Consider the following 56,717-nt stretch of genomic DNA (forward strand, 5'->3'; position numbering starts at 1 on the left):
CCGGACGGTCGTCGCGGTCCCCGCGCGGGGCGCGGTCGCGGTCCTCGTAGCGGCGACCGCCACCACGGCGGTCCGGCTTGATCTCGATGAGCTTGCCGCTGATCCGGGTGTCGGTCAGACGGTCCAGCACGCTCGTGTCCATGTCGGCCGGCAGCTCGACGATGGAGAAGTCCGGCTGGATGCGGATCGCGCCGAAGTCGTCGCGGCGCAGGCCGCCCTCGTTCGCGAGCGCACCGACGATCTGGCGCGGCTCGACGCGGTGACGACGGCCGACCTCGATGCGGTACGCGGTCATCGGCTGCGAACGACGGGGACCACGGTCGCGGTCGCCACCACGGTCGCTGCGGGGTGCGCGGTCGTCACGACCACCGCGGTCGTCGCGCTCGCTGCGGCGGGCGTCGCGGTCCATCTGGGTGCGGAGTGCGTCGTCGGCTGCGGTCAGGAGCAGCGGCGAGTCGCCCTGCGCCACGACCGCCAGGGCAGCGGCGACGTCGTCCGAGGGGACGTCGTGGTGCTCGACGTAGTGCGCGATGACGTCACGGAAGGCGGCGATGCGGCCCTGGTCCTCGAGCGCCGCGGTGATGGCGTCGTCGAAGCGGGTCAGACGCGTCTCGTTGACGTCGTCGATCGTCGGCAGCTGCATCTGCGTGAGCGGCTGCTTGGTGTGACGCTCGATCGCGGACAGCAGACGACGCTCGCGCGGCGTGACGAAGCTGATCGAGTCACCCGAGCGGCCGGCACGACCGGTGCGGCCGATGCGGTGCACGTAGGACTCGATGTCGACGGGGATGTCGTAGTTCACGACGTGGGTGATGCGGTCGACGTCGAGGCCACGGGCGGCGACGTCGGTGGCGACCAGGATGTCGAGCTTGCCGGACTTCAGCTGGTTGACGGTCCGCTCACGCTGGGCCTGGGCGACGTCACCGCTGATGGCGGCTGCGGCGTAGCCACGGGCCCGGAGCTTCTCGGCCAGGGTCTCGGTCTCGCTCTTGGTGCGGACGAAGATGATCATGCCCTCGAAGTCCTCGACCTCGAGGATGCGGGTCAGGGCGTCGACCTTCTGCGGGTACGAGACCATCAGGTAGCGCTGCGTGATGTTCGCGGCGGTCTTCGTCTTGGTCTTGACGGTGATCTCGGCCGGGTCCGTCAGGTACTGCTGCGAGATGCGGCGGATCTGGGCGGGCATCGTCGCCGAGAACAGCGCGACCTGCTTGTCGTCGGGGGTGTCGGCGAGGATCGTCTCGACGTCCTCGGCGAAGCCCATCTTGAGCATCTCGTCGGCCTCGTCGAGGACCAGGTACTTCAGCTCGGACAGGTCGAGCGTGCCCTTCGCCAGGTGGTCCATGATGCGACCGGGGGTGCCGACGATGACGTCGACGCCGCGGCGCAGGGCGGACAGCTGCACGCCGTACGCCTGGCCGCCGTAGACGGGAAGGACGTGGACGTTCTTCATGTGCGACGCGAACTGCTCGAACGCCTCGCAGACCTGCAGGGCGAGCTCGCGCGTCGGGGACAGCACGAGGGCCTGCGGCTTCTTGCTGCCGGACTCCATGCGGGACAGGATCGGCAGCGCGAAGGCCGCGGTCTTGCCGGTTCCGGTCTGTGCGAGGCCGACGACGTCGCGGCCGTCGAGCAGGGTGGGGATGGTGGCTTCCTGGATGGCGGAAGGGGTCTCGTAGCCGATGTCCTTGACGGCCTTGAGCACAGCATCGCTCAGGCCGAGATCGGCGAAGGTCACCACGGGCCCCTCGTCGGTGGTCTCGGTGGTGGTGGCGGTGTCCGTGCTCATACGGAAACGGTATCTCGATTGTGAGGCGAGTAGTGACAGACTGGAGGATCGTGCCGGGGCCGGCCCGCGCCTCCAGGCCGCCGCCTGGTCACGTCACGGGCGCGTGGTACCGATCCCGAGGACCGCGTCGGCCCGGTCGTTCAACCGCGTGAGCATCTCCGCGAGCGAGCGCAACTCGTCCGAGGCGAACTCGCCGGTCAGGTCGTCGAAGACCTCGGCACCGGCGGCGTCGAGCTGGTCGAGCAGTCGCCGCCCAGCGGGCGCGAGCGACACGAGGGTGGCGCGGCCGTCCGCGGGATCGGGCGATCCGACCAGGTGTTCGGCCTCGACCAGCGAGGCGACCCGGCGGCTGATCACCGGTCGGGACAACCCGGTGGCGTCGGCGATCGCGGTCGCCCGGATCGGACCGTGGTCGGCGACGGCCCGAAGGATCACGCGTGCGGTCGGGTCGAGACCACCGCGTGACTCGATGAGCGAGGAGCGCAGGGTCTGTCGGACCCACAGCCGGTCGAGCTGGGATCGCAGGAGTCGCTCGGCGGTACGCCGGTCGTCGGTCACGCGCTCAGCGTAGCGGGCACATTTAGTTGCTTGCTGGAAGCAACAGATGTATCGTTGCGCGGTCTGCAAAGTTACACAGCCCGAAAAAGGAGTTCGATGACCGCCACCGCACCCGTCCCGGTGCAGCACGGCCGCCACTCGACGGAAGCCCCAGCAGCTTCCGGCGGGACCGGCCAGCAGCCGCTGATGACCCACCGCCAGATCCTCCTCGTGATCTACGGCCTGATGGCGGGCATGTTCCTGTCGTCCCTCGGCCAGACGGTGTTCGGCACGGCGATCCGCACGATCGGTGACGACCTGCACGGCCTCGACCAGCAGGCGTGGGTGACCACGGCGTACCTCATCACCTCGACGATCGCGACGCCGATCTACGGCAAGCTCTCCGACATCTTCGGCCGCCGCCCGCTGTACATCTTCGGCATCGTCGTCTTCATCCTCGGCGCCGTCCTGTCCTCGATGTCCACCTCGATGCTCATGCTCGCCGCGTTCCGCGCGGTGCAGGGCATCGGCGCCGGTGCGCTGATGTCGCTGCCGCTCGCGATCATGGGCGACATCCTCGCCCCGCGTGAGCGCGCCAAGTACCAGGGCTACTTCCTCGCCGTCTTCGGCATCTCGTCCGTCATCGGCCCGCTCATCGGTGGCCTGCTCGCCGGTTCCTCCGAGATCCTGTGGATCACCGGGTGGCGCTGGGTCCTGCTGATCAACGTCCCGATCGGCATCGCCGCACTCGTCATGGTCATCGTCTTCCTGCACCTGCCGAAGGTGCACGGAGCCGACGCCGCCAAGCCGAAGGTCGACTGGTGGGGCGCCACCGGCGTCATCGTCACCCTCGTCCCGCTCCTGCTCGTGGCCGAGCAGGGCCGCACCTGGGGCTGGGGCTCCCCCGGCGCGATCGCCTGCTACGTCGTCGGCGTCGTCGGCCTGATCGGTCTGCTCCTCATCGAGTCGAAGATGGGCGACGCGGCGATCATCCCGCTGAAGCTCTTCCGCTCGGGCACGTTCTCGATGGCGACCGTCATCGGCTTCCTGGTCGGCTTCGCCATGTTCGGCGCCATGCTCACGATCCCGCTGTACCTGCAGATCGTCGTCGGCCTCACCCCGACCGAGTCCGGCTTCGCGACGCTGCCCCTGGTCGGCGGCCTGATGATCGCCTCGATCACCTCCGGCCAGATCGTCGCCCGCGTCGGCCGCTACCGGATCTTCCCGGTCATCGGCACCGCGCTGGTGTCCGCCGGCTACGTCGTGCTGACCTTCATGTCCATCGACAAGCCGCTCTGGTTCCTGATGATCGGCATGTTCCTCATCGGTCTCGGGCTCGGCTCGGTCATGCAGTCGCTGACCCTGGCCTCGCAGGGCTCCGTCGAGGCCCGTGACATGGGTGTCGCCACGTCGTCCGCGACGTTCTTCCGCCAGATCGGTGGGACGCTCGGCACCGCCGTGCTGCTGTCCATCCTGTTCTCGGTGATGCCGTCGAACATCCTGCACGCCACCGCGAACGAGAAGGACCTGAACGCCGCACTCGACGCCGCCACGAACCCGACCGTGGCGAGCGCCCAGCGGAACGCCGGCGCGATGGACAAGATCTGGACGCCGATCGTCACCCCGCTCGAGCAGGGCATCCAGCAGCAGCTCGACGCCGCGTCCGCGAAGGCCACGAAGGCCGCAGACGCCGCGGTCACCGAGCAGGTCACCGCCGCCGTGCAGCAGCAGGTCGCCGCCGGCACCGTGCCGGCCGCCGCAGCGCAGACCGTCATCGACCAGCAGGTCGCAGCGGCCACGCCGGCCGCCGAGCGGTCCGCGCTCGAGCAGGTCGCGGACGGGGCGCACGCCTCGGTGCAGGACGGCACGGTCGTCGTGGACTGGTCGGACGCCGCACAGCGCACCTACTGGGTCGACCAGGTCACGCCCGACCTGGCGAAGCAGATCGCGGACGGCGACGGGGACAGTTCGAGCACCGCGTCGACGAACGACACCTCGTTCCTGACGGGTGCCGACAGCGCCCTGACCCGCCCCTTCATGGCCGGGTTCAACGCCTCGTCGGTGACGATCTACTGGGTCGGGCTCGGCGTGATCCTGCTCGCGTTCGTCCTCACCTGGTTCTTCCGGGTGCCGCCGCTCCGTCAGCGCTCCGCACTGCAGGAGCGGGCCGACCTGTCCGCCGAGGCGCAGCTCGAGGCCGAGGCCGGTCTCGCCGCTGCCGAGGCGGGCTCGTTCACCGGTCCGATGACCGGATCCACACCGACCCAGCGTCGGTGATCGACCGGGCCGTCCGTGCCGTGTCCCCTTTCCGGCACGGGCGGCCCTCCACCCCTCCCCGTCGTTCCAGGAGTGTCCCGTGACCCCCACCGCAGCACCGCAGGCGGTCGCCGCCGCAGCGCCGCAGGCCCCCGATCCGGCCGACGCACCGTGCACCCTCCGGGAGCGCAAGAAGCAGCAGACCCGCCAGGCCATCCACGATGCTGCACTGACGCTCGTCTCCGCGCACGGCCTGGACGGCGTCACCATCGAGCAGATCTGCGCCGACGCCGACGTCTCCCCGCGGACCTTCTTCAACTACTTCACCTCGAAGGCGCACGCCGCGCTCGGCCTCGACACCGTCGAGGTGCCCGAGCGCACCGCCTCGTGGTTCACCCAGGCCGACGGGCACCTCGTCGAGGACGTCTGCACCCTCGTCGCCAGCACGATCCCGCTCTCCCAGGACCGCCGACGGATGAAGGAGCTCCTCGTGCTGCGGCCCGAGATGAGCTCGATGGTCATGCAGTGGATGGCCGAGTCCCGCCAGGCCCTGCTCACCCTGGTCGGCACGCGCACCGACGAGCAGACCGCGCGGACGGTGGTGACGCTCGTGATGTCGGCACTCAGCGAGGTCGCGCACCGTGTCACCGTCCAGGGCAACGACGAGCTCGCCGAGCGCCTGGTCGCGGTCGTGCGCGAGATGGTGACGCTCGCATCCTGACCGGCTGACCGGCAGACGGACGAACGACGGCCGGGAGGCACGTCACGAGTCCGCAACGCACGCTGCGGTCCCGCGGTGCGGGAATGCGGCAACCCGCGGGGCTGCGCGGACCCACAGGTCGCGTTCGGCATCCCGCAGGACTCCTCCGAGGTCCCTCGAAGCATGCCTACGCTCACGGCACTGGCCGTACCCGACGGTCGGTTCCGGCTGTCCCGACAGCCGGCTCAGCGTCGAGGAGCCCAACCCGATGAAGCACCGTCCGAGCTGTCGCACCGCAGCCCTCATCACCGCAGCGACCGGGACCGTCCTGGTCACGAGCGCGTTCGGCGTCATCCCCGCGATGGCCGCCACGTCCACGTCGTCCGTGTCGTCGGCGTCCGTTTCGACGTCCGCGTCGTCGTCTGTGTCGTCGTCGTCTGCATCGTCGTCGTCTGCGTCGTCGTCGTCTGCGTCGTCGTCGTCCACCGCGGCGTCCACTCCCGAGCCGACGCCGTCGGTCAGCCCGGCCACGCCCGCAGCTCCGACTCCCACGTCGTCGGCTGCACCCACGGCACCTGCGACTCCCGAGGCCGCTGCTCCCACCACGAGCCCGGCTCCCGCTCGGGAGTCCACCGCTCCGGCACCGACCGCTGCGCCCAGCACCCCCGCGACCCGGACCCCGGCTCCGGCTCCGGTGAAGACTCCGGCTCCCGCGAAGACCACACCCGCGAAGCCGGTGGACCGCGGCGGGAAGGACCACGCCCAGGCGCCGTCCTACGCGACGGCCTCGTCCCAGGCCTCCCCCGTCGTCCTGCCGACCGTGCAGGCCGGCCAGACCTTCACCGCCGACCTGCGCGCACAGCACGCGGACGGCGCGACCTACACGATGACCACGGTCGAGGGTGGCGCCGTCGTCCTGCCCGAGGGACTCTGGTTCCACCACGGTGTGCTCGGTGGCGTGCCGGCCACCGCGGGTACCTTCACCGCGCTCGTCACCGCCACGAACGACTGCGGCTCGGCGTCGCAGTGGATCCGCATCACCGTGGAGCCCACCGATGCCCGGCACCTCGCGGCCGCGGTGTTCGCCGTGCCCGCTGCCTCGGACGGCTCGTGGACGTGGATCACCGAGGACGGCACGGCGTCCCCCGCGCCGATCCAGGTCGACCAGGGCGGGTCGATCACCGTCGTCCCGTGGGCGTACGACGCGCACTGGAACCGCATCGACGTCGGTGACCGTGCCGAGTTGACGTCCGACGTCGACAGCGACGTGATCACGCGGACCGACGGCGGCTTCACCGTCACGTTCACCCACGCGTCACCGCACAACCTGATGCTGAGCGTCGACGGCCTGTGCACGGACTTCGTCGTCGAGGTGGTCCCGACCACGACCCCGACGGAGCCGACGACGCCCACGACCCCGACCACGCCGACCACCCCGGTCACGCCGACGACGCCGGTCACCCCGACCACGCCGACGACCCCGACCACGCCGACGGTCACCCCGACCGTCCCGGTGGCCGTCCCGTCCTCGCCGATCGCACCGACCGCCGTCCGGGTCACGACGACCACCTCGGCGGCCCTCGCCCCGGTGGCGACCGCGACTCCCGTGGCCGGAACGCAGCAGCTCGCCTACACCGGAGCCGACACGACGACCCCGCTCGGATGGGCCGCCGGGCTCCTCGCAGCCGGAGCCGCACTGCTCGGCATCCGACTGTTCCGTCGCAGCCGCCACCGCGGCTGACCTGGACCGCGGCCGAGGACCCGTCGGCCGTCTGGACCACAGCGGGGCGTGCAACGGCGCACGCCCCGCTGTGGTGTGCGGCGCACGCCCCGCTGTGGTGTGCAACGACGCTGTGGTGCAACGACGCTGGTGTGCAACGACGCTGTGGTGTGCAACGACGCTGTGGTGTGCAACGACGCTGTGGTGTGCAACGACGCTGTCCCGCGGCGTCGCGGCCGTCGAGATCAGGCGTGCGCGAGCGGGTCGTGCTGCTCGGCGGTCGCGTCCGTTGCCGTGGTCGAACGGCTGAGGTGCTCGGAGGCCTCGTCGGCGGCCAGCAGCGCGCGGCCCGCAGCCGTCGCGTACTCGTAGGCGTCCGGTCCGACGAGCAGCCGGAGGGGCGGCTCGTCCATCGCGACCACCCGGAGCACGAGCTCCGCGACGAGGTCCGGGTGGCTCGCCCCGATCGCGGTCCCGCCGTGCATCCGAGCGGCCATCCCGACGGTCGGCTCGTACTCGGCCCGGATCGGGTCGACGCGCATCGACGATCCCGCCCAGTCCGTGCGCATCCCGCCCGGCTCGAGCACGGTGACCCGGATGCCGAGCGGCCCGACCTCCTGCGCGAGCACCGACGAGAACCCGCCGACGGCCCACTTCGCGGTCTGGTACGCGCCGAGCCCCGGGGTCGCGAGTCGCCCACCGACCGACGACACCTGGACGACGTGCCCGGCACCCTGCTCCCGCATCACCGGCAGCGCCGCCTGGGTCAGGTTCACGACCCCGAACAGGTTCGTCTCGACCTGCGCACGGAAGTCGGTGGGAGCGACGTCCTCGATGCTCGCGAGGTTCGCGTAGCCGGCGTTGTTCACCAGCACGTCGAGGCGGCCGAACCGGTCGACGGCCGTGCGCACCGCGGACCGGGCAGCACCGGCGTCGGTGACGTCGAGCGACACCGGGACGAGCGCTGCGCCCTCGGGCACGGTGACGTCGTCGAGGGAGTGCAGGTCACGGACGCCGGCGACCACCTGGTGGCCGGCGGCGAGTGCCGCGAGGACGATCGAACGGCCGAGACCACGGGAGGCGCCGGTGACGAGGAAGACGGACATGAGCGGTTCCTAACTGACTGGTTGGTTGACTACTCCGCTCATGGAACACCCGCACGGCAGCGTTGTCAACCATCTGGTTGATAGAGTGGCCTCGTGCCCATGCCCCGCGATGCCGACGCCACCCGCGCCAGGCTCCTGCTCGCCGCCCGCGACGAGTTCGCCGCCGTCGGCATCGCCGGTGCCCGCGTCGACCGGATCGCCGCGGCCGCCGCCAGCAACAAGGCGCAGATCTACCACTACTTCGGCAGCAAGGACGGCCTGTTCGACGCGGTCTTCGACGCGATGGTCGCGGAGACGCTGGACGAGGTCACGATCGACCCCGAGGACCTGCCGGAGTACGCCGGCCGGTTGCACGACTCCTACACGCACCGTCCGTGGGTGCAGCGGCTCGCGACCTGGTACCGGCTCGAGCGGGGCGACTCGCAGCACCCGATCGAGGCCGTCGTGCGGAGCAACGCCGCGAAGCTCGAGGCCATCGTCGGCGCACAGCGCGCGGGCACCCTGCCGAGCACCTTCGACGCCGCGGAGCTCCTGGGTCTCGTGATCCACACCGCTGCCCTCTGGAGCGGAGCGACGCCGGAGTACACGGCGCTCACGGACACCGTCGCCGCTGATCGACGGCGGGACGTGGTCGTCGCCGCGGTCGCCGCCGTCGTGCGCGCCTGACGCCGGCGTCTCGCAGCGGGCAACCCGACCGCTCAGCCAGCGGCGACCTGGCGACGTCGCGCCGGACGGTGCCAGACGAGCGCCGAACGTGATGGGTCCCGAGCGAACCGGAGGACCCTGAGCACCACGATGTCGTGGTCACCGGCCCGGTGCACCGCCTCGACCGTGCACTCCAACCACGAGTGGGCACCCTCGAGCAGGACGGCTCCCCCGTGGGTGTCCACGGACCCGATGCCGACCAGCCGCTGCGTGCGGTCACGGGATGCGAGCTGCCGGGTGTGCTGCGCGTGGTCCTCGGCGAGCACGGAGATGCCGAGCGTCGATGCCCCGGCGAGGTCGGGCCAGGTCGTGGACGTGTGCTGCACCGCGATGGTGACGAGTGGCGGGTCGTACGAGACGCCGACGGTGAACGACGTGGCAACCATCACGACGGGCACACCGGCGACCCGGGCGGCGATGGCGGCCACGACCGAGGGGACCTCGGCGACCGCCTCACGGATGTCGAGCGGGTCGTCGGTGAAGGTGTCGTGCATGGTGGGTCCCTCGGTCGATGAGCGGGCAGGGCAGGGCAGGGCTGGCGCGGTCAGGAGCGGGCGAGCAGGGTGCGGGCACGTCGTTCGTCCGCGTGCATCGCGGCGACGAGGGCGTCCGGCCCGGGGAACGTGCGCTGCCGACGGATGCGCCGGCCGACGATGAGCTCGACCGGGGTGTCGTACAGGTCGCCGTCGAAGTCGAGCACGTGGATCTCGATGGTGCGCGGCCGGTCCGGGAACGTGCGGTTGCTGCCGATGGACACCAGGGCTTCCCGGGGGTGGGGCCACACCGGTGCACTGAGCCACCCGACGTAGACGCCGTCACCCGGCACGGCCGCGCTGCCCGGGGACGGCAGCAGGTTGGCGGTGGGGAAGCCCAGTCCGTGGCCGACGCCGGCACCGTGCACCACCTGCCCCGCGAGCACCGCGGACGGCCGCGGACGACCGGGCAGGGAGACGGCGGCGACGACGGACCCGACGGCCGCCAGCGCGAGCGCCCCGAGCGCGACGGCGTCCGTCCCGACGGCCAGCAGGGCCGCGGTCGCCGTGCTGCCGAGCACCGCACCGAGCTGCTTGACCGTGTTGAACGTGCTCGAGGCGGCGCCGATCGTGCCGGGCCCGGCCGCGAGCACGGCGGCGAGCGAGAACGGCGACCAGACGAACGCGTTCGCGACCCCGAAGCCCGTGAACGCCGCCGCGATCGTCCAGAGCGGCGCCGACGTCCCGACGAGCACCGCGGTGAGCGCCACCGACACGGCGAGCAGGACGGCTCCGACCGTCGCGGTCACCCGGGGTCCTGCCGAGTTCGTCAGGCGCCCGACGAACGGGGCGGCGGCCAGGCACGCGATCCCCATCGGGACGAGGACGAGTGCGGCGGCACCCGCGCCGAGTCCGCGGGTCGCCTGCAGGTCGAGCATGAGCGGGATCGGCGCCGAACCGACGCAGAACGACGCGGCGGTCGCACCCCAGGAGCCGGTGACGAACCCGCGGTCCCGGAAGAGTCCGAGGGGCACGAGTGCGCGGTCGCCGGCTCGGCGCTGCACCATGAGCACGGCGGCGACGACGACGGTGCCGAGCAGCACCGATCCGACCCGTGGCAGGGGTGCAGCGAGCAACCCGTCGCCGGTCCCCTGCACGCCGACCACCACGGCGAACACCCCGATGGTCACGCCGAGGACGGCGAGCACGGGCAGCGGGACCACGATGCGCCGGGACACCGGCACGAACCGGAGCACGGCGATCGCGGTGACGATGCCGACGGGCACGTTCACGAGGAACACCGACGGCCAGCCCCACGCCTCGACGAGCACGCCCCCGACGATCGGGCCGGCGACGGTCGCCGCTCCGCCGCCGGCACTCCAGACGGCGAGCGCGACGGCGAGCCGCGGCGGGTCGAACAGCGATCGGATGACCGTGAGGCACTGGGGTGTCAGGAGCGCGGCGCCGACCCCTTGCACGGCACGCCAGACGATGAGCGCACCGATCCCCGGCGCGGCCGCGCACCCGACCGACGCGAGCGTGAAGACCGCGAGGCCGATCAGGTAGACCCGGCGGTGCCCGAAGCGGTCGCCGAGCCGCCCGGCGACGAGCAGCGGCACCGCGAACGCGAACAGGTAAGCGCTGTTCACCCACACCGAGAGCGCGGGGTCGGCGTCGAGGTCACGAGCGACGTCGGGCAGCGCCACGGACACGATGGTGCTGTCGAGCAACAGCATGAAGAAGCCGAGGCAGAGCCCGCCGAGCGCGAGCCACCGGCGGGCCGGGGTCACCTCACACCGCCAGGTTCTCGCGGAGCGTCGCCCCGGGGTAGCGCGGGGCCAGGGCACCGCGTCCGCGGAGCTCCGGGACGAGCAGCTCGCTCAGGTCGGCGAACCCGGTGGGCATGCCGAGCGGGCTCGACAGCATGTAGCCGCCACGGCCACCGGTCGCCGCGAAGTTCTCCTGGAGCGCGTCGGCCACCCCGGCGGCGTCACCGACGAGCATGTGGTCGAGCCCGGTCGCGGCCCGCCAGCCGTGGTCGAAGAACTCGTCGCGGTCCATCGTGTGGTCCTCGCCGAACTCGGCGACCAGGCTGCCGACCAGACCGGCGGGGCTCGCCTGGGCGGCGACGATCTCGTCGCGCAGGTCCCCGAGCCGGAAGGTCGCCGGCAACGTCGAGAAGTCGTAGCCCGCGTTGTGCGAGATGAACGTGCCGACCGCTTCACGGTTCCAGAACGACAGGAGCGAGTCACGGCGGGCCGCGGCCTCGGCGTCGGTCGCGCCGACGATCACCTGGGTCGCCCAGAGGATCCCGACGCCGGACGGGTCCCGACCGGCGTCCGCGAGCGCGGCGTCGAGGGCGTTCCGGTGCCGGAGCTGCCCGGCGACGCTCGACCCGAACCCGAACACCAGGTCGGCGAAGGACGCGCTCGCGGCGATCCCCCGCGGCGAGTTGCCGGCCTGCACGACCACGGGGTGCCGTTGCGGGCTGGGGACGCTCGCGAGCGGCCCGCGGACCTTGAAGAAGCGTCCGTCGTGGTCGATGGGGTGCACCTTCGCGGGGTCGGCGAACCGTCCGGTCGCGCGGTCACGGACGATGGCGTCCGGGGCGACGGAGTCCCAGAGCGCGCGGCACACGCCGATGAACTCCTCCATCCGTTCGTACCGCAGGTCGTGGTCGATCAGGTGGTCGGACCCGTAGTTCGCGGCGTCGGCACCCCGCGACGAGGCGACCACGTTGAAGGCCATCCGCCCGCCGGTGACGTGGTCGAGCGAGTTGAGCAACCGTGCGACGGAGAAGGGGTGCGTGAACGTCGACGAGTAGGTGAGCCCGAAGCCGATGTGGTCCGTGACCGTCGACATCGCGGCGATCACCGGCGACATGTCCTGCCGCGGCCACTGGATGCCCCACTCGACGGCCGGGTCGATGCTGCCGCGCCAGGTGCTCGGCACGCCGGAGCCGTCGCCGAAGAACAGCATGTCGACGCCCGCTCGCTCGGCGGTCCGTGCCACCTCCATGTACATCCGGACGTCGGGGAAGTCCTGACCGACCCAGCTGCCCGGGGCCGCCCAGCGTCCCTCGGTGTGCGTGAACGACAGGTCGTAGGCGATGTGCATGCCGCTCATCGGGCACCCACCGCCGACGCCGGTGCGGAAGCCGCAGCTGCGCCCGGCGCAGCCTCCCCCGGCGCAGCTGCGCCCGGCCCAGCTGCGCGCCACAGTGCCACGGTCTCGTCGGCATCGGTCACGACGCCGACGTTGAGCTCGATCAGCGTGAGTGCGGCGTCGTGCACGTCGACGTCGTACGCGGCGGTGGCGTCCTGCGGGACGACCACGGGCCATCCGAGCTGCATCGCGTCCTGTGCGGTGGCGAAGACGCAGCACTCGGTCGTGAGCCCCACCACCGTGACCCAGCCGATCCCTGCGGCGGTGAGCCGGGCCTCCAGGTCGGTGCCCAGGAACCCGCTGTAGCCGCGCTTCACGACGCGGGTCTCACCGGGCGCCGGCGCGGTGCGGAACCACTGGGCGCCCTCGGTGCCGAGTCGGCACGGTTCGTCGTCCGGCATCGGACCGGCCGGGTCGCCGCCGCGCAGCCACGTGCTGGAGCGCCACGGAACCGCCGGGTCGCTGCCGAGCTCGACCCAGACGACGGGGACGCCCGATGCGCGGGCCTCGTCGACGAGCGCGCCGATGCGGGTGATCGCCGCGTCGACGGCGAGGGATGCGCGGTCGTCGAGTTCGTACGGGGCGATCCGCGCCGGCTCCCCGAAGTCGCGCTGCACGTCGACGACGACGAGCGCCGGACGAGGAGCGACACCAGCGGGCGAACCGTCGCCAGCCGGACCGGACGCCACCAACCCGGCCAGCCGCGCGTCGCGGGCCACCCCGGTCACCGGAGCACCGCCGCGTCGTGCTGGCGGAGTGCCGGCAGCACCGTCTCACCGAACAGCACCATGTCCTGGTCGTACTCGGGGAAGATCAGCATCAGGCCGTCGAGCTCTCCGCGGTCCACGATGTACTCGATGTGCTCCGTGACGGTGGCTGCCGAGCCCGCCACGTACGCCGTCTGGAACGCGTCCTCACCCGCGGCACCGTCCGCCCACGCCCGCGCCTGCTCGGCCGGGACACCCCAGGACGCGCGCATCGACGAGAGCGCCTCGCGGTCCACCCCGAGGCCCCACTCACGGACCTTCCGCTGCGCGGCGGCGTCCGTCTCGTCCTGCACGACCGTGAGCATCGAGTAGGTCCGGCACTCCCGGCCCTCCGCGGCAGCACGGTCGTGCACGTCGCGGGACAGGTCGCGCATCTCGTCCAGGCTGTCCGCGGCGAGGAACGCACCGTCGGCGTACTTCGCCTGGAACGCCCGGGCCGCGTCGGACTTGCCGGCGCTGATGATCGTCGGCCGACTGGTGGGGTGCGGTCGGGACTCGCACGCGTCGAGGTCGAAGTACGGCGTGTGCATGGTGACGCTGTCCTCGCTCCACAGGCGGGTGACGGCCTCGGTCCAGAGCTCCGTCATCCGGTACCGGTCCGCGTGGCTGAGCGCCGCGTCCCAGATCCCGAACTGCTCGAACTCGGCCGCGTACGCGCCGTTGACGATGTTCATGCCGGCTCGTCCGCCGGAGATGTCCTGCAGCGTCGTGTACATCTTCGCCGCGACCGCCGGGTTGTGGACGTTCGCGTGCATCGTCGCCCAGATCTTGACGCGCTCGGTCGCCTCGGCGATCCCGGCCATCATCGTCATCGACTCCAGGGACCGGCCCCAGTGGTCGGTGGTGCCGCCGAAGCCGCGCCACTTCGCCATCGACATCACGAAGTCCAGGCCGATCGTCTCGGCGTGCAGCGCCGCGCGCTTGTTCCAGGCGTAGGTCGCCTCGGGGTGGGGCGCCGTGGTGGAGAGCATCCACCCGCCGTTGCCGATCGGGAGGAAGATCCCGTACTCCTTCGCGGGCATCTCACGCCGCCTTTCTGGTCGTTGCGGAACGGTCGGCGACCGAACGGTCGGTGACGATGGCGCTCACGGTGCGGGCCACACGGTCTCGCCGTCCTTCGTGATGGCGTCGATGTACTCGTTCGTGAACCAGGCCTTCGCGTCGTCGGCGGTCACGGAGCTCTTGACGATGTCGAACTGGTGCAGCATGTCGACGAGCTTCGTCACGTTCTCGGGGTCGATCCCGCCGAGGGGCTGGTCGGGCGTGGGGTTGTCCGCGATGACCTTCGTCTCGGTGGTCCAGATCTTCGCGTTCTGCGCCTCGTCGTAGGTGGCACCGGAGAGCTTCGCGGCGTACCCGACGCACTGCTTCGTCTTGGCCTCGCTCGCGGAGCAGAAGTCGTAGGCGTGCAGGGCTGCGCGCAGGACGTCCTCGACCGCGGTCGGGTGCGCCTTCGCGAACGCGGGGTTCACGGCCATCGCGCCGATCGACGAGGGGATGTCGTAGTCGACGGGCTGCCACACGGTGACGTCGTCACCGGCGGCCTTCAGCAGGTTCGGCTCGTTCGACACGAACCCGGTCAGGGCCTCGAGGCCGTTCTGCTTGCGCGGCAGGACAGAGGGGTCGTAGCCCTCCTTCACCAGCTTCAGGGAGTCCCAGTCGACGCCGGCCTTGACCATCATCGCCTGCACCGACGCGGGGACGTAGCCCTTGTGGCCGACGACCTTCCCGTCGAGCTGCGGCAGCTTCGTGATGTCGTCGTTCGTCATCAGGACGTCGAGGCCGGCGTTCGAGTAGGACGAGATCCCGGTGATGTCGATGCCGTTCGCGCGGGCCTGGATGAGGTCCTGCTCGGCGACGGCGGACACGGTGGCCTGGCCGCTGGCGAGGAGCTTGGTGTTCTGCGCGGTGTCGCCGGAACCCGGCTTCAGGGTCACGTCGAGGCACAGGTCCTTGAAGTAGCCGAGCTCGTCGGCCGCGATGTACTCGAGGATCGACGCCGACGACTGGTACTGGTAGCCGGACAGGTACGTGATCTTGCCTGCGGCCTTGTTCTCCTTGCACCGCTCGGCCGAGATCGCGCTGCCCTCGGACGAGGTGGTGCCGGCACTCGAGCCGGTGCTGCAGCCGGTGAGCGCGAGGGCGACGACGGCGGTGGCGAGGGCCGCGAGGGCGGCCTTGGTGCGGTGCGGGGTGCGGGGCGTGGTGCGGGGCGTGGTGCGGGGCGTGCTGCGGTGCTGCATGGTCACTCCTGTGGGAAGGGATGGGGCGGTGCAGGGCGGGTGCGGGTGCAGGTGGTGCGGGTGGGTCTGTGGGTCGCCTGACGTCGGCCTGGAGGCGCGGCTGGCGTCGCGCGGGCAGGCTCGCGCCGGCGGGTGGTGCGGGACGGCCGCGGGGCGGCCGCGTGGTGCGGCCGGCCGACCGGGTGTCAGTCGTTCGCGGTGCGGTGCCAGTGCAGGACGCGCCGCTCGACGAGCGTGATGAGTGCGAGCAGGACCACGCCCATCACCGCGAGGATCGCGATGGCCGCGTAGACCACGGCGAGCTGGTTCATCGACGACGCCGTGCTGATCACGGTGCCGAGGCCGCCGGTCGAACCAGAGGCGGACAGCTCCGCGACGACCGCGCCGATGATCGACAGCGGGAACACGATCCGGAGCGCCGCGAACACGAACGGCAACGCGTTCGGGACCCGCAGGTGCACGAGCATCTCGAACCGGGACGCATCGATCGTCTTGTAGACCTGCAGCACGGGCTGCGGGACGGACCGCAGGCCCGCGGCCGTGTTGATGAGGATCGGGAAGAAGCAGATCAGCGCGGTGATGACGAGCTTCGGCAGCGGCCCGAACCCGAACGCCACGACCAGGGCCGGGGCGATCGCGACGAGCGGCGTGACGTTCAGCACGATCGCGATCGGCATGACCGCGCGGCGGACGATCGGCAGCTCACTCGTCAGCACGGCGAGGACGAAGGCCGCGACGAAGCCGATCGCGAGCCCGACGAGCGACTCGACCAGGGTGATGCCGGCGTTCTGTAGGTAGTAGGGCAGCTGCGTCGCGAGGGTCTCGCCCACGGCGGGGAGCGGTGGCAGCAGGTACGGCATCGTGCTCGCGCCGATCTGCCAGAGCACGGCGAGGACGGCGAGCAGGACGACCAGGGGCAGCCAGACGGACGGCCGGAGCCATCCCGGCACGGCCAGTCGAGCGGTGCGACGCTCGGCTTCGGCGGTGGTGGCGGTCGCCGCGGGCGTGGAGGTGGTGGTGGCGCTCATGGTCCCGTCTCCCTCAGGCCGCATCGGTCATGCGCCAGGCGCTGTGCAGTCGGGTGCGGACGAGGTCCTCGTACTCGTGGAACCGTTGTTCCTCGAACAATCGCTGGTTCCGCGGGCGGGGCAGGTCGATGTCGATGACGTCGACGATCCGGCCGGGTCGCGGCGCCATCACGATCACGGTGTCCGACATCCGGACGGCCTCGGACACCGAGTGCGTGACGAAGAGCACCGTCGTGCGCAGCTCGTCCCAGAGGTCGAGCAGCTGGTCCTGCAGGCTCTCGCGGGTGAACTCGTCGAGGGCGGAGAACGGCTCGTCCATCAGCAGCACGTCGGGGCGCAGGCCGAAGGCTCGCACGATCGCGGCGCGCTGCTGCATGCCGCCGGACAGCTGCGCGGGGAGCTTGTCCATCGCTTCGCCGAGTCCCGCCATCCGCAGCAGCTCGCGCATGTCCGGACCGGTGCCCGTGACGCGCTCCTCGAGGTCGTCGATGGCGGCGCGACGTCGGCCGGCACCGGGGTTGACCCGGCCCGCGAGCGAGACGTTCTGCAGCACGGTGAGCCAGGGCAGCAGGGCGGGGGTCTGTGGCACGAGCCCGATGAGCTTCGCCGCGCACGCCTGGGCCGGCGTGACACCGTGCACCCGGACGTCACCGCGGTCGGCGGGCTCGAGTCCGGCCACCAGCCGGAGCAGCGTCGACTTGCCGCAGCCGCTCGGCCCGATGAGGGACACGAACTTCCCGGGCTCGATGGTCAGCTCGACGTCGTCGAGGGCCACCATGGCGCCCGGGCCGCTGCCGTACACCTTGCGCACCGCGTCCACGCGGACCGCTGATGTGGTCATCCGTTCCTCCATACCGTCGGCGAGCACGCAGGCTCGGTCTCGTATGGCGGAGAGCGTGCGTCGCGAGCTCGGGTTCGTCTGCGACGCGGAAATCCGCTGCTGATGACGAGGCTAGGACCCCCGTGTTACGGGGTCGGACCACATGTGTTGCGAATGTGTGAACGGCTGCGCGGGTCGGGTCGGCGGGACTCAGCGCGGCGACGGCACCGCGGTCTGGCCGTCCCACACGAGCACCTCGACGCCGAGGTCCGCCGCGGCCACCGCGACCCACCCCGCGAGCGCCCGCGCCGCGGGTTCGGCGACGACCAGCACAGCCCGCTCGACCCCGGGCACGGCGCGCTGCAGCCACAGCAGCTTGAAGAGGTCCGCCATCACCTTGTTCCGCCAGGCGGGCTTGTAGGCGCCCTGGTTGGCGACGAGCTGCACGACGACCCGATCGGCGTCGTCGATGCCCTCCACCTCGACGCGGGCACGGTCGAGGACCACGGTGCGGGGGCGGAGCACGAGTCCGAGTGCGTTCCCGGTGTCCTCGAGCATCCGGCGTTCGACGGAGTCGGGGGCGAACCGGCCCCACTCGGAGCGCACGGCGGGGACCTCGGTCATGTCGGAAGTGTAGGCGGCGCCGCCCGCGTCAGACGACCGACCACCCGCCGTCGCTCGGCAGCACCGCACCGTTCACGTTCGCCGAGTCGTCGCTCAGCAGCCAGGTGATCGCGGCGGCGAGCTGCTCGGGCTGCGCGACCGGCGGGATCGCGACCTGCATGATCGGTCCGACGCGGCTCGCGGCGTACTCGCTGCGCATCGGCGCCTCGATGTTCGTGGCGACCGCACCGGGCGCGACGGCGTTGGCGCGGATGCCCTGCGGCCCGTGGAAGAACGCGACGCTCTTCGTGAACCCGGCGATCGCGTGCTTCGACGCCGTGTACGCGGCACCGGCGGCCGAGGCGCGGAGCGCGGCCTCCGACGCGACGTTCACCACGGCGCCCCGGCCGGCGGCGATCATGTGCGGCAGGACGGCGCGGGTGAGGCGCATCGGACCGGTGACGTTCACGCTGAAGACCCGGTCCCAGGTGGCGTCGTCGACCTCGCTCGGCGGCAGGAAGGCGTCCATGATGCCGGCGACGTTGGCGAGCCCGTCGATGCGCTCCCCCGCGGCGGCGATCAGCGCGTCGATGGTCTCGGTCGCGGCGACGTCGCCGACGACGGTCTCGACCTCGAGCCCCTCGAGTTCCGTCCGGAGCGCGTCGAGGCGTTCGGCGACGACGTCGGTCGCGATGACCCGGCCGCCCTCGTTCGCGATGCGCGTCGCCGTGGCGCGTCCGATGCCGGAACCCGCCCCGGTGACGATGATGGTCCTGCCGGTGAACCGTCCGGCGGTGGTGTCGGTCATGTCGTCTCCTCACTGAGAGGCGCTCGCTGCGCCACGATGGTTATAGCACTCAGTGCCGAAAGGACTCCATGAGCTCGACGAGCGACCGGCCGACGGGCGATCGACTGACGGGACGCCCGCGCACGATCGACCCGGACGCCGTCTCCCTCGTGGCGCTCCGGCTCTTCGACGAGCGCGGGTTCGACACGGTGTCGATGGACGACGTCGCCGCGGCCGCCGGGGTGAGCCGCCGGTCGCTGTTCCGGCTGTTCCCGAACAAGGCGGCACTCGTCTGGGGTGGCCTCGACGACTTCGCGGCTCGGTTCAGGGCCGCGCTGCACGACAGCCCGGCCGACGAGGCTTCCTCGACCGCACTGCGCGCCGCCTACCGGATCGGCGCCACGTTCCCGGACGACGCGGTCGAGGTCACCCGGCACCGCCTCCGCGTCATCCGCGCGAACCCCTCGCTCGAACACGTCGGAGCGGCCACCGTCACGTCCCTGACCGACGAGATCGTGCGCTTCGTCGCGGAGCGCGACGGTGCCACCCCCGACGACCTCGCGGTGTCGGTCCGAGCGCACGCCCTGGCGGCCGCGGCGAGCGCGGCCCTGACCTGGTGGGCGCTGCACGGCGACGGCCGTCCGGAGGACGTCGTGGAACGGGCGCTCGGCCTGCTCGGCTGACCCGCGTTCTGGAGACGACAGGGAGTCGGACTGGAGGCGCGGGGCGGCGCCGACCCGCGCCTCCCGTCCGCATCGTGGCCGGCCGTCACCCCATCGCGCGCTTCCCGTGGACATCGCGCGACAGCGCGTCGATACGTGCCACGTCGTCGGCGCTGAGGACGACGTCGGCAGCCGCGACGTTCTCGGCGACGCGTCCGGGGTTGCGCGATCCGGGGATCGGGACGAGGTCCGCGCGCTTCGCCAGGATCCACGCGAGTGCGAGCTGCGAGAGCGACACCCCCTTGCCGTCCGCGATCTCCGTGAGCGCCGCGACGACGGCGACGTTCGCGTCGAAGTGCTCCGGCGCCCACCACTCGAGCTGCTGACGGATGTCATCGGCCGCGTAGGCGCTCTGCGGCTGCACGGCGCCGCTCAGGAACCCACGCGCCAACGGCGAGTACGCGACGACGCCGATGCCGAGCTCGTCGACCAGCGGGAAGAGGTCCTCGGACTCACGGGAGAAGACCGAGTACTCGGTCTGGAACACCGAGATCGGGTGCACGGCGTGCGCGCGACGGATCTGCTCCGCGTCGGTGTTCGACAGACCGAGGTACCGGACCTTGCCGGCCTGCACGAACTCCTGCATGACGCCGACGACGTCCTCGATCGGGACGGCGGGGTCGTGGACGTGCTGGTAGAGCAGGTCGATCGAGTCGGTGCCGAGGTTCCGGAGACTCGCATCGACCACCTGACGGACGTGCTCCGGCCGTGAATCCGGTGCGTAGGTGTCCGGCGTGAAGCCGAACTTCGTGGCGATGGTGACCTCGTCGCGGATCGGAGCGAGTGCCGCGCCGAGGAGCCGCTCGCCGGTGCCCCAGCCGTAGAGCTCGGCGGTGTCGAAGTGCGTGACGCCGAGCTCGTGCGCCTGTCGGATCGCGGCGGCGGACTCGGTGTCGTCGCCGGGCCCGTACGCGAACGTGGTGCCCATGGCGCCGTAGCCGACGGCGCCGACGGTGAGGCCCTGTCGGCCGAGGGTTCGTTGCTGCATGGTTGCGGTCCCTTCCTGGGGTGTGGTGATCGTGCAGTGGCACTGTACGCCACTGGTGTCAGAGTCTGACAAGTTGGTCCGGGAGTGACTCCGCGGTACGATCCGTCCGTGAGCGACACACGGAGCGGCCTGCGGGACATCACCCGCGACGCCGTCCGCGCCCGGATCGCTGCCGTGGCGCTCGAGCGGTTCGACGCCGACGGGTTCGAGAACGTCACCGTCGAACAGGTCGCGGCTGCGGTCGGCATCTCGGCGCGGAGCTTCCACCGGTACTTCCCCGCGAAGGAGGACGCCGTCATCGGTGATCCCGCGCGGCACCGCGAGGCCCTGGCCGATGCGTTCCGGTCACGGGCGGGCACGGAACCGGCGTGGTCCGCGCTGCGCGAGGCGTTCGCGGAGATGCTCGAGCGTGGCAGCACCGACGACCCCGAGACCGGACGACGGTCCGTCCGCGTGATGACGAGCACGGCGTCGCTGCGCGCACGGAACCTCGAGAAGCACCAGGCGTGGGCGGACGTCCTGACGCCCCTCGTCGCCGAGCAGCTGCGCGGACCCGGTACCGACCTGCGCGCGCGGGTCCTCGTGCAGGCCGCCCTCGGCTGCTTCGACGTGGCGATCGCCACCTGGGCCACGGGCGACGATGCCGACGCCGCCGGGATCCTGCGGCGTGCGTTCGACGTCATCGAACCGGCGCGTTGACGACCGGGCACTCCGGCTCGAGCAGCGGTACGTTCACCGCATGAACGTGAACGGACCGTCGCCGTACTTCCAGTTCGCCGGCACCGCCAGAGAGGCCCTCGGGCTCTGGCAGCGCGTCTTCGGGGGCGAGGTCCGGATCGCGACCTACGCCGACTTCTCCCGCACCGACGGCCCGGCCGACTCGGTGGCACACGGGCAGCTCGCCGGGGAGCTCCAGCTCTTCGCCGCCGATGCGAACCCGAGCGAGACGCCGTTCGCCGCCACCGGCGTGCTGTTCTCCCTGCTCGGTGCCGCGGAGCCCGACGTCCTGCGCCGGTGGTTCGACCAGTTGGCCGAGGGCGGCACGGTCGTCGACCCACTGCAGGAGCGGCCGTGGGGTGACTGGGACGGCACCGTGCGGGACGCGTTCGGCGTCACGTGGCTGATCGGGTTCGAGGCCTCCGCGCTCGGGTGAGCGGCTGCGATGATGGGGACATGACCGACCGCCCCACCGTGCTGTTCGTCTGCGTCCACAACGCCGGCCGTTCCCAGATGGCCGCCGGGTGGCTCGAGCACCTCGCCGGCGACCGCGTCCGGGTGTTCTCGGCCGGCAGCGAGCCCGCAGACCGGATCAACGCCGTGGCGGTGCAGGCGATGGCAGAAGCGGGCATCGACATCGCCGGCGCCGAGCCTGCCGTGCTCGAGACCGACACCGTCCGGGAGTCGGACGTGGTGATCACGATGGGCTGCGGCGACGCTTGCCCGGTGTTCCCGGGCAAGCGGTACGAGGACTGGATGCTCGAGGACCCTGCTGGACTGCCGATCGAGCAGGTCCGGCCCATCCGGGACGCGATCCGTGGTCGGGTCGAGCAGCTGATCGCGTCGTTGTAGGCGGGCTGCTGCCGGTCGCGGCGCCGGCGCCGGCTACTGCTGGTCGCGGCGCCGGCGCCGGCTACTGCTGGTCGGACGGCAGTAGCGGCGCCCAGAAGGCGTCGGCACCGTCGGCCGTCACCGCGTCCCGCTCGAAGCGGAAGCCGTAGTCGCGCACGAAGTCGAGGGCCGCAGCCTGCTCGTCCTCGGCGTCGTCGTGCTGGGCGTCGAAGAGGTAGACGCCGTGTCCCATCTTGACGCCGGCGTCGCTGATCACCGTGAGGTCCCAGCGCCCTTCTTCGGCGCGTTCGATCCGGACGACGGCGGCCTGTGCAGCGGTGAAGTCAGCCATGCCGCGAGCTTACGGACGCTGTCCCGTTGGCGTTCAGCGTCCTACCGGGCCAGTACGCTGAGCACCGTCACAGGGACCGGACGAGCGGAGAACGAAGTCATGTCAGTCGGATTGCTCGCCGTGGTGGACGACATCCTCTCCGCAGCGCTGAAGGCGAGCGCGAAGACCGCCGGTGTCGTCATCGACGACGCCGCCGTCACACCGCAGTACGTGCAGGGGCTCGACCCCGCGCGGGAGCTGCCGGTCGTCGGCCGCATCGCGCTCGGCAGCCTGTTCAACAAGTTCATCATCATCATCCCGCTCGCGCTGTTGCTCACCGCGTTCGCGCCGTGGGTGCTGCCGTGGCTGCTGCTCATCGGCGGCACGTACCTGTGCTTCGAGGGCGCCGAGAAGGTCACCGAGTGGTTCGGCGTCCACCACGGGTCTGAGTCGACCGACTCGGTCACCGAGCCGAAGCTGGTGTTCGGCGCGATCCGCACCGACCTCATCCTCAGCACCGAGATCATGCTCATCGCCCTGGCCGGCCTCGACCCCGACCTGGGGCTCTGGCCCACGCTCGGCGCGCTCATCGTGATCGGGCTCGTCATGACCGGGGTCGTCTACGGCGCCGTCGCACTCCTCGTCAAGATCGACGACGTCGGGCTGCAGATGATGAAGCACTCCGTCCGACGCACACGCCGCACCGGTGCCCGCATCGTCCGTGCGATGCCCACGGTGTTCCGCGTGATCAGCGTCATCGGTACCGTCGCCATGCTCTGGGTCGGTGGACACCTGGTCATCGCGAACCTCGCCGAGACGTTCTGGCACGGTCCGTACGACCTGTTGCACGCGATCGAGCACGCGATCGAGGCCACGGGGCCGGTCGTCACGTGGATCGTGGACACCGCGGTGTCGGCGGTCGTCGGAGTCCTGCTCGGGATGGTCGTCGTGGCGATCGTGCTCGGCATCAGCCGGCTCCGCGGGAAGCACTGACCGCAGCGCGAACCACGCGGTTTCCGACAGTCCACACGTCGAACGACTCGTGGATCGTCGGAGAACCGGTGCGCATGGTCGGACCACCGGGGCGCCCGCAGTCGTATCCTCGGCGACATGGCAACGGTGCGACAGGTCCAGGTGACGTTCGACTGCGCAGAACCGGAGCGGGTCGCTCGGTTCTGGTGCGAGGTCCTCGGCTACGAGGTCCCCGCTCCCCCGCCCGGCTTCGACGACTGGGCGGCCTTCGACGCCTCGCTCCCGCCGGAGCACCAGGGATCGGCCTTCGCGTGCGTCGACCCGACCGGCGTCGGCCCGCGGCTGTTCTTCCAGCGTGTCCCCGAGGGCAAGACGGTCAAGAACCGCGTGCACCTCGACGTCCGGGTCGGGACCGGGACGGTCGGCGCGGAGCGCCTGGCAGCGCTCGACGCCGAGAGCGCCCGACTCGTCGCCCTCGGAGCGACGCAGTTCCGCCGCATGACGGCGGACCAGGTGAACGAGTCCTGCATCGTGATGCAGGACGTCGAGGGCAACGAGTTCTGCCTCGACTGAGATCGGCCCGACCCCGCCGAGCCGGGCCGAGCCGAGCCGAGCCGAGCCCAGCCGAGCCCAGCCGAGCCCAGCCGAGCCGAGCCCAGCCGAGCCGAGGTCAGGCCACCGGCCCGTAGAGCGGCGTCTCCGCCACGTCGAGCTCGAGTTCCGCGGTCTGCTGGATGAGCGCGAGCAGGTCGGCGTCGAGTCCCGGCGCGAACTCCTCGAGTCGCTCCGGAGCGATGAACGACGGCGACCCGACGGGGGCCTGCTCCGTCGCGGACAGGTCGGTCCCGTCCTTCGACGGCGATGCGCCACGGAAGATCTTGCCGGCCTCGGACGCACCGTCGAGGTCGAAGCTGTACTGCTTACTCTGCAGCCCGAGGTCGACGAGCTCCTTGACCTCCGGGAACCGCTCGGCGTTGGTCTTCGGGATCGGCAGCAGCGTCTTCCAGTCGACACCGAGGGTCTCGAGCGCCTTGGCGTACGCGTTCTCGTGTGCCTGGTCGCGGACGATCAGGTACGCGATGGTGCTGCGGGCCGTGGGGTTGTCCGTCATCTCGTAGATCCGGCACTTCTGCAGGCGGCCGGTGGACTCGAGCATCAGGTTGTAGAGCAGGTCGAGGGGCAGGTTGCCGGAGTTGTAGACGTAGCTGCCGCTCCACGGGTTGCCGGCGGAGTCGACGGGCAGAGCACCCTGAGCCCCGACCAGGTAATGGTGGATGTTGCTGGTGTCGAGCGCGATGCTCAGTGGCGTCGCACCCTTCGCGCCCGGGGTGTCGAGGGGGTCGGTGAGCTTGCCGCTGTACTCGGGCGAGCCGTCGAGCAGGCGCGAGATCGTCGTGCCGATGAGTTCGACGTGGCTGATCTCCTCGGTCCCGACGCCCTGGATGAGATCGCGGTACGGCTTCGCCGCCGGTCCGCGGAAGTTCATCGCCTGGAAGAGGTACTGCATCATCGTGCGCATCTCGCCGAACTGCCCGCCGAGCCCCTCCTGCAGGGCGTTGGCGGCTGCCGGGTCGGGCTCGCCGTCGGCGATCTCGTTGATCCAGGTCTGTGCGTGGAAGTACATGGAGCCTCCTTGCTCGACGCGACGGATCCGCCGCGTGCCTCACAGTCGTCCTGGGCGCCTGGCAGCCGACACGGGTCGTCCGCACAGCGCGGTATCGTCGAGCGCGCTGCACCGCCGCGCCCCGGAAGGACCCCCACCCGATGACCGTCAGCTCCGACGTCGACACCTCCGCCCTCGACGACCTGCTGGGGGTGGGCCAGGTCCTCCGCGACCCGGCCTCGCTCGAGCGCTACAGCCACGACGACGCGGAGTGGGCCGACCACTCCGCACCGCTCGCGGTGGTCCTGGCGCGCAGCACCGACGACGTCGTGGCCACCGTGCGGTGGGCAGCGGCCGCCGGAGTGCGGGTCGTCCCCCGCGGCGCCGGCACGGGTCTGTCCGGTGGCGCCAACGCCGTGCCCGGCTGCGTGGTGCTGTCACTGGAACTGATGGACGCGGTCCTCGAGGTCAACACCGACGAGCGCTACGCCGTCGCCCAGCCCGGCGTCATCAACGACGCGCTCCGCGCCGCCGTCGCCGAGCACGGCCTCTGGTACCCGCCGGACCCCGCGAGCTCGGCGATCTCGACGATCGGCGGCAACGTCGCCACGAACGCCGGTGGCATCTGCTGCGTCAAGTACGGGGTGACCCGCGACTACGTCCTCGGCACGACCGTCGTGCTCGCGGACGGCTCGGTGGTGGAGCTCGGCCGCCGCACGGCGAAGGGCGTCGCGGGGTACGACCTCGCCGGCCTCATGGTCGGGTCGGAGGGCACGCTCGGCATCGTGACGAGCGTCACCGTGAAGCTGCTCCCCCTGGCCGGACGCGACGAACGGGCCGTGATCGGGTACTTCCCCTCGTTGAGCGCCGCCGGGGACGCGGTCGCCGCGATCTCCCGCGCCGGGATCATCCCCGCGGCGCTCGAGATCGTCGACCGCACCTGCCTTCGCGCCGTGGACGACTGGATGCACCTCGGGCTGCCGTCCGAGGTCGACACGCTCCTGCTCGCACGGGTCGACGAGCGCGGTGCCGCCGGCGACGAGATCGCCGACCAGGTCGCCGAGGTCTTCGCTGCCGCCGGTGGGACAGACGTCGAGCGCGCGACCGACCCGGACGACATCGACCGGCTGTTCCAGGCCCGGCGCCTGGCCTACCCGGCACTCGAGCGGCTCGGGCCGGTGCTCACCGAGGACATCTGCGTCCCGCGGAGCGCGGTCCCGGAGATGCTGCGGCGCATCCAGGCGACGGCCGACGCGAACGACGTCACGATCGCCAACATCGCCCATGCTGGCGACGGCAACCTGCACCCGCTGATCATCGCGCCCGAGGGCGACGACGCCGCCAAGGCCCGTGCGAAGACGGCGTTCGACGCGATCGTCGCCGACTGTCTGGCGCTCGGCGGCACGGTGACCGGTGAGCACGGGGTCGGGCTCCTCAAGCTGCCCGGGCTCCGCGCGGAGCTCGGCGACCGCGTGATCGCGATGCACCGCTCGGTGAAGGACGCGCTCGACCCGGCCGGCACGCTCAACCCCGGCAAGGCCTTCTGATGGCCACCAGCGGCACCTTCGAGTCCTCCGACGGAGCGACCCTGGCCTACACGGACACGCGAGCGGACACGAGCGACGGCGACGACGGCGGCCGCGACACCGCCCGGCGCACCGTCGTCCTCGTCGCGGGCTACGCCATGCCGGCGACCGGCTGGGCGCTCCAGGAGGACGCACTCACCGACGCCGGGTACCGGGTGGTCGCGTTCGACCGCCGCTCGCACGGTGCCAGCGAGGACGTGCTGTTCGGGCAGCGGATCGCGCGACACGGCGCCGACCTGCACGAGCTGCTGGTGACGCTCGACCTCCACGACGTCGTCCTGGTCGGGCAGTCGATGGGTGCGAGCACGATCTGGGCGACGCTCGACCTGTTCGGCACCGACCGGATCGCCGGTGTGCTGACGATCGACCAGACGCCGAAGCTCGTCAACACCGACGACTGGGCGCACGGCTTCTACGGCATGGACCCGTCGAACAGCGGGACGTTCTTCGACCACGGCATCCCGGACACCGGTCGCGGCGCCCGGGTCGACCCGGCCAACCCGGGCGTGATGCGACTCGTCGAGCGGCTCGGCGGCCTGCCGGACGTCCGGCAGCCGAACGCACCGGAGACCGTGCGACTGCTCCGCGACCACGGACTGCAGGACTGGCGTGACGTCATCGCGCGCCTCGACGTGCCGTTCACCATGGTGGCCGGCAGGGACAGCCAGCTCTGGCCGTGCACGCACGCGCAGGCAGCGGTCGGCGAGAACCCGCACGGATCGGTCCTCGTGATCGACGACGCCGGGCACTCCACGAACCTCGACCAGCCGGACGTCTTCAACCAGGCACTGCTCGCCTTCGTCGCGTCACTCTGACCCGACGGCCCGCGCACCGGCAGGACACCGAAGGTCACAGAGCGGTAACGGCGCAGAACCGGACCCATCGATCTCGGCGAGGGCGCCGAATGCCATTCACAACCGGGAAACACCCGGGGCGCTCACCAGCCGCACGTAGCTGGTTCTCCACCCTGCATCAGGGTGTGTTCGGCGCGCACACAGCAGCCGCGCCGAGCGCGACACAGCAAAGGACTGAAGAATCATGCGCAAGAGCCTGAAGACCTCCATCACCCTCGCCACGACCGGTGCCCTGGTGCTCGGTGGCGCCGCGTTCGGCGTCTCCGCCGCGCAGGCCTCCACCCCGACGGTGCACACCGTGTCGTCGTCCTCGTCGAAGATCCCCGCGCCGGTCGCTTCGGTGCCCGAGGTCCTCGGTGGCTCGACCGCCGTGAAGCTCGACTCCGGCTTCACCGACGCCCTCACCGCCCTGAAGCTCACCCCGGGTGTCTCCGGCGACGCGACCCTCGCGGACGGTTCGGTGTCGTTCCCGATCACCGCCGGGTCGGTCACGTACTGGTCGCCGGACGGCAACTACCGCCCGTACGTGCAGGGCCTGCTGAACCACGACGACTCGGGTCTGACCCTGAAGGCCGGCGACACCACGGTGACGCTGGAGAACTTCGTCGTGAACCCGGGCTCGTCCAAGCTCTACGGTGACGTCCTGGTCAACGGCAAGGTCGCCGCGTCGAACGCGTACCTGTTCGAGCTCTGGGGCGGTTCCCTCAAGCCCCTCCAGCTCGAGGGTGACAACGCGATCCTGACCGGCACCACCGTGCACGTGTCCGAGGACGCTGCCGGCCTGCTGAACAAGACCTTCGGCACCGACGCCGTCAAGCGCGGCCTGCTCGTCGGCACCGCCACCATCACGGCGCAGATCAAGTAACACCCGCACCACCAAGAGGGCCGTCCCGGCAACGGGGCGGCCCTCCTGCACGCGCGCACCCAGCACCACCCGCCTACCATCGAGCAGATGCCCGCTCCCCGCTCGCCCGGCCCCGACGACTTCATCCGCGTCCGGGGTGCCCGCGAGAACAACCTCCGCGGCGTCGACGTCGACGTCCCCCGCAACCGCATCGTCGCGTTCACCGGCGTCTCCGGCTCCGGCAAGTCCTCGCTGGCCTTCGGCACGGTGTTCGCCGAGGCACAGCGTCGCTTCCTCGAATCCGTCGCCCCGTACGCCCGTCGGCTCATCGCGCAGGGGTCCACCCCGCACGTCGACTCGATCACCGGGCTGCCGCCGGCCGTCGCGCTGCAGCAACGGCGCGGCGCACCGAGCAGCCGCTCCACCGTCGGCACCCTGACCACCCTGTCGAACTCGATGCGCATGCTCTTCTCGCGCGCGGGCACCTACCCCGCCGGTGCCGAACGGCTCGAGTCGGACTCGTTCTCGCCGAACACCGTCGCCGGCGCGTGCCCGCGGTGTCACGGCCTCGGCACGGCGCACGAGGTCACCGAGGGCTCCGCCGTGCACGACCCGTCGTTGAGCATCCGCGACGGTGCGATCACCGCGTGGCCCGGCGCCTGGCAGGGCAAGAACCTCCGTGACGTCACGGCGGTCCTCGGCTACGACATCGACCGGCCGTGGCGTGAGCTCCCGCAGCAGGACCGCGACTGGCTCCTGTTCACCGAGGAGCAGCCCGTCGTCCAGGTGCACCCGAAGCGGGACCGCGTGGCGAAGCCCTACAAGGGACGGTTCTGGAGTGCGCGGCAGTTCGTGCTGCACACCCTCGCCGACTCCCAGAGCGAGACGCAGCGCACCAAGGTCCTGCGGTTCGTCGAGTCCGGCCCCTGCGGCCTCTGCCGCGGCACCGGACTGACTCGGGCCGCGCTCGCCGTCACCGTCGGTGGTCACTCGATCGCCGACCTGAACGGGCTCCCCCTGACCGCACTGGCCGACGTGCTCCGTCCGATCGCGTCCATCACGGACGCGTCGGCGGCGACGAGCCGGGCGTCGTCCGGTGAGCACACCGAGGTGGCCGTCGCGATCTCCCGCGACCTGCTCACCCGCGTCGAGGTCCTGGTCGGGCTCGGCCTCGGGTACCTGGCGCTCGACCGTGCCACGCCGACGCTCTCACCGGGCGAGACGCAGCGCCTGCGGATCGCGACGCAGCTGCGCTCCGGGCTGTTCGGTGTCGTCTACGTGCTCGACGAGCCGAGCGCCGGACTGCACCCGGCGGACACCGAGTCGCTGGTCGAGGTCCTCGACGACCTGCGAGCCGGTGGCAACAGCGTCTTCGTCGTCGAGCACGACATGGGCATCGTCCGGCAGGCGGACTGGATCGTCGACGTCGGCCCGGGGGCGGGCTCGGGCGGCGGCACCGTGCTCTACAGCGGTCCGGTCGACGGCCTGGCCGACGTCGAGTCGTCCGTCACCCGGCGGTTCCTGCAGCCGCGGACGGACGGCGGCGAGACGCGTGCGGTGCGCACCCCCGTCGGCACGCTCGAGCTCCGCGACGTCACCCTGCACAACCTGCGGGGGCTCGACGTCGACCTGCCGCTCGGCGTCCTGACCGCGGTCACGGGCGTGAGCGGCTCCGGCAAGTCCTCGCTCGTCGGCGGTGTCCTGCCCGCGGTCGCGACGGAGCACGCCCTGGTCGACCGCGTCGTGCAGGTCGACCAGAAGCCGATCGGCCGGACCCCGCGGTCGAACCTCGCGACGTACACCGGACTCTTCGACGCGGTGCGCGCCGCCTTCGCCGCCACCGACGACGCACGGGCACGCGGCTGGACCGCCGGCCGGTTCTCCTTCAACGTCGCCGGCGGTCGGTGCGAGGTCTGCCAGGGCGAGGGCTCCGTGTCCGTCGAGCTCCTCTTCCTGCCGGGCAGCTGGGCGCCGTGCCCGGAGTGCCACGGCTCCCGGTACACGGCCGAGACGCTCGAGGTGCGGTGGGACGGCGCGTCGATCGCGGACGTCCTCGCGATGACCGTCGACGAGGCCGCCCCCTTCCTGGCGTCGCTGCCCGCGGCGTCCCGCGGGCTCGAGACCCTGCGCGAGGTCGGCCTCGGCTACCTCCGCCTCGGGCAGCCCGCCCCCGAGCTGTCCGGCGGCGAGGCGCAGCGCATCAAGCTCGCCACCGAGCTGCAGCGGGCACGGACCGGGCACACGCTCTACCTGCTCGACGAGCCGACGACCGGTCTGCACCCTGCCGACGTGGAACTGCTGACCGCCCAGCTGTCGCGCCTGACCGACGCCGGCAACACGGTCGTCGTCGTGGAGCACGCCATGGACGTCGTCGCGAGCGCCGACCACGTCATCGACATGGGCCCGTCGGGTGGCGACGACGGTGGCCGGGTCGTCGCGTCGGGCACGCCGCAGCAGGTCGCCGCCTCGACCACGAGCCGGACCGCGCCCTACCTGCGCGCGCAGCTGGGTCACTGAACGCGCCGAACGCCCGGTGCCGACGCCCGTGCGTGTGCATGTTCCGACGATCCACGCGTCGATCGACTCGTGTTCTGTCGCTGCATGACCACGCATCCGGTGCGTGTGCATGTTCCGACGATCCACGCGTCGATCGACTCGTGTTCTGTCGGATGATGCGCGCGGACAGACCCACGCAGCTGGGGCACTGAACGCGCCGACCACCGGCCTGGAGGCACGGTGCGGGCCCGCCCCGCGCCTCCAAGCCGACGGATGCGCACGTCCAGAGCACGCAGCAACGCCCGGCAGGATCGCTCCTGCCGGGCGCTGCTGACCGTGGGTGCTAGCTGCGGCGCATGCGGCGCGCCACCGTCACCCCGATCCCGGCGAACAGGAGCAGGAGCGCCATCGCGATCATCGGCGCGGCGTCCGCACCGGTGTAGGCGAGCGTCCCGGTGGGGGTCGACCCACCGTTGCTGCCGGCTCCGGTGGCGAGCACGACCGTGAAGGTCACCGGGTCGGACGCGGCGGACTCGCCGTCCTCACCGGTCTGCGTCGCCGTGATCGTCACCGTGCCGGGCCCGAACGCCGCGATCGGCGTGCAGGTCCAGGTGCCGTTCGCGGCGACCACCGCGGTGCACACGACGACGGTGCCGACGTGGACGATGACCGTCGCGCCGGGCTCGCCGGTGCCGGAGATCGGCGGGTTGGGCGTCGTGACGGTGCCACCGTCCTCCGGCGAGGTGATCACCGGGGGCTCGGTCGTCGCGGCGGGGTCGTACGTGTAGGACAGCGGGTCGGACGTGCCGGCCGCCGTCGTCACCGTGACCTCGACGACACCCGCGGCGTGCGCCGGCGTCGTGAAGGTCAGCGTCGTGCCGTCCGCCGAGGTGCTGTCCGGCGTGATCGGGTCGGAACCGTCGACCGACACCGTCGAGTCGTCGGTGAACCCGGTGCCCGTGACCGTCACGACCGTGCCACCAGCAGCCGGACCGTGGTCGGGGTCGAGCGCCGTGAGCGTCGGGACCGCGGCCGGAGCTGCGACGTAGGTGTAGGTCAGGGGCTCGGAGGTACCGGCGCCGTTGGTCACCGTCACGGGGACGTCACCGGCGGCGTGCGCCGGCGTCGTGAACGTCAGCGACGTGCCGTCGTCCGAGACGCTGTCCGGCGTGATCGGGTCGGAACCGTCGACCGACACCGTCGAGTCGTCGGTGAACCCGGTCCCGGTGACCGTGACGACCGTGCCACCCGCGACCGGACCGTTGTCGGGGTCCAGCGCCGTCAGCGTCGGCGCCCCAGCAGGAGCCGGGTTGTACGTGTACGTCAGCGGGTCGGAGACCCCGGAGTCGGTCGTGACCGTGACGTCGACGGCACCGGCGACGTGCGCCGGGGTCGTGAACGTCAGCGACGTGCCGTCGTCCGAGATGCTGTCGGGCGTGATCGGGTCGGAACCGTCGACGGACACCGTGGCGTCCTCGGTGAACCCGGTCCCCGTGACCGTGACGACCGTGCCGCCGCCGACCGGGCCGTTGTCCGGGTCCAGGGCGGTGAGCGTCGGGGCGACGGCCGCCGCCTCGACGTACTCGAAGAGCAGCGGGTCCGAGGTCCCGGCGTCGGTGGTGACCGTGACGTCGACGTCACCGGCGTCGTGGGCCGGGGTCGTGAACGTCAGCGACGTGCCGTCGTCCGAGATGCTGTCCGGCTCGATGGGGTCGGAACCGTCGACGGACACCGTGGCGTCCTCGGCGAACCCGGTGCCGGTGACCGTCACGACCGTGCCGCCGGCGACGGGGCCGCTGTCGGGGTCGAGCGAGTCGATCGTCGGGGCAGCCGCGACGGGCGTGTAGGTGAAGCCGAGCGGGTCGGACGTGCCGGCGGGCGTGGTGACCGTGACGTCGACCTCACCGGCGGCGTGGGCCGGGGTGGTGAACGTCAGCGACGTGCCGTCGTCCGAGACGGAGTCGGGCTCGATCGGGTCGGACCCGTCGACGGACACCGTGGCGTCCTCGGTGAAGCCGGTCCCCGTGACGGTGACCGAGGTCCCGCCGGTCGTCGGACCGTTGTTGGGGTCGAGCGTCGTGAGCGTCGGGACCGCGAGCGGACCGGCGTTCGGGCCGACCGCGGCGGAGGCGAGGTTGACGACGGCGGCCGGGGTGGCCGCGTTCGGCAGGAGCCCGACGCGGAGGGCGCGCTGGGTGAAGACGCCGTCGCCGCTGGTCTCCTGCACGTTGCCCTGCAGCGAGACCACGTCGGTGAGGGCACCGGCGAGGGGCGTGACGACGGTGGCACCGAGGCCGCTGATGACGTCGTTGATCGGAGCGACGACCTGGGCGAGCACCGGGTTCACGATCGGCAGGACCTGCCCGACCGGGACGGGGACGCCGAGCAGCGTGACCGTGAGGCCCTGCAGCGACGTGGTGAGCTGCGTCACGACGCCCTGCAGCGCGGCGGTGACCGCCGGCAGGAGCTGCGTCGTGAGCGCGTTCGTGATGTACGGCAGCAGCTCGGTGTTCGGAGCCAGGTCGTTCAGGTCGAGACCGGCGTTGGTGAGCACGGCGGCCACGTCGATCGTGATCGCACCGGTCTGCAGGTTCGCGGTGATCGACCCGTCGGCGCTCGTGACGTCGGTCGCGGAGTCGAGCACCGTGACCAGGTTGGGGATGCCCTCGACCTGGACCAGCGGACCGAGCACCGCGAGCAGGTTCTGCAGGTTGTCCACGGTCGGCTGGAGCGTGCCGAGCGTCGTGCGGAGTCCGGTGACCGTGGTGCCGAGCGCGGGGCTCGTCAGGCTCAGGTCGAGACCGGCGACACCGTAGTCACCGGTCTGCGCGCCGTCCGGCCCGGCTGCCTGGGCAGCGGTCGCCGAGACGGCACCGACCTCGAGCTGGGCGTTCGCGAGCGCACCCGCCAGGTCGGTGCCGATGAGGCCGGACAGGTCGAGCGTCGCGTTCGCCTGCGGCACACCGTCCTGCCCGCCGACGCCGATGCCACCGGTGTTCGTGACCGCACCGGACGCGGCGACGGAGCTGCCGTCGGCGTTCGCGGCGGCGTACTGGTTGACGGCCCCGAGGGTGAGGATGCCGTTCTGGCCGAGGAGGTTGAGTCCCCCGCCGAGGTCGACGTTGACCGCGTTGAGGGCGGTGACGTCCAGCGGGTGGACGTCGGTGACCGCCGCGCCGCCGGTGTTGACCGCGTCCGCCGGGGTGACGGTGAGGATGTCGTCGAGGTTCAACCCGAGCGCGGAGCCGCTGATGAAGCGCCCCTGCCCGGTGGACGCGGCCGGTGCGGCCATCGCGGGAGCGGCGGCGAGGATGCTGCCACCGGCGCCGAGGAGGGCCACGGTGACGACCGCGATGCCCTGTGTTCTGCCTGACCATCGGGTGGATGTGGGCGCCCCTGGGTCTTTCCGGGCGCGCTCGAGTACTCCAAGCCTCATGTGGCTTTGCTCCTGATCCTGGTGCTGGTTCGGCAGTTGGTGATGCTGCCTGCAGCTCGAGTGCTGTTCCGGTGAGCGTAACCCTGAAGGGGCACACAAGACCAGCGCCCCCGAACGGGGGTGTGCGCCGTGCGGACGCCGGGATCGATCAGATCTCGACGTCGCTGCCCATCGTCACGGTGCGGTGCGGCGGCAGTCCGAACCGGGCCGCGGGATCGGCGGCGTTGTGCGCGAGACCGACGAAGAGCTTCTTCCGCCAGGCGATCATGCCCCGGTTGCCGGGCATCGGTCGGAGTGCGCCGCGGGAGATGAAGTACGACGCGCGGAGCATCTCCTCCGGGTCGATGTCGAGGATCTCCGCCAGGCACGCGGCGTGCAGCGCCCTCGGCAGGTCCTGGTCGTCCGAGAAGCCGAACTTCACGGTGATGTGGTCGATGCCGTCGTCCTCGTAGCCGAGGTCGTCCCGGTGGAACGCCCGCGCGTGCGGCACGTGCGGCACGTTCGCGGTGAGGACGGACACGATGAGGACGGTCCGGTGCACCACGTGGTTGTGCTCGACGTTCGCGCGGAGCGCCAGCGGGGTGGTCTCCTTGTTCGGGTGCGGGAACACCGCGACCCCGGGGACCCGGGCGACGTGGTCGTGGTTGATCCGGTCGATGAACTCGGCCAGGGACCCCTCGCGCTCCTTGCGTTCCTCCTGCACGAGGGCACGGCCGCGGCGCCACGTCGTCATGAGCGTGATCACCGCGAGGGCGATGAGGAGCGGCACCCACCCGCCGTGGACGATCTTCGACAGGTTGCCGGCGAGGAAGGTCAGCTCGAGGCCACCGAACGCCACCGCCGCGACCACGAGCTTCCACGGCTTCCAGTTCCAGAGCGGGCGCACGACGAGCAGCAGCAGGAGGGTGTCGACGACGAGCGCGCCGGTGACGGACACCCCGTACGCGGTCGCCAGGTTCGCCGACGAGCGGAACGCCAGCATGATCGCGAGCACACCGATGAAGAGCAGCAGGTTCACCGCCGGCAGGTAGATCTGCCCGCTCTCCTGCCGCGAGGTCTGCCGGATCGTCAGCGGCGGCAGCAGCCCGAGCTGCACCGCCTGCCGGGTGAGCGAGAACGCCCCGGAGATGACGGCCTGGCTCGCGATCACCGTCGCGATCGTCGCGAGCACCACCACCGGGATGCGCAGCGCGTCCGGGAACAGCAGGAAGAACGGGTCCTTCGCGGCCGACGGGTCGCGCAGCACCAGCGACGCCTGCCCGAGGTAGTTCAGGACGAGCGCCGGGAACACGACGAAGAACCACGCGCGGAGGATCGGGGACCGCCCGAAGTGGCCCATGTCCGCGTACAGGGCCTCCGCGCCGGTGATCACCAGGACCACCGCGCCCATCGCGACGAAGGTGATGTACGGGTGCGCGAACGTGAACGCGATCGCCCACGTCGGCGAGAGCCCCTGCAGGACGCCGGGGTGCGCGAGGATGTGCGGCACCCCCGCCGCGGCGATCACGACGAACCAGAGCAGCATCACCGGGCCGAACAGGTTGCCCACCTTGCCCGTGCCGAACCGCTGCGCCGCGAACAGCAGCACGAGGATCACCGCGGCGATCGGGACGACCAGGTGCCCGACGGACGGTGCTGCGGTCCCGAGCCCCTCGACCGCGGACAGCACCGACACCGCCGGCGTGATCACCGAGTCGCCGTAGAACAGCGAGACGCCGACGATCCCGATGACGAGGAAGATCACCGCGCCGCCGCGTCGCTTCGCGTAGAGCCGGCGGGCCAGGGCGGCGAGCGCCATCACCCCGCCCTCGCCGTCGTTGTCGGCCCGCATCAGCACGAGGACGTACTTGATCGAGACGATGATCGTGATGCTCCAGAACATCATCGAGATGACGCCGTAGACGTCCTCCTGGTTCGCCTTCACCAGGCCGTCGTCGATGGTGAACACCGTCCGGAGCGCGTACAACGGGCTGGTGCCGATGTCGCCGAACACGACGCCGAGGGCCGCGAGGGCGAGGACGGCGACGCTCTTGCGTGGGCCGTGGCCGCCGTCGTCGGTGGTCTCGGCCGTGGGCTCCGTCGGGGTCTGGGAGCGGGTCTCGGTCACGCTCGGCACTTCCGTCTCCGGCCGTCCGGGCGACGGCCGCCGCTCATCATCGCACCGCTCGCGGGGTGCGCTCGCAGCTGGCGCACATGCGTGCGCTGTGCGGCTCTCGGCGTGCGCATCCGTCGGCCTGGAGGCGCGGGGCGGGCCCGCACCGTGCCTCCCGTCCGGTGGTGGGTGCGGAAGACTGCCCGGCGTGCGTCGGGCAGGTCAGGGACGCAGTCCGAGCACCAGGTCGTGGACCACGCGTGCGGCGCGCGCCGCGGCGCCGTCCAGGTGCTCGCGGAACTCCGCACCGTCGGGTGCGCACAGGTCGCTGATGCACCGGACGGACACGAACGGCATGTCGTGCACGTGCGCGAACTGTGCGACGGCAGCGGATTCCATGTCGACCGCGGCCACCTCGGGGAAGGCCACCCGGAGTGCACGGGCGCGGCCCTCGGTGACGAAGACCTCGCTCGAACCGATGGTCGCGGACCGCATGCGGTAGCCCGTGTCGGCGGCCGTCGCGAGCGCGACCAGCCGGGGGTCGGGCGCGTACCCGGTGGGCATCCCGGGCACCTGGCCGAGGGCGTAGCCGAACGCGGTGGCGTCCGCGTTGAGGTTGACGTACCGGTCACCGACGACGACGTCCCCGATGTCGATGCCGTGCATGAGCCCGCCGGCGGTCCCGACGCTGATCACGGGGATGCCCGGTCCGAAGTCGTGGAAGCCGTGCGCGACGGCGGCCGTCGCGTTCGTGAACCCGATGCCGCTGCGGCGGACCGCGACGACGGCACCGCCGATGTCGAACAGCTGGTGCGGGTCGTGGCCACCGACCGGGCCGTCGAGGATCGGCACACCGCCGAAGAGGTCGGCGATGGCCGACACCTCTTCGCTCATGGCCGCGATGATGATCGCGACGGGGGCTTGGTGCTGCACTGATCGATCCTCGCACGGCAGGAGGGGCAGCGACCGCCAGCTACCGCTGCCGGTCCAGCTCGTCGGCGACGAAGGCGGCGAGTGCGTCCGCGCCGAAGTGGTCGTCGGCGGTGATCGTCACGACGGTCCCGCCCTCGTCGAAGAGCAGCATCTGGCCGTACGCGCCGTGCAGTCGCCAGATCCGGCCTGGGCCACCCCACCCGGCCATCGCGTAGCGGTGGTACCCGGGACCGGTGCCCTCGCGCTCGAACCAGTCGGTGTGCATCGCGTCGCACCACCGGCCGCTGACGATGCGCCGTCCGCCGGACACGCCGCGGTCCTCGATCAACCGGCCGATCCGGGCGAGCTCCTCGGTGCGGAGCGCGATGCCCTCGCCGGCGGCGACGTACCCGTTCGGACAGCGCTGCCAGTCGACGTCCTCGATGCCGAGCGGGTCGAACAGTCGGCGTGAGACGAACGCGCCGACGTCGCCGACCCGGGTCTCGAGGACGCGCATCGCCGTGTACGTGCTCGCGTTGGCGTACTGGAAGACGCGGCCGCGCGAGGGGCGGCGGAGGAACTCGGTCGCGAGGTCCGGCCAGTCCGTCAGCTCCGTCGCCGACCAGGGCATGTCGATGCCGCTGGTCATGGTGAGCAGGTGGCGGAGGGTGACGCCGTCCTCGCGGATCGGCTCGTCGACGTCGACCAGGCCGTCGTCGGCGGCGATCCCGGTGGCGAGGACGCAGATGCCCTTCGCGGCCGAGTGGACCTCGCGGCGGAGGTCCGGGGTCCAGTGGTGCTCGGCGACGTCCCTGCCGCTGCTGCCGGTGCTGACGTGCATGCCGTGCGCGGTGAAGCCGGTCTCGTCGATGTGCCGGACGACGGCGTCGAGGATCGTCTGCGCGGAGCTCACGCCCCCATCATCTCGCGGACGGAGCGCTTGCTCGCGGAGGGGGCGCGTGCTCGCGGACGGGGCGCTTGCGGCCCGCGGCCTCACCAGTGCCGGTGGCAGCGGTGCGGGTGCGTGTGCATCACCGACTCGACGACGACGATCGCGTCCTCCGGGTCGCTCCCGCGGAGGGCGTGGGCCATCACCCGGAAGCAGACGCCCCAGAACACCGGCCGGAGCGTGCCGTCGTCCTGCCGGTCGATGGTGGCCGCGGCGCGCAGCACCGCGGCGGCATCGCCCGAGTCGGCAGCGGCGTGGGCCCGCGCGAGCACGTCGCGCTGCAGGGAGGCGAGGGATGCCCTCGTGGTGTGGCGGTCCCGGTCGACGTTCGTCATGGGGGTGATCTTCGCCGTGTGCACGGTCGCCTTCCCCATCCGGATCGGGTGACCTCGTGGCTGGCCGGATTCTCATCCACCCTGGGCGAGGCGCGGCGGTGGCGCGTCGGAGAGCATTCGGCGGGACGGGACGGAGGCGCGATGCAGGAGTTCCTGAGCAGCCTGCTGAAGAACTCGTCCTTCGGCGCGTGGGACGTGGTCCTCGCGGCCGTCGTGCTCGTCTGCGGGTGGGTCGCCTCGGGGTGGGCGCGACGAGGGGTGGTCGCCGCCCTGTCGAAGTGGAGCGGCCTCGGACCGAACGTCACCAACACCACTGCGCGCCTCGTGCGGTACGCCGTCCTGCTCCTGACGGTCGGGATCGTGCTCACCGTCCTCGGCGCGCCGCTCCAGCCGGTGCTCGCCGCGGTCATCATCGTCGGTGTCGTCGCGTTCCTCGCCCTGCGCGGCATCGCGGCCAACTTCGGCGCAGGGTTCGTGATCCAGGCCCGGCACCCCGTCCGGATCGGCGACTCCATCGAGGTCGAGGGCGTCGCGGGACGGATCGTCGAGATGACCGGGCGCTCGGTCCTGCTCAGGACCTCCGAGGGCAAGACGATCCGCATCCCCAACACGATGCTGCTGGAGTACCCGCTCTGGAACGTCAGCGAGTCCGGGGCCGTCCGCAGCGAGGTCCGGGCGCGCATCCACGGCGCAGCGGACCTCGACGTCGTCTGCCCGGCCGTGCTCGACGCCGTGGCCTCGGTCCCCGACCGTGCCGCCACCGACCCCGAGGTCTTCCTGCACACGCTCACCCCGGCGTGGGCGGACGTCAGCGTCCGGTTCTGGTCGCCCTACGACGACCGCGAGGTGGCGCGGTCCGCCGTCGTCCGGGCCGTGGCCGCGTCGCTCGCCGGAGCCGGCCTGACCTGCTCCGTGTCCTCGGACGCGCCGCGGTTCCTGACCGCGTTGGTCGATGCGGTCGACTGAGGCGGGCCCGGGACGGGCTGGTCCTGGTCCGGGTCCGGGCCGGGCGGCCGACGCCTGGCGGCCCGACGTGCTCGGCCGGGACTACGAGGCGCTCACCCTGCCGCTCGGCGAGGACGACGAGGGGCCGGTCGTCGCCACGATGGTCCGGCGGACCGCCACGCACCGACCCCCGAGGTCGTGGTCGAGCGGCCTCGCGCCACGGACCGACCACCGTCCGCTCGCCGGGTCCGACGTCGTGTACGTGCACGGCTGGTCGGACTACTTCTTCCAACGGGAGTTCGCCGAACACGTCGAGCGGCTCGGCGCGCGGTTCTTCGCCGTGGACCTCCGCAAGTACGGCCGGAGCCTGCTGCCCGGTCAGACGCCCGGGTACGTGGACGACCTCACCGCGTACGACGCCGACCTCGAAGCCGCGCTCGTCGCGATCCGGCAGGGCGACGGCGGGCACGCTCGTCGTCGGCTGTTCCTCCTCGGCCACTCGACCGGCGGCCTGACCCTCGCGCTCTGGGCGGCTCGCCACCCGGACCGGGTCGACGGGCTGATCCTGAACAGCCCGTGGCTCGAGTTCCAGGCAACGAAGTTCGGTCGCGAGGTGCTCGCGCCCCTCATCCGGCTCGGCGCGAAGCACAACCCGCTCGCGCCGATGCCGGTCGTGGACCCGGGCTTCTACACGCGGACCGTGTCGAGTGATGCCGAGGGGTCGTGGACGTACGACCAGCACTGGCGACCCGTCCGCGGGTTCCCCGTCCACCCCGGCTGGCTCGCCGCCGTGTTCGCCGGGCAGGACACCGTCGCGCAGGGACTCCACCTGCGCATCCCCGTCCTGGTGCTGCTCAGCACCCACAGTGCCCTCGGTCCCCGTTGGACCGAGGCGATGGCCCACGCCGACGTGGCGCTGAACGTCGACGCCGTGGCCCACCGCTCGCTCTCGCTGGGGAACGACGTGACCGTCGTCCGCATCGCCGGAGCGCTGCACGACGTGATGCTCTCCGAGCCCGCGGTCCGTGAGCACGCCTACGTGGCGATCCGGCGGTGGGCCCGAGCCGTGCCGCTCGCGCACTGAGGTCGGTCGTCGGTCGGTCGGTCGGTCGGTCGGTGGGTCGGTGGGTCGGTGGGTCGGTCGATCTCACCCGTTTCGGGCGTACTCGCCGCGCGTGCGCGTGGCGATGCTCGTCGCGCAGACCAACGAACGGGAGCAGACCATGGCCAAGCAGTTCTCCGGGAAGATCGAGCTCGACGTCCGTGACTCCGTCGCCGACTGGGACGCGTTCATCCCGTCGAAGGCACCCCAGGGGTCACCGAACGTCCTCGTCGTGCTCTACGACGACACCGGCCAGGCCGCGTGGTCCCCGTACGGCGGCCGGATCCAGATGCCGACGATGGAGCGACTCGCCGCGAACGGCCTCACCTACTCGCAGTGGCACACGACCGCGCTCTGCTCCCCGACCCGCTCGACGTTCCTGACCGGGCGGAACCACCACGCCAACGGGTTCGCGACGATCTCGGAGTCGTCGACCGGGTTCCCCGGCTACAACTCCCACCTGCCCCCGGAGAACGCGACGATGGCGAACGTCCTGCGCGACGCTGGCTGGTCGACGTTCTGGGTCGGCAAGAACCACAACGTCCCGATCGACGAGTGGACGGCCGGGTCGTCGAGGAAGAACTGGCCGCTCGCGCAGGGCTACGACCGGTTCTACGGCTTCATCGGCGGCGAGACCAACAACTGGTACCCGTCGCTCGCGGAGGACAACCACTACATCGACCAGCCGTCCCTGCCGGAGGACGGCTACCACCTGTCGAAGGACCTCGCCGACCAGGCGCTGAAGATGATCCGCGACACGAAGCAGACCGAGCCGGACAAGCCCTGGTACATGTGGTTCTGCCCCGGTGCGAACCACGCGCCGCACCACGCCCCGCAGGAGTACATCGACAAGTACAAGGGACAGTTCGACGACGGGTACGAGGCGTACCGCGAGTGGGTGCTCCCCCGGATGATCGAGCGCGGTGTCCTGCCCGAGGGCACCGAACTGACCGACGTGAACCCGATGACCCCCGGCACGTTCAACCCCACCGACGAAGTCCGGCCGTGGGCCGAGCTGGACGCCGAAGAACGGGCGATGTTCAGCCGGATGGCCGAGGTCTACGCCGGATTCTCCGAGTACACCGACGCCCAGATCGGCCGCATCGTCGACTACCTCGAGGAGTCAGGCCAGCTCGACAACACGATCATCATGTACTGCGCCGACAACGGGGCATCCGGCGAGGGCAGCCCGAACGGCTCCGTGAACGAGGGCAAGATCTTCGGCGGCTACCCGGACGACCTGGCCGAGAACCTGACGAAGGTCGACCAGCTCGGCAGCCCCGACACGTACAACCACTACCCGACCGGGTGGGCCATGGCGTTCTCCACGCCCTACCGGATGTTCAAGCGGTACACCTACCAGGGCGGCGTCTGTGACCCGTTGGTCATCTCGTGGCCGGCCGGCATCGCCTCCCGCGGCGAGGTGCGCAACCAGTACCACCACTCGACGGACATCGTGCCGACGATCCTCGACGCGTGCGGGGTGACGTTCCCGGAGACGTACGACGGTGTCGAGCAGGCACCCCTCGCCGGGGTGTCGATGCGGTACAGCTTCGACTCGGCATCGGTGCCGACCGAGAAGCACACGCAGTACTACGAGATGCTCGGCAACCGCGGCATCTGGCACGAGGGCTGGAAGGCCGTGGCCGAACACGGGCCGATGGCCGGCACGAGCGGCTTCGACGGCGACCGGTGGCAGCTCTTCCACACCGACGTCGACCGCTCCGAAGCCCGCGACCTCGCGGACGAGCACCCGGACAAGGTCGAGGAGCTCGTGGCGCTCTGGTTCGAGGAGGCGAAGGCGAACAAGGTCCTGCCCCTCAACGACCTGCAGATCATCGGCAACCCGAAGGACTTCGAGACCTTCATCAAGATGGAGTTCAACGTCCCGGTCCCGCCGAGCGGTCAGTACACGTACTACCCCGACACCACCGAGGTCCCGGAGCGCTCCGCTGCCAACGTGCACGGCGTCTCCTACAAGGTGATCGCCGACATCGACTTCACCCCGGACACCGAGGGGGTGGTGTTCGCGCACGGTTCGCGCTTCGGTGGGCATGCCCTCTACGTCAAGGACGGGCAGCTGACCTACGTCTACAACTTCCTCGGCATCCCGCCCGAGAACGTCGTGTCCGCGCCGGCTCCGACGTCGGGCCGACACCTCGTCGGCGTCTCCTTCACCAAGGAGGGCACTGGCGAACACCGGGAGGCGACGGGACCACTCGCGCTGTTCATCGACGACGAGCAGGTCGCCGACATGCAGATCCGCACGGTCCTCGGCCACTTCTCGCTCTGCGGTGAGGGCCTCTGCATCGGCTACGACAGCGGTGACGCCGTCACCGAGGCGTACGCCGGCAAGCGGTTCGCATTCCACGACGGCACGATCCACAAGGTCGTGTTCGACATCGCCGACGACGCCTACGTGGACCTCGAAGCGCACCTCGCGGCCGCGCTCTCGCGGGACTGACATGACCGACGCGAAGGTGGGGGCGAACCGGCCGTGGTTCGCCCCCACGCTCCGCGGCTACGACCGACGGTGGCTCAGCCGCGACGTGATCGCCGGGCTCAGCGCAGGCGCCGTCGTGGTCCCGCAGGCGATGGCGTACGCCACGATCGCGAACCTGCCCGTGCAGGTGGGGCTCTACACGTGCATGGCCCCGATGGTCGTGTACGCGCTGCTCGGCGGCTCGCGGGCGATGAGCGTCTCGACGACCTCCACCATCGCCACGCTGACGGCGACGACACTCGCGTCGGCCGGCGTCGCCGCGACCGCGGACGACGCTCCCCACGCCCTGTCGACGCTGACACTCCTGGTCGGTCTCATCCTCGTCGTCGCGCGGCTGCTGTCGCTCGGCTCGCTCGTCGAGAACATCAACAAGGCGACCCTCGTCGGCGTGCAGATCGGCGTCGGCGCCACGGTCGCCGTCGGGCAGCTCCCGAAGCTCCTCGGGCTCACGGACGACCCCACCGGGAAGGGGTTCATCCGATCCGTGCTCGCCGTCGTCGAAGCGATCCCGCACGCGCACGCCGCGACCGTGCTGCTGTCCGTCGTCTCGGTGGCCGTCCTGTTCGGTCTCCGGCGCTGGCTGCCGCAGGTCCCGGCACCGCTGATCGTCGTCGCAGGCGGGATCATCGCGTCCGCCGTGCTCGGCTTGCCCGACCGGGGCGTCGAGGTCATCCCCCCGGTCCCGAGTGGGCTGCCGATCCCGGTCCTGCCCGACCTCGCACTCGTCCCGGCGCTCCTGCCGGGTGCCTTCGGCATCGCGATGATGGCGTTCCTCGAGTCCGCGGCGGTGGCACGGGGCATCCGACAGCAGGGCGACGCGCAGATCGACAGCGACCGAGAGCTCTTCGCGACGGCCGTGGCGAACCTCGCCGGCGCCGTCACCCGGACCCTCCCGGCAGCCGGCGGCTTCTCGCAGAGCGCCGTCAACCAGCGCGCCGGCGCCCGGTCGCAGGTCTCCACGCTCGTCACGGCGGCCCTGGCGGTCCTCGTCGCACTCGTGCTCGGTCCGGTCCTGGCGCTCATGCCGACCGCCACGCTCGCAGCGCTCGTCCTGACCGCGGTCATCGGCCTGATCGACATCGGCGAACTCCGCCGGATGGCCAGGGTCAGTCGCCGGGACTTCTGGCTGGCGACGGTGACGGCGGCCGTGGGCCTGACCGCCGGGCTCCTCGCAGCGGTGCTCGTCGGCGTACTCGGCACGTTCTTCCTGATCCTCCGCGAGCTCCAACGCGTGCGGCTCACCACGGGTCCGTCCCGCGGACAGACCGTCAGCGCACGCGTCGAGGGAGCCGTCTACACGGCGAACATCCTCGGGTACGAACGAGCGGTCATCGCCGTGGCCGAGGGTTCCCCGGACGCGACGGTGCTGGTGCTCGACCTCACGCAGATGCGCGAGACCTCCGTGACGGTGCTCGACGGACTCGCGGACCTCGACCGGGAGCTCCAGCAGCGCGGCGTGGTGTTGCGGCTGTCCGGGCTGCCCCCACGGGCGACGGCGACCGCTGCCCGGACGGAGTGGTTCCAGGGACTCGTCGAGCAGGGACGGGTGTCGTCGACGCTCGACGAGGGGCTGCGGACGCCCTGACGGAGCGCGGGTCCGACGGGGCGGGTCCCTCGGCTCGGGTCAGACGTCCCAGGCGACGCGGAAGCCGATGTGGGTGGCGGCCGAGTCGTCCGTCTGCGGTGATCGGGCCGCCGGCCGGTAGCGCAGGCAGTACTCGGGCGCGCAGAGGTGGGAGCCACCCTTCAGCACACGCATCGGAGCCGTGCCGTGCTGGGCCGACTGTCCGTGCTCGTTCGACGACGGGCCGCAGCCGCAGTGGTCCGCAGGGCCGTCAGCGCTCGGGTCGTGCCGCGGGTCGTAGGCACTGTCCGTCCACTCCCACACGTTCCCGATCAGGTCGACCAGGCCTGCCGGGTTCGCCGGGAACGACCCGACGGGCGAGGTCCCCACCCACCCCTCGGCGCCGACGTTCCGGTACGGAAACGCCCCCTGCCAGGTGTTCGCCATCAGTCGACCGTCCGGTCGCGCCTCGGCCCCCCACGCGAACGCCCAGGTCGGGTCCGCGCCGAGTCGAGCGGCGTACTCCCACTCCGCCTCGCTCGGCAGCCGGCCCCCGGCCCACCGGGCGTACGCGGCGGCGTCCTCGTGCGAGACCTGCACCACGGGGTGGTCCCCGAGATCGTCGACCGAGGACCCGGGGCCGCGCGGGTGCCGCCAGTCCGCGCCGGGAGTCCACTCCCACCACGCACGCCAGTCGGACAGGTCGACGGGGCCGTCGGTGGGGCGGAACACCAGCGACCCGGCGGCACGCTCGTCGTCGGTCAGGGCTGGGTACTCGTCGGCCGGCAGCGGCCGCTCCGCCACCGTCACCCAGTCGGTCTCGTCGACGAACTCGGCGAACTCGGTGTTCGTCACCGGGTGCGTGCCGAGCCGCAGCGGTCCGACCGTCCGCTCGTGCACCGGTCCCTCGTCGGCGTAGTACCGCTCCGACCCCATCAGGAACGTGCCGCCGGAGAGCTCCACTGCCGAGGTGCGTGTGCGCATGGAGGCAGGGTGCGGCAGGCCCGTCGCCGTGGGATCACCCGACACGGGTGAGGTGCCCCGCGGTGACCGGTCGCCCCGGTCGGCCCCTCACCCACTCCGGGTGACGTCGCCCGTGCGCGCCGAGAAACCCTCGCAGAACGCCCCTTCTGCCCCTATCGTGTGCAGGGTTCGGCCTTTTCAGGGAAAGGCAAGACCATGTCAACCATTCGTCAGATCGGGAGCAGGACCCAGGAACTGCGGCACGTCGTCAGGGACGTGCACAGTCATCGTGTCGATCGCGCCCGCCTCATCGAGCTGTTCCGACGCTTCCGGGATTCCGATCACCGGCTGCTCACGCTGTGGGCGCCCGGAGGTGCCGGGAAGACCACCGTGCTGTCGTCGTGGGCCTGCGCAGCCCGCGCGGACGGCGACCTCGTCGAGAGCATCGACGCGGGCGACCTCACCGACGGGGAGCTCCGCGTCACGGACCCGGAACGGGTCCAGTTGCTCTTCATCGACAACGTCGAGCGGCTCGCCGGCGGTGCCGGGATCGCGCCCATCGTCCGCTTGGTGCAGGTCCTCGCACCGGGGACCCGTGTGGTCATCGCGGGACGGTTCGAGCCCAGCGGCTTCGCAGAGGTCGTCGACAACACCGACGGGCTGTTCGAGGTGCCGAGCCGGGAACTCGCGTTCGACGTCGCCGAGACCCTCTCGCTCGCACTGCGGTTCGACCTCGTGCTCGCCGTGCAGGACGCGGAGGCGCTGACCGACCGCACCGGGGGTTGGGCGGCCGGCGTCGCGTTGGCGATGCCCTTCCTCGCCTCGCAGGACGACCGGCCGGCGGCGATCGCGCGCTTCGGCGGTGACCACCACCAGGTCGCGGACTACCTCGTGGTCCGGATCCTGGACGCGCTCGACGACTGCGACCGGGACGTGCTGATGCGCGCAGCCGTCGGGACCCGGGTGCCGCTCGCACTCGCGATCGCGCTCACCGACCGCCAGGACGTCGGTGCGGTCCTGCAGCGTCTGAGCGCCCGCAACACGCTCGTCGAGGTCGACGACGACCTCGACGGCTTCCGGTTCCACCCGATCCTCGCCAGCTACATGCGCGCCGAGTTCCGACGCCGCGCCGAGTGCAGCGCCGTGCAGAACCACGTCGCCGCAGCGCGGTGGTACGAGTCACGGGGAGCCCACGACCTGGCGTTCGAGCAGGCGCTCCTCTCCCGTGACCCGGCGGTGCTCGCGGAGCAGATCGAACGGTCGGGCGGCGCGCTGCTCATGCGCGGTCTGAGCGCGATGGTCGCGACCGCACTCCGGATCCTGCCGCCTGACCGCGACACCCTCGCGGTCGCGGTCGTGCGCCTGAGCATGGACGCGCCGGCGTTCCCCGATCCGATCGGGGCCCAGGAGCGCCTCGAGCAGATCGACGGGCTGATCACCGAGGCGCCCGCCGAGGCCGTCTGCCGCTGGACGCCGGTGGTGCTCGCCCTCCGCGCGCTCATGATCACCGACCCGGCCGACGCCGAGGCGCGGCTTCGCGAACTCGGCGCGTTCATGCGGGACACTCCCACCGGGTCCTTCGACAACGCGCTGGTGCTGCGGGCAGCGGTCGCGTGGTGCCTCGTGGTGGCCGGACACGACGCGGACGCCGACGAACTGCTCCGGTCCGTGCAGGCGGCTGCTCTCCGCGCCGGCTACTCGTGGGTGTTCCTGATCGCGGTGGACACGGCGGCCTCGCTCGCCGTCCGGGCCGGGGACTGGCGCGCGGCCAGCACGCTCGAGGAGCAGATGAGCGCGGTCCAGCTCGACCTGACGCCGCCGTACAACCGCGCAACCGCGCGGGCGGTGGTCGTCGCGACGATGCGGAAGTACCTCCGGTGCGAACCCGTCTCCTTCACCTCACTGCACCGGCTCGACGTCTCCGACCCGATCGGCGCCGAACTCGGGCTCTTCTTCCCGGTCCGAGCGCTCCTCTTGCTCGCGGCGATCGACGCGTCGCCGACGCCCCGTGAGCCGCTCGCCCGACTCGTCCGGCTCGTCCGCTACGACGGGACGGCCCACGCGCGGATGGTCGCCACCATCGCCACACGACTCTCCTGGTGGTCCGCGGTGCTGCACGGGCCCGCGGCGGCGGCCGAGGTACGGCGTCTGCTCACCGACGTGCTTGGGGCCGACTCGATGGAGGCCCTCACGCTGCGTGCGGTGTCCAACGTCCGGGGCGACCGCGTCGCGCACGAGGCGTTGGTCGCGGCGGTGGAGAACGGCACGGCGTGGAGCGGGGTCAGCGTCGTGAACGCGAACCTGGCCCTCGCGACGCACGCCCACGAGCTCGGCAACGCCGCCGAGGCGACCGATCGCATCCGGGCCGCGCTCGCGACCGCCGAGGAGTTCGGCTTCGCGCGGGAGTTCCTCGCCTGCCGTGGTGCCGGAGCGCAGCTCGTCTACGCGCACCGCGGCTCGTACGGGGCACTCGAGCCGTACGCCGACCACGTCATCGCGCTCGCCGAGCACGAGCACGTGGGCGTCGGCACCGAGGCCCCGGACACGAGCGTCCCCCTGACGCCGAAGGAACAAGAACTCCTGCTGGAACTCCCCGCGCACCAGACCGTCGCGGAGATCGCGGTCAAACACCACCTCAGCGTCAACACCATCAAGACCCACCTGCGGAGCATCTACGCGAAGCTGGCGGTCTCCGGTCGGACGGACGCGGTCAACACGGCCAGGCGACGCGGGCTGCTCTGACCTCTGCACGTCCCGATCTCACCCGGAACAGGGGAGCATCGTCGGCGTGATCCCGGAGATCATCGGAGCATCACGACCGGCAGGAGACCGACGATGAGCCGCTACGAACTCCGCCTCCCCTACGCGTTGTCGGACACGCTCGAGGCTGCGTTCCCGGAGTTCGACCTCGTCCAGATCGGGCCAGCCGAGACGCTGCTGGTCGGCTCCCTGCAGGACCAGTCGCAGTTGCACGCTCTGCTGGCGCGGGTGGCCGACCTCGGCCTCGACATCGCCGAGCTCCGGCAGCTGCGCTGACGCCGACGCCGACGCCGACGTCAGCAGCGCCGCGGTCAGCAGCGCCGCCGTCAGCAGCGCCGCCGTCGGCAGCGCCGCCGTCAGCAGCGCCGACGCCAGCGTCAGAACGCGCCGATGCCCTTGCCGATGGTCGTCACGCCGATCACCAGGAGCAGGACGGCCATGATCGTCGCGTTGTTCGCCGTGAGCCAGTCCCGGAGCGTCCCGAGGGAGCGTGCGACCCGTTCTCCGGCGACGAGGAACCCGACGACCGGCACGGCGATGCTGAGCGACGCGATGACGACGAACACCACCAGCGCCCACACGACCGAGCCGGGATCGGCACCGCTCGTACCGACCGCGACGCCGGCCGCCACCGCCATGAGCAGGTTCTTCGGGTTCACGGCAGCCAGCAGGAAGGCCAGTCCGGCCGCCTTGACCGGGGTCATCGAGTCGATGGCGCCCATCCACCCCGGCGGATCAGCGGTCGTGCCGGCGGCCGGACGTGCCCGCCACTGGTGGACCGCGAGCAGCACCAGCAGCACCCCCAGCACGATCTCGACGACGCCGGCCACGGGCTTCGAGGCGTCCGGATCGGTCGCGGGCACGAACGAGGAGAGCACCGTGACGACGACGACCGCGACCGCGATGCCGAGCACCCAGCCCAACAGGAAGGCCGTCGCGACGGCCCGAGCCCGCGGCGACAGGAGCATCAGGACGGCGGCGATGATCGGGATGGGGCTGATCGCGATGGTGACGGCCTGCGGGAGCAACTCACCGATGAGGGCCGCGAGGTTCACGTTGCGCTCCTGACGGGATCGTCGGATCCGGGTGCGGAGGTCGGCGTCCCCCGTCGCTCTGGCGGTCGTTCCACCAGTTCGAGGAGCGCCACGACGACGAGCGCGCCGACGAGTGTCCACACGATCAGGGACGGCGCGAGCGGACGGTGCAGCACGATGATCGCGGCCGCCGCGAGCGCCACCGCCGCGCGGAGCAGCACCCGGCCCCGGTACAGCGCGTCCCCGACGCGGCCGGTGCTGATCCCGTGCGTCTCGGCCCAGGCGCGGAGCGCACCGGCGGCGGTGCCGAAACCGCTGCGCAGGCGCGTCGCCGATGCGGAGTGCCCGGAGAACCACGCGACGAGTGCGACGCAGACACCGAGGACCGCGCCGGCGACGGCGGCGCTCGCGGCGAACGCGACGACGCTGTCGTAGATCACCCGCGCGGCGTTCCTCGGCATGAGTTCCGGCGCGAGCTCGCGCACCGCCAGCACCCGACCGACCCCGAGCGCCGCGAGCATCACCAGCATCGCGAGTGCCACGCCGATCGCTCCGAGCGCCAGGGCTCGAGCCCGTCGCCGCGCCATCACGACCCCGGCGCCGATGCAGAGCACCACGAGCCACGGGATCCACGTCGCCAGCACCTGCACGAGCGCGAACGCCGTCTGCGCGCGCACCGCGGCGTCGGAGGTGGCGATCACGATGGTCCGGTCGACGGCGGGGATCCGCGCGGCGAAGGTGAGACCACGGTCCACCAGAAGTTCCTTCACCTCGGCGACCACCGGCCCGAGCTGCAGGCCGATCGCGCCGTCCTCCCCGATCGAGACGGCCGCGTCCCGGTCCCCGGAGAGCGAGGCGACCACCTGGGTGTGGCCGGTCCGGAGCAGACGGTCCCACAGCGTCGCGAACTGGTCCGAGGCGACGAAGCGGTCGACGGTGCTGCTGATCAGGTCCTGGATGCCCGCGGTGGCCGGGGCCTCGAGCGCCGACAGCGCGGTCTTCGCCCGCGGCGGCAGGTCGAGCTGTCCGATGCCGTCGAACACGGTCCCGGTCAGCGCCGCGATGTCGAGACGGTCCTCGATGGCCTCGGTCGTCCTGGTCGCGACGAGGCTCTGCACGGCGCGGTCGCGGGCGAGCGGCGCGAAGGTCGCGACGAACGCGTCGGTCGACGCGACCTCGCGCTGCGCCCAGGTGGTGACCACGGCGACGGGTGCGAGGATCGCCCCGATGACGATCAGCGCCGCTGAGGGGACGACCCAGGCGCGTCCGCGGCGCGCCGGCGCGGCCGCCGCAGCATCCGGGGTCGACGCCGGGTCGGCGAGCCCGGCGAGGCGGTCGCGCAGGGCGGCGTTCTCAGCGCGGAGGGCCGCGAGTTCCTCGTCGGGGTTCGTCATGGTGCGGTCCTTCCCGAACCGGTGTGTCAGGAGATGAGTGCGGAGACGGCCTTCTGCAGCTGCAGGACACCGATCACCAGGATCAGCGCGGCGTTCAGGACGTTGGTGTGCCCGGCGATCCAGGTGCGGAGCTGCTCGAGCAGCGGCGCTGCGGCGTCACCTCGGGCGAGGACGAAGAAGACCGGGACGGCGATGGGCGCGACACCGACGACCACGAAGCCGATCGCCACGGCCGCTCCGTCGCCGAGCGACACGGGCGCGCCGGCGATGTCCAGACCGGCGATGATCGCGCAGGACGCGTCGACCGGGTTGACCGCGAAGATCCCGAACCCCAGCGCGAAGGACCGCAGCGGGGTGAACTCGCTGACCTTCTGCAACCATCCGGGGAGCTGCGGTGCCGCCGCCGCGACCTCCTCCGGGCTCGATGCCGCTGCCATCTTCCGGAGGTCTCGACCGCCTCGCCGGTAGACCCAGACGGCGGCGAGGATCAGTGCGACCGCGATGACGAGCCGCACCGCCCCGAGCCAGAGCGGGGTGTCGGTGCGCGGGTGGAAGTCGATCGCGGTGAAGACGGCCACGGAGACACCGACCACCACCACGGTCGCGAGGAGCCAGCCGAGGAAGAACGCGAGCCCGTTCGCGCGGAACCGCCGTGAGAGGAGCTCTGCGACGAGGGCCATGATCGCCAGCGGGCTGAGCAGGATCCCGAGCGCCGGCGCGATGAGCCCGACGATGAGCGCACCCATGGGCTCCGTCCTTCCGCTGGAGGGGGTGGCGACGCACCACCGGGGTCAGGGGCCGGTGGTGCGTCGCCGGGGACGCGCGCTGTGCGCGCGCCGGAGGCGCACGCTCAGCGCGCGCCGGTCATGTCGTGCGCGAGCTCGTGTTCGTCGTCCGCCGACAACGAGGTCTGCACGATCGTCCCGCCGAAGCGGGAGAGGGCCTCACCGAACTTGTCCTCGGTGATCTTGGTGGCGTAGATGACGACCGCCGAGCGTCCGTCGGCGACGGCCGTCTTCACACGATCGCGGAACTCCGCGTTGAGTCCGGTCTTGTCGAGGCCCGCGAACAGGGCGCCGAGCGCCCCGCCGATGACGAGCCCGAAGAACGGCACGAAGAAGAGCAGGCCGAGGAGCGTGCCGAACAGCGCGCCCCCGGCGGCTCCGGCGCCGACGTTCCCGGCAGGTCCCGGTGTCTCGACGTGCGTCTTGCCCTTCGCGTCGACGTGGACGAGCGCGAGGCCGGCGAGTTCGACCACGAGGTCGTTCTGCAGTTCCTGCACTTCGTTGTACGCGGCGACGGCGTCGGCGTCGTCGTCGAACGAGATCACGATGAGGTCAGCCATGATCGTTTCCCTTCAGTGGTGGTGGTGTTGGTGGTCGTCACTCGGAGTAGCGGTTGACCCGCACCGGTCCGGCGCCGTCGATGATGCGATGGGCTGCGTCGACGGTCGCCGCGTCACCGTGCACGATCACGAGGTAGCGGTCGCTCTTGAGGTCGTCCTCGTACTGCGGGATCTCCTCCTCGGGGACGGCGAGGCCGATGAGCGCACCGAGCCCGGCGCCGATGCCGGCACCGACGAGCGTGCTCGCGAGCCACCCGGCCGCCGCGACCCAGCCGATGCCGGGGAGCCAGACGAAACCGAGGAGGAGCCACCCGGTCAGCGCACCCCAGAGGGCACCCCAACCACCGAACGTCCCGGCTTCGTTCCCGACCGGGATCCAGCCGTGCACCTTCTTGTCGTCCTTGACGCCCTTCCCGACGACGGAGACGACGTCGTCGCCGTACCCGGCGTCCTTGAGTGCCTTGGCGGCGCCGAGGGCTTCGTCGCTCGAGGCGAAGACGCCGACGGTCGAGTCGCTGGCGGTGGTGGTGGCCATGGGGTTCCCTTTCGTTGTCGAACTGGTGTGGAAGAGCGGGCGATCACGAGGTGGCGAGCGCTAGCCGCCGATGAGGCGCTGCTTCGCGGCGGCGAACTCGGCGTCGGTGAGGAGCCCCTGCTGGCGCATCTGACCGAGCCGCTCGAGCTCGCTCATCAGGTCCGGCTCGGCGGGGGCTCCGGCGGCTGGCTGCGGTCGGACCGGCACGGTCTGCTCGGCCTCCCACGCCTCGGCGTCGGCGCGCTCGTCGGCCGCACGCTCCTGGTGGTTCCGCATCGCACCCCCGACGGCCGAGGCGGTGCCGGCGACGACCGCGGTCCGGGCGGCGAGCCCGAGCAGTCCGGGTCGACCGAATCGTCTGAAGGGCATGACGTCTCCTAACCGATGTGCGCCGCGGCGGCGAGTTCGTTGAGCTCCGGCGCGGGGATCCTCGTGCTCCAGAGGAGGTGGCTCCCACTGCCGGTGAACCGTTCTGCCAGGTTCTTCGCCCAGAGCTGTTCGATCACGACGACCGCCGCGGAGGTCCCGGGCTCCAGTGCGTCGGCGATCTGGTCGATGTCCTCGTTCGCGGTGAGTCCCCGTCCCTCGAGCTCGATCGGACCGGTGCCGCCCGGAGCCGTGACGTCGTCGATCTCCCGCACCAGCACGGTGCCGTCGTCGTGACGGGTGATGAGGAGCAGGTCGAGCAGACGGATCGTGTCCGAGGCGATGAGGTCCGTCAGCGCTCCGAGGACTCCACTGTCGGGGAGGTCGCCCCGGTACAGGGCGATGAACACCTCCGCGGGGCCGTACTCGAAGGTGCGCACGGCGTCAGACCGCCCCGGCGTGCGCGACGGGCTGCGAGCCGCTGAGGGCCCTCGCCTTGATCGCGTCGAACTCTGCCTGGGTGATCGTCCCGGTATCCAGCAGGGTGCGGGCCTTCGCGATCTCGTCGGAGGGAGAGGTCCCGGCGACGCGACGGATGTAGCCCTCGGCGGCTTGCTGGTCGCGCTCCGATGCTCGTGCGCTCCGCTCCGCCATGCTCCTGCCCCGTGCGATCAGGTAGACGAACACGGTGAGGAAGGGCACGAAGACCAGGAAGAAGAACCAGATGGCCTTGTACCAGCCGCTCAGCTCCCGGTCGCGTGCCAGATCGGCGATGACCGAGAAGAGCGCCATGAGCGCCGCGATGAACGCGAAGCCGAGAAAGGCGTACCAGACGATCGCCCAGAAGGTGTCCCAGAAGTCCATGATCGCTTCCTCCCTGATTGATGGCCCAGGTCTATCCGGCAGGGCAGCCACCGGGTACCACCCCAAGCGGGTGATTCAGGTGCGGTCGGCTGAATCACCCCGGCCGGGTGATACGGCGCATCGTCGGAGGCCCGATCGTGGTGCCATGACTCCAGTGACAGCACGGCGCGCGGTGGTCCCGTGAGCATCGGCGGCGGGGTGTTCCTGCTCGTCGTCGGGGCGATCATGGCGTTCGCCCTGGACTTCACCTTCGTCGGCGTGGACATCCAACTGATCGGCTACATCCTCATGGTGGCCGGCGTCCTCGTCCTCGTCCTCGGGCTCGTGCTGCGGTTCCGTCCGCGCCGTGCGGCGACCACGGTCGTGACGGAGATCGACCCGGTGACCGGGCAGCGGACCGTCCGCCGGGTCGACGAGGACGACACAGAGATCTGACCGGGACCGTGCTCGCCGTCGTGGGTCAGGTCCTGCCCCTCGCCATCGCCGGCGCGCTGAGTTCCGTCCCGATCGCCGCGGTCCTCACGCTGCTCCTCGGCGGACGTGGACTCGGTCCGGCCGTCCTGTTCGCGCTCGGGTACGTCGTCGCGGTCTTCGCCCTCACCGTCGGTGCGACGGCGCTCCTCGGACGCGTCCTCCTCGTCCGGCTGCCGGCCAGTGGGGCCCCGGCGCTCGCGCTGTCCGAGTGCCTGCTCGGTGCCGCAGCGATCGCCGCGGGGTGGGTGGTGTTCCGCCGACCCGTCGCGTCCGGCCCGAACCGGTGGAGTCGGCTGCTGTCGAGTGCGGTCGGGACCGTCCGCCCCGTCGTCGCGCTGGTCGTCGGCGCCGTGCTCGCGTTCCGGCCGAAGTCCCTGCTGCTCGCCTCCGGCGTCGGCATCGTCCTCGCGCCGGCGGACCTGGCGCCGGTCCCGACCGCGGTCCTCCTCGGAGCGAACGCCGTCGTCATGACCGCCACCGTCACCGGGCCCATCGTCTTCGCCCTGGTCGGTGGTGACTCCGCCCGCTCCCGGCTCGAGCAGCTCCGTGCCTGGCTCGCGCACAACGCACGAGCGGTGACGGTCGTCGTGCTCGTCCTCGTCGGGGCGGTCCTCGTCGGGGACGGACTCGGTCGCTTCTGACCGCGGACCCGGCCACGGGCAGTGGACGGACGCGGCGGCGGCCTGGAGGCACGGTGCGGGCCCGCACCGTGCCTCCAGGCCGAGACGCCGCCGTCTCAGGCCGTGTCCCGGCTCGACGACGGCGTCTCGCGCTCGGCGCGGCCCGCGATCAGGCGCTGCGGCGCCGGCGGCGCAGCCGCAGGCCGAGACCGAGCGTCAGCAGGAGCAGGGCGCTGAGACCCGTTCCGACGAGCCCGTCGGTGCCCGTGTACGCGAGCTCCGCCTCGGTGGCTGCCGGCTTCCGCACCGCCGTCGGTGCCACGGTGCCGATGGGTGCCGCCCCGGCGGACGGCGCGGTCGGCACGGCGACCGGGTCGGACGGGGTGACCGGGTCGGTCGGGTCCGACGGCGTGACGGGGACGGTCGGGTCGGTCGGCTCGGGGTCGGTCGGGTCGGTCGGCTCCGGGACGGGCACCACGACGATCCCGCCGGGCACGGTGGTGTCGGCGGTGAGGTCGCCGAGCGCGACGGCGAGGTCGGTCGAGACCCCCGCGGGTGCGGTCACCGTGACGGTGTAGGTGCCGTCGCCGTTGTCGACCGGCTCGGAGACGACGGCGCGCTCGTCCACGGTCCGGAACGTCGGCGCGGAGCCGCTGACCGGGTTGCCGTGGGCGTCGGTGACCGTCGCCGTGACCGAGGTGACGAACGTCCCGTCACCCTGGTCCACCGGCGTTCCGACGGCCAGGCGGAGCACCGCGGCTGCACCGGCGACCTGACGGACCTCGGTGGTGCCGGTCGCACCGCCGGCCGTGACGGAGAACGTCACGGTGCCCGCGGTGGTCGATGCCGTCGCGGTCACGCCGTAACGGCCGTCGCCGAGGTCGGTGACGGCGGACAGGGCGACGCCGGCGTCGGACGCCGCGACGACCGGCTGGAGCCCGACGATCGCGTGGCCGTACGCGTCGGCGATGGTCGCCACGACGTCGGTGGTGCTGGTGCCGTCCGCCGTGACGGTGCGGTCCGCGGCGGTCACGTCGGTCACGGCCGGTGCGCCGATGGTCTGCGTGATCGTCTGCGTCGCGGCTGCGGTGTCGACGTCGTCGACGGACGCGGTGAGCGTCGCCTCGCCGACGGTGGTGCTCGCCCGGATCACAGCGGAGTAGGTGCCGTCGCCGTTGTCGGTGACGTCGGAGATCCGCTGGTCGGCGTCGTCGGAGGACCAGGTCACCGGCAGGCCGGCGAGCGGGTGCCCGGCGGCGTCCGTGACCGTGGCCGTGACGGTGCTGGTGGTGCTGCCGTCGGCGACCGACGTCACCGGCGCCGAGGTGATCTGCACTGCGCTCGGGGCGCCGACGACCTGCCGGTACGTCGTGGTGCCGGTCACCGTGCCGACGGTCGCCGTGACGGTGACCGCGCCGAGCGTCGTCGAGGGCGTCAGGGCCGTCGTGTAGGAGCCGTCACCGTCGTCGGTGGTGTCGCCGACCTCGACCTCGGGGTCCGTCGTGGTGATCACCGGGGCAGCACCGGAGACCGGGTTGCCGTTGGCGTCCGCGAGGGTCGTCGTGACCGACCAGGCCGACGTGCCGTCCGCTGCGACCGACTCCGCGGGGGTGCGCGGGGTCACGGTGGTGACGGGACCGGCGACCTGCGTCAGCTCCGCGGAGTCGCTCAGACCGGACTCGCTGTCGGTCGCGGTGATGGTCACCGTGCCCGCCGTGGTGGTGGCGCGGATCGTGCTCGTCGAGTGACCGGGCTCGGACTGCACGACGGGGGTGGTCGTCACGCCGTTGGAGGTGCTGAGGGTCACGCCGGTGGGGCGCGTCGGGTGACCGTACGCATCGGCGGTGACGACGTCGATCGTCGCGGTCGACGTCCCGTCGG

54 protein-coding genes (2 of these 54 running past the window's edge) are annotated in these 56,717 nt (G+C 71.6%); 22 read left to right on the forward strand and 32 right to left on the reverse strand.

Features of this window, described 5'->3' with window-relative positions; genetic code table 11:
• Together EDF19_RS03165 and EDF19_RS18970 are read right to left on the reverse strand one after the other, a co-directional pair.
• On the reverse strand, positions 1-1,789 hold the 5' portion of the coding sequence (locus EDF19_RS03165) for a DEAD/DEAH box helicase (RefSeq protein ID WP_123679448.1). The gene continues 20 nt to the left of window position 1, outside the view; only the first 1,789 of its 1,809 coding nucleotides appear in the window; it begins with the start codon at positions 1,787-1,789; the stop codon falls past the left edge of the window.
• A gap of 93 nt (positions 1,790-1,882) precedes the next feature.
• Positions 1,883-2,347, reverse strand: a complete 465-nt coding sequence (locus EDF19_RS18970; RefSeq protein ID WP_185022645.1) for a MarR family winged helix-turn-helix transcriptional regulator — start codon at positions 2,345-2,347, stop codon at positions 1,883-1,885.
• Between the two features lie 96 nt (positions 2,348-2,443).
• Between EDF19_RS18970 and EDF19_RS03175 the strand changes: the two genes are divergently transcribed.
• Together EDF19_RS03175 and EDF19_RS03180 are read left to right on the forward strand one after the other, a co-directional pair.
• Positions 2,444-4,603: an MDR family MFS transporter gene (locus tag EDF19_RS03175; RefSeq protein WP_123679449.1), complete on the forward strand. Its 2,160-nt coding sequence runs from the start codon at positions 2,444-2,446 to the stop codon at positions 4,601-4,603.
• 79 nt (positions 4,604-4,682) lie between these two features.
• Positions 4,683-5,303 (forward strand): TetR/AcrR family transcriptional regulator, encoded by a 621-nt coding sequence (locus tag EDF19_RS03180; protein WP_123679450.1) that lies wholly within the window; start codon positions 4,683-4,685, stop codon positions 5,301-5,303.
• A 42-nt stretch (positions 5,304-5,345) separates the two neighbouring features.
• Here EDF19_RS03180 and EDF19_RS03185 read toward each other — a convergent pair whose 3' ends face one another.
• The gene (locus EDF19_RS03185; protein WP_148071019.1) at positions 5,346-5,813 is read right to left on the reverse strand and encodes a hypothetical protein; all 468 of its coding nucleotides are present in this window, start codon (positions 5,811-5,813) and stop codon (positions 5,346-5,348) included.
• A gap of 163 nt (positions 5,814-5,976) precedes the next feature.
• Between EDF19_RS03185 and EDF19_RS18975 the strand changes: the two genes are divergently transcribed.
• The gene (locus tag EDF19_RS18975) at positions 5,977-7,023 is read left to right on the forward strand and encodes a hypothetical protein (protein ID WP_185022646.1); all 1,047 of its coding nucleotides are present in this window, start codon (positions 5,977-5,979) and stop codon (positions 7,021-7,023) included.
• A 224-nt stretch (positions 7,024-7,247) separates the two neighbouring features.
• Here EDF19_RS18975 and EDF19_RS03200 read toward each other — a convergent pair whose 3' ends face one another.
• Positions 7,248-8,108, reverse strand: coding sequence for an SDR family NAD(P)-dependent oxidoreductase (locus EDF19_RS03200; RefSeq protein WP_123679454.1), 861 nt, complete (start codon positions 8,106-8,108; stop codon positions 7,248-7,250).
• A gap of 99 nt (positions 8,109-8,207) precedes the next feature.
• Between EDF19_RS03200 and EDF19_RS03205 the strand changes: the two genes are divergently transcribed.
• Complete coding sequence (locus EDF19_RS03205; RefSeq protein WP_123679455.1) at positions 8,208-8,774, forward strand: TetR family transcriptional regulator; 567 nt, start codon at positions 8,208-8,210, stop codon at positions 8,772-8,774.
• Between the two features lie 32 nt (positions 8,775-8,806).
• On the opposite strand, the gene EDF19_RS03210 is transcribed toward EDF19_RS03205, so the two are convergent.
• The 10 genes from EDF19_RS03210 to EDF19_RS03255 all read right to left on the reverse strand — a co-directional run bounded on the left by EDF19_RS03210 (position 8,807) and on the right by EDF19_RS03255 (position 18,720).
• A complete protein-coding gene (locus EDF19_RS03210; protein ID WP_123679456.1) occupies positions 8,807-9,307 on the reverse strand; it encodes a flavin reductase family protein in 501 nt (166 codons plus the stop codon).
• Positions 9,308-9,357: 50 nt separating this feature from the next.
• Positions 9,358-11,076, reverse strand: a complete 1,719-nt coding sequence (locus EDF19_RS03215) for an MDR family MFS transporter (RefSeq protein ID WP_260216886.1) — start codon at positions 11,074-11,076, stop codon at positions 9,358-9,360.
• Position 11,077: 1 nt separating this feature from the next.
• Positions 11,078-12,412 carry an NtaA/DmoA family FMN-dependent monooxygenase gene (locus EDF19_RS03220; protein WP_123679919.1) on the reverse strand — a complete coding sequence of 445 codons (1,335 nt, stop codon included), beginning with the start codon at positions 12,410-12,412 and terminating at the stop codon, positions 11,078-11,080.
• The gene (locus EDF19_RS03225; protein ID WP_260216888.1) at positions 12,409-13,170 is read right to left on the reverse strand and encodes a cysteine hydrolase family protein; all 762 of its coding nucleotides are present in this window, start codon (positions 13,168-13,170) and stop codon (positions 12,409-12,411) included. Before EDF19_RS03225 ends, EDF19_RS03220 begins: the two co-directional genes overlap by 4 nt.
• A 5-nt stretch (positions 13,171-13,175) precedes the next feature.
• Positions 13,176-14,240 carry an LLM class flavin-dependent oxidoreductase gene (locus EDF19_RS03230; RefSeq protein ID WP_123679457.1) on the reverse strand — a complete coding sequence of 355 codons (1,065 nt, stop codon included), beginning with the start codon at positions 14,238-14,240 and terminating at the stop codon, positions 13,176-13,178.
• 63 nt (positions 14,241-14,303) lie between these two features.
• A complete protein-coding gene (locus EDF19_RS03235; RefSeq protein WP_123679458.1) occupies positions 14,304-15,461 on the reverse strand; it encodes an ABC transporter substrate-binding protein in 1,158 nt (385 codons plus the stop codon).
• A 185-nt stretch (positions 15,462-15,646) separates the two neighbouring features.
• Positions 15,647-16,489: an ABC transporter permease gene (locus EDF19_RS03240; protein WP_260216889.1), complete on the reverse strand. Its 843-nt coding sequence runs from the start codon at positions 16,487-16,489 to the stop codon at positions 15,647-15,649.
• A 13-nt stretch (positions 16,490-16,502) separates the two neighbouring features.
• Entirely contained in the window at positions 16,503-17,330 is an 828-nt protein-coding gene (locus EDF19_RS03245; protein ID WP_123679921.1) for an ABC transporter ATP-binding protein, read from the reverse strand.
• 189 nt (positions 17,331-17,519) lie between these two features.
• Complete coding sequence (locus EDF19_RS03250) at positions 17,520-17,933, reverse strand: hypothetical protein (protein ID WP_123679460.1); 414 nt, start codon at positions 17,931-17,933, stop codon at positions 17,520-17,522.
• A 28-nt stretch (positions 17,934-17,961) separates the two neighbouring features.
• Positions 17,962-18,720: an SDR family NAD(P)-dependent oxidoreductase gene (locus EDF19_RS03255; protein ID WP_123679461.1), complete on the reverse strand. Its 759-nt coding sequence runs from the start codon at positions 18,718-18,720 to the stop codon at positions 17,962-17,964.
• 68 nt (positions 18,721-18,788) lie between these two features.
• Between EDF19_RS03255 and EDF19_RS03260 the strand changes: the two genes are divergently transcribed.
• Positions 18,789-19,382, forward strand: coding sequence for a TetR family transcriptional regulator (locus tag EDF19_RS03260; RefSeq protein ID WP_123679462.1), 594 nt, complete (start codon positions 18,789-18,791; stop codon positions 19,380-19,382).
• 85 nt (positions 19,383-19,467) lie between these two features.
• Here EDF19_RS03260 and EDF19_RS03265 read toward each other — a convergent pair whose 3' ends face one another.
• On the reverse strand, positions 19,468-20,409 hold the full coding sequence (locus EDF19_RS03265; RefSeq protein WP_123679463.1) for an aldo/keto reductase: 942 nt from the start codon (positions 20,407-20,409) through the stop codon (positions 19,468-19,470).
• Between the two features lie 108 nt (positions 20,410-20,517).
• Here EDF19_RS03265 and EDF19_RS03270 point away from each other — a divergent pair, with 108 nt between their 5' ends.
• The 3 genes from EDF19_RS03270 to EDF19_RS03280 are packed head-to-tail and all read left to right on the forward strand — an operon-like array spanning position 20,518 to position 21,978.
• Complete coding sequence (locus tag EDF19_RS03270) at positions 20,518-21,108, forward strand: TetR/AcrR family transcriptional regulator (RefSeq protein WP_123679464.1); 591 nt, start codon at positions 20,518-20,520, stop codon at positions 21,106-21,108.
• Between the two features lie 40 nt (positions 21,109-21,148).
• Positions 21,149-21,562, forward strand: a complete 414-nt coding sequence (locus tag EDF19_RS03275) for a VOC family protein (RefSeq protein WP_123679465.1) — start codon at positions 21,149-21,151, stop codon at positions 21,560-21,562.
• A gap of 20 nt (positions 21,563-21,582) precedes the next feature.
• The gene (locus EDF19_RS03280; RefSeq protein WP_123679466.1) at positions 21,583-21,978 is read left to right on the forward strand and encodes an arsenate reductase ArsC; all 396 of its coding nucleotides are present in this window, start codon (positions 21,583-21,585) and stop codon (positions 21,976-21,978) included.
• A gap of 61 nt (positions 21,979-22,039) precedes the next feature.
• Here EDF19_RS03280 and EDF19_RS03285 read toward each other — a convergent pair whose 3' ends face one another.
• Entirely contained in the window at positions 22,040-22,309 is a 270-nt protein-coding gene (locus tag EDF19_RS03285) for a hypothetical protein (protein WP_123679467.1), read from the reverse strand.
• Positions 22,310-22,408: 99 nt separating this feature from the next.
• Here EDF19_RS03285 and EDF19_RS03290 point away from each other — a divergent pair, with 99 nt between their 5' ends.
• Together EDF19_RS03290 and EDF19_RS03295 are read left to right on the forward strand one after the other, a co-directional pair.
• Complete coding sequence (locus EDF19_RS03290) at positions 22,409-23,281, forward strand: DUF808 family protein (protein WP_123679468.1); 873 nt, start codon at positions 22,409-22,411, stop codon at positions 23,279-23,281.
• A gap of 117 nt (positions 23,282-23,398) precedes the next feature.
• Positions 23,399-23,833 carry a VOC family protein gene (locus tag EDF19_RS03295; protein ID WP_123679469.1) on the forward strand — a complete coding sequence of 145 codons (435 nt, stop codon included), beginning with the start codon at positions 23,399-23,401 and terminating at the stop codon, positions 23,831-23,833.
• A 97-nt stretch (positions 23,834-23,930) separates the two neighbouring features.
• Here the strand turns inward: EDF19_RS03295 and EDF19_RS03300 are convergent, their stop codons facing one another.
• Positions 23,931-24,884: a manganese catalase family protein gene (locus EDF19_RS03300; protein WP_123679470.1), complete on the reverse strand. Its 954-nt coding sequence runs from the start codon at positions 24,882-24,884 to the stop codon at positions 23,931-23,933.
• A 140-nt stretch (positions 24,885-25,024) separates the two neighbouring features.
• On the opposite strand from EDF19_RS03300, the gene EDF19_RS03305 reads away from it, so the two are divergent.
• The 4 genes from EDF19_RS03305 (at position 25,025) to EDF19_RS03320 (ending at position 30,664) form a co-directional block, all read left to right on the forward strand.
• Entirely contained in the window at positions 25,025-26,410 is a 1,386-nt protein-coding gene (locus tag EDF19_RS03305; protein ID WP_123679471.1) for an FAD-binding oxidoreductase, read from the forward strand.
• A complete protein-coding gene (locus EDF19_RS03310) occupies positions 26,410-27,264 on the forward strand; it encodes an alpha/beta fold hydrolase (RefSeq protein WP_123679472.1) in 855 nt (284 codons plus the stop codon). Before EDF19_RS03305 ends, EDF19_RS03310 begins: the two co-directional genes overlap by 1 nt.
• Before the next feature lie 223 nt (positions 27,265-27,487).
• Positions 27,488-28,168 (forward strand): hypothetical protein, encoded by a 681-nt coding sequence (locus tag EDF19_RS03315; RefSeq protein WP_123679473.1) that lies wholly within the window; start codon positions 27,488-27,490, stop codon positions 28,166-28,168.
• Positions 28,169-28,255: 87 nt separating this feature from the next.
• Entirely contained in the window at positions 28,256-30,664 is a 2,409-nt protein-coding gene (locus EDF19_RS03320) for an excinuclease ABC subunit UvrA (RefSeq protein ID WP_123679474.1), read from the forward strand.
• A 322-nt stretch (positions 30,665-30,986) separates the two neighbouring features.
• Here EDF19_RS03320 and EDF19_RS03325 read toward each other — a convergent pair whose 3' ends face one another.
• The 5 genes from EDF19_RS03325 to EDF19_RS03345 form a co-directional block, all read right to left on the reverse strand.
• Positions 30,987-33,983 (reverse strand): IPT/TIG domain-containing protein, encoded by a 2,997-nt coding sequence (locus EDF19_RS03325; RefSeq protein ID WP_123679475.1) that lies wholly within the window; start codon positions 33,981-33,983, stop codon positions 30,987-30,989.
• Positions 33,984-34,227: 244 nt separating this feature from the next.
• Complete coding sequence (locus EDF19_RS03330; RefSeq protein ID WP_123679922.1) at positions 34,228-36,186, reverse strand: potassium transporter Kup; 1,959 nt, start codon at positions 36,184-36,186, stop codon at positions 34,228-34,230.
• A gap of 207 nt (positions 36,187-36,393) precedes the next feature.
• On the reverse strand, positions 36,394-37,104 hold the full coding sequence (gene mtnN / locus EDF19_RS03335; RefSeq protein WP_123679476.1) for a 5'-methylthioadenosine/S-adenosylhomocysteine nucleosidase: 711 nt from the start codon (positions 37,102-37,104) through the stop codon (positions 36,394-36,396).
• Positions 37,105-37,144: 40 nt separating this feature from the next.
• Positions 37,145-37,996, reverse strand: coding sequence for a serine hydrolase (locus EDF19_RS03340; RefSeq protein WP_123679477.1), 852 nt, complete (start codon positions 37,994-37,996; stop codon positions 37,145-37,147).
• 80 nt (positions 37,997-38,076) lie between these two features.
• A complete protein-coding gene (locus EDF19_RS03345) occupies positions 38,077-38,367 on the reverse strand; it encodes a hypothetical protein (protein WP_148071021.1) in 291 nt (96 codons plus the stop codon).
• 141 nt (positions 38,368-38,508) lie between these two features.
• On the opposite strand from EDF19_RS03345, the gene EDF19_RS03350 reads away from it, so the two are divergent.
• The 4 genes from EDF19_RS03350 (at position 38,509) to EDF19_RS03365 (ending at position 44,502) form a co-directional block, all read left to right on the forward strand.
• Positions 38,509-39,333, forward strand: a complete 825-nt coding sequence (locus tag EDF19_RS03350) for a mechanosensitive ion channel family protein (protein WP_123679479.1) — start codon at positions 38,509-38,511, stop codon at positions 39,331-39,333.
• A complete protein-coding gene (locus EDF19_RS03355; RefSeq protein WP_123679480.1) occupies positions 39,320-40,396 on the forward strand; it encodes an alpha/beta hydrolase in 1,077 nt (358 codons plus the stop codon). Before EDF19_RS03350 ends, EDF19_RS03355 begins: the two co-directional genes overlap by 14 nt.
• A 91-nt stretch (positions 40,397-40,487) precedes the next feature.
• The gene (locus tag EDF19_RS03360; RefSeq protein ID WP_311317091.1) at positions 40,488-42,878 is read left to right on the forward strand and encodes an arylsulfatase; all 2,391 of its coding nucleotides are present in this window, start codon (positions 40,488-40,490) and stop codon (positions 42,876-42,878) included.
• 1 nt (position 42,879) lies between these two features.
• The gene (locus EDF19_RS03365) at positions 42,880-44,502 is read left to right on the forward strand and encodes a SulP family inorganic anion transporter (protein WP_123679481.1); all 1,623 of its coding nucleotides are present in this window, start codon (positions 42,880-42,882) and stop codon (positions 44,500-44,502) included.
• 39 nt (positions 44,503-44,541) lie between these two features.
• On the opposite strand, the gene EDF19_RS03370 is transcribed toward EDF19_RS03365, so the two are convergent.
• Positions 44,542-45,465, reverse strand: coding sequence for a formylglycine-generating enzyme family protein (locus tag EDF19_RS03370; RefSeq protein WP_123679482.1), 924 nt, complete (start codon positions 45,463-45,465; stop codon positions 44,542-44,544).
• A 195-nt stretch (positions 45,466-45,660) separates the two neighbouring features.
• On the opposite strand from EDF19_RS03370, the gene EDF19_RS03375 reads away from it, so the two are divergent.
• Positions 45,661-48,186 carry a LuxR C-terminal-related transcriptional regulator gene (locus EDF19_RS03375; protein WP_148071022.1) on the forward strand — a complete coding sequence of 842 codons (2,526 nt, stop codon included), beginning with the start codon at positions 45,661-45,663 and terminating at the stop codon, positions 48,184-48,186.
• 93 nt (positions 48,187-48,279) lie between these two features.
• Positions 48,280-48,480 carry a hypothetical protein gene (locus EDF19_RS03380; RefSeq protein ID WP_123679484.1) on the forward strand — a complete coding sequence of 67 codons (201 nt, stop codon included), beginning with the start codon at positions 48,280-48,282 and terminating at the stop codon, positions 48,478-48,480.
• Positions 48,481-48,581: 101 nt separating this feature from the next.
• Here the strand turns inward: EDF19_RS03380 and EDF19_RS03390 are convergent, their stop codons facing one another.
• The 8 genes from EDF19_RS03390 to EDF19_RS03425 all read right to left on the reverse strand — a co-directional run bounded on the left by EDF19_RS03390 (position 48,582) and on the right by EDF19_RS03425 (position 53,742).
• Positions 48,582-49,259: a GAP family protein gene (locus tag EDF19_RS03390; protein WP_123679485.1), complete on the reverse strand. Its 678-nt coding sequence runs from the start codon at positions 49,257-49,259 to the stop codon at positions 48,582-48,584.
• Positions 49,256-50,632: a hypothetical protein gene (locus EDF19_RS03395; protein ID WP_123679486.1), complete on the reverse strand. Its 1,377-nt coding sequence runs from the start codon at positions 50,630-50,632 to the stop codon at positions 49,256-49,258. The genes EDF19_RS03390 and EDF19_RS03395 overlap by 4 nt, the downstream gene beginning before the upstream one ends.
• A gap of 26 nt (positions 50,633-50,658) precedes the next feature.
• Positions 50,659-51,378: a GAP family protein gene (locus EDF19_RS03400; protein WP_123679487.1), complete on the reverse strand. Its 720-nt coding sequence runs from the start codon at positions 51,376-51,378 to the stop codon at positions 50,659-50,661.
• A gap of 104 nt (positions 51,379-51,482) precedes the next feature.
• Positions 51,483-51,977 carry a DUF1269 domain-containing protein gene (locus tag EDF19_RS03405; protein WP_123679488.1) on the reverse strand — a complete coding sequence of 165 codons (495 nt, stop codon included), beginning with the start codon at positions 51,975-51,977 and terminating at the stop codon, positions 51,483-51,485.
• 37 nt (positions 51,978-52,014) lie between these two features.
• A complete protein-coding gene (locus tag EDF19_RS03410; RefSeq protein ID WP_123679489.1) occupies positions 52,015-52,512 on the reverse strand; it encodes a DUF1269 domain-containing protein in 498 nt (165 codons plus the stop codon).
• A 60-nt stretch (positions 52,513-52,572) separates the two neighbouring features.
• On the reverse strand, positions 52,573-52,881 hold the full coding sequence (locus tag EDF19_RS03415) for an SHOCT domain-containing protein (RefSeq protein WP_123679490.1): 309 nt from the start codon (positions 52,879-52,881) through the stop codon (positions 52,573-52,575).
• A gap of 8 nt (positions 52,882-52,889) precedes the next feature.
• Positions 52,890-53,318 (reverse strand): DUF6325 family protein, encoded by a 429-nt coding sequence (locus tag EDF19_RS03420; RefSeq protein WP_123679491.1) that lies wholly within the window; start codon positions 53,316-53,318, stop codon positions 52,890-52,892.
• Positions 53,319-53,322: 4 nt separating this feature from the next.
• Positions 53,323-53,742: an SHOCT domain-containing protein gene (locus EDF19_RS03425; protein ID WP_123679492.1), complete on the reverse strand. Its 420-nt coding sequence runs from the start codon at positions 53,740-53,742 to the stop codon at positions 53,323-53,325.
• A 180-nt stretch (positions 53,743-53,922) separates the two neighbouring features.
• On the opposite strand from EDF19_RS03425, the gene EDF19_RS03430 reads away from it, so the two are divergent.
• Positions 53,923-54,177: a DUF6458 family protein gene (locus EDF19_RS03430; RefSeq protein ID WP_123679493.1), complete on the forward strand. Its 255-nt coding sequence runs from the start codon at positions 53,923-53,925 to the stop codon at positions 54,175-54,177.
• Positions 54,178-54,185: 8 nt separating this feature from the next.
• A complete protein-coding gene (locus EDF19_RS03435) occupies positions 54,186-54,857 on the forward strand; it encodes a GAP family protein (RefSeq protein WP_185022647.1) in 672 nt (223 codons plus the stop codon).
• Between the two features lie 148 nt (positions 54,858-55,005).
• Here the strand turns inward: EDF19_RS03435 and EDF19_RS03440 are convergent, their stop codons facing one another.
• A protein-coding gene (locus tag EDF19_RS03440; RefSeq protein WP_123679495.1) for an invasin domain 3-containing protein crosses the window boundary here: on the reverse strand, positions 55,006-56,717 show its 3' portion. The gene runs 1,159 nt beyond the window's last position; the window shows 1,712 of its 2,871 coding nt (coding positions 1,160-2,871); the start codon falls outside the window, past its right edge — the gene reads right to left on this strand; the stop codon is at positions 55,006-55,008.

Source organism: Curtobacterium sp. PhB115, assembly GCF_003752025.1.
Lineage (GTDB): Bacteria > Actinomycetota > Actinomycetes > Actinomycetales > Microbacteriaceae > Curtobacterium.

What these genes read in the sequence shown, in the direction of transcription:
- EDF19_RS03175 (WP_123679449.1), top strand. Translation starts at nt 2,444, where the DNA reads ATGACCGCCACCGCACCCGTCCCGGTGCAGCACGGCCGCCACTCGACG.
- EDF19_RS03200 (WP_123679454.1), bottom strand. Translation starts at nt 8,108, where the DNA reads ATGTCCGTCTTCCTCGTCACCGGCGCCTCCCGTGGTCTCGGCCGTTCG.
- EDF19_RS03205 (WP_123679455.1), top strand. Translation starts at nt 8,208, where the DNA reads ATGCCCCGCGATGCCGACGCCACCCGCGCCAGGCTCCTGCTCGCCGCC.
- EDF19_RS03210 (WP_123679456.1), bottom strand. Translation starts at nt 9,307, where the DNA reads ATGCACGACACCTTCACCGACGACCCGCTCGACATCCGTGAGGCGGTC.
- EDF19_RS03220 (WP_123679919.1), bottom strand. Translation starts at nt 12,412, where the DNA reads ATGAGCGGCATGCACATCGCCTACGACCTGTCGTTCACGCACACCGAG.
- EDF19_RS03230 (WP_123679457.1), bottom strand. Translation starts at nt 14,240, where the DNA reads ATGCCCGCGAAGGAGTACGGGATCTTCCTCCCGATCGGCAACGGCGGG.
- EDF19_RS03235 (WP_123679458.1), bottom strand. Translation starts at nt 15,461, where the DNA reads ATGCAGCACCGCAGCACGCCCCGCACCACGCCCCGCACCACGCCCCGC.
- EDF19_RS03240 (WP_260216889.1), bottom strand. Translation starts at nt 16,489, where the DNA reads ATGAGCGCCACCACCACCTCCACGCCCGCGGCGACCGCCACCACCGCC.
- EDF19_RS03245 (WP_123679921.1), bottom strand. Translation starts at nt 17,330, where the DNA reads ATGACCACATCAGCGGTCCGCGTGGACGCGGTGCGCAAGGTGTACGGC.
- EDF19_RS03250 (WP_123679460.1), bottom strand. Translation starts at nt 17,933, where the DNA reads ATGACCGAGGTCCCCGCCGTGCGCTCCGAGTGGGGCCGGTTCGCCCCC.
- EDF19_RS03255 (WP_123679461.1), bottom strand. Translation starts at nt 18,720, where the DNA reads ATGACCGACACCACCGCCGGACGGTTCACCGGCAGGACCATCATCGTC.
- EDF19_RS03260 (WP_123679462.1), top strand. Translation starts at nt 18,789, where the DNA reads ATGAGCTCGACGAGCGACCGGCCGACGGGCGATCGACTGACGGGACGC.
- EDF19_RS03265 (WP_123679463.1), bottom strand. Translation starts at nt 20,409, where the DNA reads ATGCAGCAACGAACCCTCGGCCGACAGGGCCTCACCGTCGGCGCCGTC.
- EDF19_RS03275 (WP_123679465.1), top strand. Translation starts at nt 21,149, where the DNA reads ATGAACGTGAACGGACCGTCGCCGTACTTCCAGTTCGCCGGCACCGCC.
- EDF19_RS03280 (WP_123679466.1), top strand. Translation starts at nt 21,583, where the DNA reads ATGACCGACCGCCCCACCGTGCTGTTCGTCTGCGTCCACAACGCCGGC.
- EDF19_RS03285 (WP_123679467.1), bottom strand. Translation starts at nt 22,309, where the DNA reads ATGGCTGACTTCACCGCTGCACAGGCCGCCGTCGTCCGGATCGAACGC.
- EDF19_RS03290 (WP_123679468.1), top strand. Translation starts at nt 22,409, where the DNA reads ATGTCAGTCGGATTGCTCGCCGTGGTGGACGACATCCTCTCCGCAGCG.
- EDF19_RS03295 (WP_123679469.1), top strand. Translation starts at nt 23,399, where the DNA reads ATGGCAACGGTGCGACAGGTCCAGGTGACGTTCGACTGCGCAGAACCG.
- EDF19_RS03300 (WP_123679470.1), bottom strand. Translation starts at nt 24,884, where the DNA reads ATGTACTTCCACGCACAGACCTGGATCAACGAGATCGCCGACGGCGAG.
- EDF19_RS03305 (WP_123679471.1), top strand. Translation starts at nt 25,025, where the DNA reads ATGACCGTCAGCTCCGACGTCGACACCTCCGCCCTCGACGACCTGCTG.
- EDF19_RS03310 (WP_123679472.1), top strand. Translation starts at nt 26,410, where the DNA reads ATGGCCACCAGCGGCACCTTCGAGTCCTCCGACGGAGCGACCCTGGCC.
- EDF19_RS03315 (WP_123679473.1), top strand. Translation starts at nt 27,488, where the DNA reads ATGCGCAAGAGCCTGAAGACCTCCATCACCCTCGCCACGACCGGTGCC.
- EDF19_RS03320 (WP_123679474.1), top strand. Translation starts at nt 28,256, where the DNA reads ATGCCCGCTCCCCGCTCGCCCGGCCCCGACGACTTCATCCGCGTCCGG.
- EDF19_RS03345 (WP_148071021.1), bottom strand. Translation starts at nt 38,367, where the DNA reads ATGACGAACGTCGACCGGGACCGCCACACCACGAGGGCATCCCTCGCC.
- EDF19_RS03350 (WP_123679479.1), top strand. Translation starts at nt 38,509, where the DNA reads ATGCAGGAGTTCCTGAGCAGCCTGCTGAAGAACTCGTCCTTCGGCGCG.
- EDF19_RS03355 (WP_123679480.1), top strand. Translation starts at nt 39,320, where the DNA reads ATGCGGTCGACTGAGGCGGGCCCGGGACGGGCTGGTCCTGGTCCGGGT.
- EDF19_RS03365 (WP_123679481.1), top strand. Translation starts at nt 42,880, where the DNA reads ATGACCGACGCGAAGGTGGGGGCGAACCGGCCGTGGTTCGCCCCCACG.
- EDF19_RS03370 (WP_123679482.1), bottom strand. Translation starts at nt 45,465, where the DNA reads ATGCGCACACGCACCTCGGCAGTGGAGCTCTCCGGCGGCACGTTCCTG.
- EDF19_RS03375 (WP_148071022.1), top strand. Translation starts at nt 45,661, where the DNA reads ATGTCAACCATTCGTCAGATCGGGAGCAGGACCCAGGAACTGCGGCAC.
- EDF19_RS03380 (WP_123679484.1), top strand. Translation starts at nt 48,280, where the DNA reads ATGAGCCGCTACGAACTCCGCCTCCCCTACGCGTTGTCGGACACGCTC.
- EDF19_RS03395 (WP_123679486.1), bottom strand. Translation starts at nt 50,632, where the DNA reads ATGACGAACCCCGACGAGGAACTCGCGGCCCTCCGCGCTGAGAACGCC.
- EDF19_RS03400 (WP_123679487.1), bottom strand. Translation starts at nt 51,378, where the DNA reads ATGGGTGCGCTCATCGTCGGGCTCATCGCGCCGGCGCTCGGGATCCTG.
- EDF19_RS03405 (WP_123679488.1), bottom strand. Translation starts at nt 51,977, where the DNA reads ATGGCTGACCTCATCGTGATCTCGTTCGACGACGACGCCGACGCCGTC.
- EDF19_RS03410 (WP_123679489.1), bottom strand. Translation starts at nt 52,512, where the DNA reads ATGGCCACCACCACCGCCAGCGACTCGACCGTCGGCGTCTTCGCCTCG.
- EDF19_RS03415 (WP_123679490.1), bottom strand. Translation starts at nt 52,881, where the DNA reads ATGCCCTTCAGACGATTCGGTCGACCCGGACTGCTCGGGCTCGCCGCC.
- EDF19_RS03425 (WP_123679492.1), bottom strand. Translation starts at nt 53,742, where the DNA reads ATGGACTTCTGGGACACCTTCTGGGCGATCGTCTGGTACGCCTTTCTC.